We start from the raw sequence: 57,169 nt of genomic DNA, 5'->3' as shown, positions 1-57,169 counted from the left end.
ACAGCGAATTCGCGGCGGCCAGAACCTGAAGGTCCTTCCGGTCGAGCTGCGCGCGTTTGGCGAGGTCGCTGACGCTGGCAAACTGTCTCACGGCTCTCGCAGCTTCAATACGTTCGGCGGCGCCGTCCTTCATGCCCTTCAGCAGCGACAGGCCTAGGCGTACTGCCGGCCTTGATGCAGACGCATGGCTCTCGAGGACCGAATCCCAGTTGCTGATGGTGACATCAGCCGGCAGCACCTTCACACCGTGGCGTTGTGCATCCTGAATGAGCTGCGACGCAGAATAGAAGCCGAGCGGCATGCTGTTCAGCATCGCGGCGAGAAACGCTTCCGGCTCGTGACACTTCAGCCAACTGCTCGCGTAGACGAGCAGCGCAAAGCTCGCCGCGTGGCTCTCAGGGAAACCGTACTCGCCGAAGCCGTGAATCTGCTGGAAGATGGATTCGGCAAAGTCCTTCGTGTACCCGCGCTCCGTCATGCCGTTGACAATGCGGTCGTAGTATTTGTCGAGGCCGCCCTTGCGCTTCCATGCGGCCATCGCGCGACGCAACTGGTCGGCTTCGCCTGGTGTAAAACCGGCAGCCAGAATGGCGACCTGCATTACCTGCTCCTGGAAGATTGGTACGCCCAGCGTCCGCCCGAGCGCGACCTCCAGTGCTTCGCTTGGATAGGTTACTGGCTCCAGACCCTGGCGACGGCGCAGGTATGGATGCACAGCGCCGCCCTGAATCGGGCCGGGCCGCACGATGGCGACCTCGATGACGAGGTCGTAGAACTCACGCGGCTTCATCCGCGGCAACATGCTCATCTGAGCGCGCGACTCAATCTGGAACACACCCACCGTATCGGCGCGCGAAATCATTTCGTAGGTCGCCGCGTCTTCGGGCGGAATGTCCTGCATCTCGAAGCGCTCGCCGCGTTGCTCCGACACGATGTCGAGCGTGCGCCGAATTGCCGACAGCATTCCGAGCGCGAGTACGTCGATTTTCAGTAGCCCGAGCGCTTCCAGGTCGTCCTTATCCCACTGGATTGCGGAGCGGTCCGCCATCGCTGCGTTCTCGACGGGTACCAGGCGCGTGAGCTTGCCGCGGCTGATGACGAAGCCACCGGAGTGCTGCGACAGGTGGCGTGGGAAGTTGAGAATCTGCGCAGCCAGCTTCGCCCACAGACCGATGAGCGGATTTTCCGGGTCGAGTCCCGATTCCGCAAAGCGCTGGAGGAGGTCGGCCGAGTGGTCAAACCACTGATGCGACTTCGCGACCTTGTCCACAATCTGCGGGTCAACGCCGAGGGCCTTCCCGCTTTCACGCAGCGCGCCGCGCGGTCGGTATGTGGATACCGCCGCTGCAATGGCCGCCCGGTCACGCCCGTACTTCCGGTAGATGTACTGGATGACTTCCTCGCGACGCTGGTGCTCGAAGTCCACGTCTATGTCGGGCGGCTCGCCGCGTTCCTTGCTGATGAAGCGCTCGAACAGCATGTTGCCGCGCGCGGGGTCAACCTCCGTCACGCCGAGGCAGTAGCAGACCGCACTGTTTGCCGCCGACCCGCGCCCCTGACACAGGATATGCTGGCTGCGGGCGAAGCGTACGATGTCGTAGACCGTGAGGAAGTACGCCTCGTATTCCAGTTCGCGGATGAGCTGCAGCTCATGCTCAATCTGCTCCTGCACGTTGTGCGGAATGCCATTGGGATAGCGCCGGTGCGCGCCGATGTATGTCTCTTGGCGCAGATACGCTTCGTGCGTGAAGCCGCCCGGCACAAGCTCGTCCGGATATTCATACCGAAGCTCGTCGAGCGAGAACTGGCATCGCTCGAGAACGTTGAGCGTCTCGTACAGCGCGCGCGTCGGATACAGGTTGCCCAGCCGGAACCGCGAACGCAGATGCCCTTCGGCATTAGGCGCGAGGTCATAACCGCATTCGGCAACGGTCTTCCGAAGCCTGATTGCTGTCATCGTGTCCTGCAACGGCTTTCGCGAGCGGACGTGCATGACAACATTCCCTGTCGCCACGACCGGCACGCGATACTTGTCAGCCACATGTTCGACGATGCCTCGGTGGATGTCGTCCATCGCGCGCTGGTGCAGGGTGAGTCCCACCCATGCCCGACCTGCGAATACATCATTCATCCATTCGAGCTGGACGGCGAGCGCGGCCTCTTTCGCAGGGAAGTCCGGCACCAGTATGGCAAGGCAGTTCGGCATGCCGCGGAGATGTGTGTGGCCTTTCTCAGGCCTCGAGATGTCGTGCGGCGTGAGCAGGTATTCACCCTTCGTTGCACGCATGCGTCCCAGCGTGATGAGCTCGGAGAGATTGCCGTAGCCTTCGCGGTTTTGCGCCAGCAGGATGAGGCCGAATGCCGGCGTCCGGTCCGCATTCACGAGCTGGAAGTACGAACCGATGACCAACGGTAATTTCTCTTTCTTCGCCTCGACATGGGCGCGCACGACACCGGCGAGCGAACACTCGTCGGTTATCGCAAGTCCCGAGTATCCAAGCTGGGATGCACGTTGCACCAGCTCTTCCCCGTGCGACGCGCCATGGAGAAACGTAAAGTTGGTGAATGCGAACAGCTCCGCATAATCTGGAAGCATTGACGATTGAAAGTCCACGAGCGCACCGTCCTAACCGCTCAGCCAAACAGGCCGTGCAGGAACCAGCGGACTTCCTCGGTTTTCACGACGGGCCGTTCGCGAAAAATCCAGTAGCAGCTTTTGTCGGCAGCTTCAGCGACGTAGTAGTCGCGTGTAACTGCTTCACTGTCATGCCAACCTGCCTCGATGCGCTCGCCCATCGAGACAAGCCTGAGTGGCGAGCCGTAAAACGGTCGATGATTCTTAATCATGAGCTTGATGGGTTCCTCAAGCAGCCAGGTCGGTCGCGGGAGTTCAACGGGCAGCGCCTGCGCCTTCGCGTCGCTCTGGATGGGCACCCAGCGGTTCGCCATCTCCGGTCTATGGTCGGATGTTGGTGCCGCGCGCTCCACGTTCTCGGAGCCGAGCCGCGCGACCAGCAACTCAATGAGCCGGTTATGGTCTTCGGCCGACCCGCCCGGGTCAGGGAACAGCGAATCGCTCGGTGGCTCTGCGGGCTGCACGCTGGATGCTGTCAGGCGAACTGCGAGTACGGCGGCTGGGAGTTCCGTGCGACCAAGGCGCTCCTTCAGCAAGCGGACGAGATGCTCCTCATGCCATGTCGGTTCTGCGAGCGCGACTTCGAGGGTCGTCGGCTCGACGGCTTCGCGGCCACGCTCATGTTCGAGCGACACAGTGGCGTGAGTGAGCGCGAGTTGCTGCGCGCTCAACCAGCCACACATCTGGACGATGAGGCGCTTCGCCGAAAACAGGATGGCTTCGGCATGCTCGACACGGTCCGGGAGTTCGGTACGCGCGCTGAAGGTCGGTGGCATCTCGAGCCATTGATACAGTTCGGGCGAAAGGCCGTAGGCGCGGTCGAGCGCATCGAGTAAGCCTGCACCGCAGCGCTTCTTCAGCCCGGCGCGCGGCAAGCGGCGGACGTCAGCCAGCACCCGGCAGCCGAGTCCCTGGAACCAGTCAGCAAACGGACGCAGTTCCTGCACGACCGTGAACGGCAACGCGTTCAGGTTGCGCTCAAGCGATGGCATCTTGAGCACGCGGCAGCGGCCGCGCTTTGCGAGCAGCCACGCGCCCTGACCGGTTGGGGCGACGCTCATGCGCACCGTCACGCCGATGGACTTCACCACGTCGCGCATCAATTCGCAGACGCGGCGGATGCCACCGAAGAGACGCAGGCTGGCCGTGACGTCCATGACGATGGTTTCCTCGTCGCAGACCGCGACCTGCGGCGAGAAACGCAGCAAACCGAACGCGACCTCGCGTTGCATCCCGCGCTCGCGCTCGATGCTCCGGTCGTACATCAACGCATCGGGCGAAAGTGTCGTCACTCCGCCCCGTTTCATGCCGGGCAGTACGCCGGCTTCCCGCGCCATCGTATCTGCCACCACAACCTTGTCGCGCTCGAGTACGACGCACCCGTGCTCAGTGCGAGGCGACCACCTCGGACGGAACACCTCCAGCGAAAGCCGGGGAAGGAAGATGGCGACGAACACGGCCATATGGGCTGAGCAGAATCGGTGACGGTTGCAGGGTGATGGACAGCATTTCGCTTCGTATTGGGCCTCGTCGCTTGACGACGTCGACGACGAGGCCACCGTCAGCCGGTCTGACTCCCAGCCGCAGCGTGGCAGGCGAGGCGTCCTGTGCGCTGGCCAGCGGCCGGATGAGTACAAGCATCGTTTCCGACGCCTGCGCCGCCAGGTGTAATCGCCGCAGCGCCTCGGTCCGGATGTGCTGCTGCCATAGGATGAGCGCACCGCAGCTCGCAGCCTGCAACACGCGCTCCGCGCACCAGAGCGCATCTGCCGTCTTCGGCGCGCGCAACCTCATAAGACGTTCCACTGGTACGCCGAGATAGCTGAACGCTAGCGAATTGGGGACATGCGGCGGTTGCAGCAGCGCAATCGGCCGCGCGCTTAGCTCGGCGAGCGCCGGCTTCAGAAGCCGCATCTCGCCAATCCCTGGTTGCTGGACCAGCAGTTCCACCAGTGCGCCCAACGGCCAACCCCCGCCTGGTAGCTCGGCAGACAGGGCCGCATAGCCCGTATCCACCGTCCTGCCATGCACACGCGCGAGCTGCGCCCCGCGCCACAGCGCTGGGTGAATCGACTCGACGTGTTGGGGCAAGGCAGCCATTGTTGGAAAATGCTGTATGGATGTACAGTATCGTATATCAAAAACCTGCTTTGTGAAGTGTCCCTTTTTGGGCGCGATGGGAGACGATAATGGATATGCCTGTACGCAAGCACCCGATGCCGGAGATAGCAGCGTTCGTGGCCGAATTGCGTCATGCGTTCGGGGATGCGACTATTGACGAGGCAGTCGCACGCGGCAGAGCGGGCGAGCCAACATTTTTCGCAAGTGAGAACGACCGAACCGTGGGCACCAAGTCACTTGGCGCCGCGAACAGCTGGCGAGTCGACGGTAGCGTGCGCGACCGGCACTTCTGCAGCGGATGTGACGGGTCATGCATCGGCACCGACATACGATGCAGTCTACGGAGATGAAGCATGTGCTATTCGGCTCAAATCTTGGCGGACTATCGCCGGTATGTTCGGATGTTCGGCGCGCACATGGACATCGCCGAGTTTGCGCGTCTTTACTTCCTCCAGGCGGAAGGGCACACCGCGAAGACACCGAAGGCGCTCGACGATGCCTTCCGCGACCCGCAAAACGATGGTGAGCGTGAGATTTGGCATCTCATCGAAAAGACGCGCGCCGAGCAGAAGACGAAGCTCGAGCAGGACCTCTTCAAGCAGCGCACCCGCCTGACGGAAGCCGAGCGCAAGCTGAAATCGAAGGTGACGAAGGCTGCGACGGAAAGCCGGCGCATCGCCACCGATAAAATCGAGGCCGCGCTACGCCGCATCGAAGACATCAACCGGACCGAGTCGAAGCCACGGGACTCACGCATCTTCCCCGGCACCTACGCGCCGGTGCTCGTAATAGAGAACGGCGAATACGTGGTCAAGCCGATGCGATACCAGTGCCGGATTGCGGGCAAGCCAGCGAACTACGATGTGAAATACCCTGGCACCTATAACGCGCGCAGGGACAATCTTGAGGGTTTCTGGAAGCCGTGCTTCGGCCACACGCACGGTGTGATGCTCGTCGAGGTCTTCTACGAGAACGTGAAGAAGGCGAAGATGGAAGGCACGTTGCTGGAGACGCATGACAAAGACGAGAACGTCGTCCTTGAGTTTCGTCCCAGCAACGGTCAACTGATGCACGTCGCCTGCCTGTGGTCGCGATGGACCAAACCGGGCGAGCCAGACCTGCTGTCGTTCGCGGCCATCACCGATGAGCCGCCGCCCGAGATAGAAGCGGCCGGCCATGACCGCTGCATCATCCCTATTAAGCCCGAGAACATTGAAGCGTGGCTCAATCCGGGCGACTCTAGCCTGGACGCGATGTACGCCATTCTTGATGACAAAGACCGGCCTTACTACGAGCACAAGCTCGCGGCATGAGGCAACGTATCTCTGCTTCTAAAACGTCACGGTTTCCTGATACTGTGTTCTGAAAGATAATAATGTAATGCTGGCATCCGGCGAGGTCTGTGACAGGGCCGAGCGCAGCTTGCTCCAAGGCAAAATATAAATCGAGAGAAGAAGGTAAAAATGGGCGAAGGGGATTGGTTTTCTCAGTTTTGTGGTGCGCTTCGTATCAATGCGGATAAGCGCGGTTCGATTGGTTACCGAACCGGGCGTATCGTGGGTCAGTTGAACTATGACCTTCGGGACAAGCTGGACTCAAAATCTGCGTATCGTTTTTACGTCGGGTCGTATGGTCGGAGCACTGCCATTCCAAGTGTTAGTGACGTTGACCTGCTTTACGAGCTTCCTTACTCCCTTTATCTGCGCTTCCATGGGCACGCCGGGAACGGCCAGTCCGCATTGCTAGCTCTTGTCAGAAACTCAATCCGGAACACCTATAAAACCTCCGAGGTGTCTGGGGATGGCCAGGTAGTGGTCATCAATTTTGACGATGGCATACGGTTTGAGATTTTGCCCGCCTTCGTGAACGATAACGGGAGCTACACGTTTGCAGACTCGAACGGTGGCGGGTCATGGCGTGTTTGCAAGCCGAAACAAGAAATGAACGCCTTCGCTGTCAGGAACATGGCCTGCAACCAGAATCTGGTCGAGCTCAGCCGAATGGCACGAGCCTGGCGCGACACAAACAACGTGTCGATGAGCGGAATGCTAGTCGACACGCTCGCTTTTCAGTTCATTGCAAACTGGGAGTACCGGGACAAGTCCTATCTCTATTATGACTTTATGACCCGCGACTTCTTTCGGTACCTCGCAAACCTAGATACCTCACAGATATATTGGCTTGCACCGGGCAGCGGCTCCTATGTGTACCGAAGCGATGTGTTTCAGAATAAGGCGCGCTCCGCGGAACTGAGGGCCATTGAGGCGATTACACACATAGCGAACGGCGAGAACTGGTCGGCACGGCAAAAATTTCGGGCAATCTATGGAACAGCATTTCCAGACTAACAATTTACATGCACAACCGGCGACCTCACTCGAAGGGCAGTTGCGGGAGATGTATGCACGAGCGGCATACACCCACAAGACCCACGAGAAGATGGCCGACCGGTATATCTCGCGTTACAAGCTCATCAAGAACGCGGAAATCTTCCTGTCGGCAGTGACGACGAGCAGCTTGTTGCTGGCCGTTCTCGGAGACACTCATCCATATACGCTTGTCGGCGCTATCCTATCGACAATCCTATTGGCCTTCACGCTGTACTTCAAGGAAGCCAGTTTGGGTGAGCAGGCCCAGAAGCACACTATCGTTGCGTCCAAGCTGTGGGGTATCCGAGAAGCACTCCTGTCACTTCTGGTCGACATGAACGATGGTCGCGCCGTCGATGAAATCCGCGCTGCCCGAGACCAGCTGAACGCGACACTCGAAGACATCTACAAGGCAGCTCCCCGTACTAACGGCCAAGCCTACGCAGATGCTCAAAAGGCACTCAAGCAGGCTGAGGAGCTTTTCTTCACTGACGACGAGCTGAATCGACTGCTGCCCAAAGAACTGCGCGCGAAACGCAGCGAGCCGTAGATGCATTGGCTACTTCGCCGGCCGTTCATCACTGTAAACGAGACGGAACGCATGACCTACGCCGAGGCGATTCGCCCAATCCGCAACCAGCTCCGGAAATTTTCCTACGGCAGCGTTTTGGCTGAACTGTCTCAGTTCATCAAGGCCGAATCCACAGCAGATGATGGGAAGCCACACGCGCCATGGCTCGCCGAGCGCGTAGCCGTCTGGGTGTTGCGCGATGAGCCGCGTATGTATGGTTTTGTTGACATCTCCCGGCAAGCATTAAGGCAGTGTATCGACCAAGCCTGGAAGCTTGCTGATTTGGCGTTTACTGGATTCGGCTCCGGTCGCTCGTTTCACCTTGCGCTTCGGTCGTGGATTCTCCCGCAAATTCCACACCAACGACAGCAAGAGTTGGGGCCCTTCGCGCGTCAGATTGACCTCATCAATCAGCTGCAACCGAACTCGCATCTCTATCGTCTGTTCGAAAGCGGCCTAGGCATGCCGCCGATGGACTTTCTCGGCATCGCGACTCTCTTTCGAAAGCATTCACTCGAAGATATTTCGACAGTCATTGCCCCGAGATACCGAGCTGGTCTCCAGGAAATATTTGGCCGAGTACCTGTCGAGCGGTTCTATCAGACCATGCTCATCCCCCGCGAGGTGACTGCGGAACAGTTCGACGAGGTCAGCACGGACGAATGGTTCCAACCGAACCTACTTTACCGGTCCCCCTTCACACGGCTCAGCAATGATGCTTGGTATTTTTGGGGGCGCTGTTGCCTTGACCGCAACCTGGGATACGCGTTAAGTGACATCGTTGGTCGCAGCGAGAATCCCGGGATTCGGCAGAGCTTCGAAAAGCTGTTCGAAGAGTACGTCGGGCGCAGCCTAAATCTTACTGGCCTCGAGATTTTGAGCGAAGAGCAAGTTCGGACCCGTTTTTCGGTCGGTGGTAAGTGCTGCGATTTCGCCGTCATAGATGGGGCTGATGTGGTGTTGCTCGAAGTCAAGAATAAGGCCTTGACTCATACACTTCCTGCTGCTGGCACGGCACGCGATTACGCATCAAAGCTCAGTGCAACCGTGAAGAAGGCGGATGAACAACTGAGGAACGTCGAGACTTTCGTACATAAGACCAACCCAAACGCAGCTGTGCACAAGGTCGTCGTCACCTACGGCGACCTTTTCGCGGCTGAGACGGACCAGCTATTCACTGCGGAGGCAGACCACTTCGCATCGAGTAACCCTGTCTACATTCTCAGCATCGACCATGTCGACAGGCTTATCGACGCTGTTCGCACGAAAAAGTGCGGATTCGCGATGTTTTTTGAAGACTACACGACGCGTCGAAGCATCCCGGAGAAGCGTCTTCTACTGCTGTCCGACCTTCTGAACGAGCCGCCTTACCGCAGCCCAGAGCTGCCGCCTCACCTTTTCGACGTCTACGCTCCGTTTTACGAAAGGTTAATGGAGCGAGCAAGGCCGAAGCAGATGGCGACAGCTTTCTGAGGCTAGCGCCGCCGATACGACTCGAAGTTCGCTACAATGCGCCGGCAGATTCACAACTTGGAGCTTATCGCGGGCAACACCGGGCATGTCGAGATGTTCTACTCTGGTTCGAGCATACTTTCTTCACTTCTAAAGGATTGGATGCCAGCTGTGCATTGCACCCTTGACGCGCGCGACATGTTTGCTTATTTCCGATTCCGACGCTTCGAAGCCTTTGCCATCTTCGCGCGGTTGCGTTTCCTCTTCTCTTGGCGCGCCTGCGCAAACTTAGCATCCTGAGCTGCTGTGTCAGCGCGTGTGATGAAGTCTGGATATTCTGAAGCGTGCATACGCTTGACCTCTAGGCCCTCCCTCACGATTCCAAGGTCACGGCGGTAGCGCTCAGCCTCGGCTCGGTCCTCATCGCTAAAATGCTCGCAATTGAACACAAACAAGTCTTCCGAGGAGCCACGGTAGTTCTTGTTTGGATGGTCGAAGGCCAAGCCTATGAAGGTTGTACCTTCAGGGAACCGAAGCTTGGCGCACTTGGTGTACGCATGGAGAACGGCAATTCGATGCCGCCGATAAGCCGCATAATCGTCTTCGTCATCCTTGGGCTGAATGAGGAAGACATATACGGTTGTTGGCTCTTGGTCTGTCGTGAAAAGTCTCGCATTGCGAGCATTCTTTGCACGGGCGGACCTCAACGCCCCGGCACAGGCGTCCGAAAGGATGCGTCGTCGAAAGCGCGACTCTCGAGCGAGGAGTCGAAGACCCTCTTCGAGGTCAGCGTTTTCCTGGTGGAAGTAGGGAACGAGTTCGTTCGGGTCGCCAAGACGAATGAAATTTTCTATCAACGCATCCCAGAAGTAGCTCGGTCTGTCGAGGCGCTTCTTCTCGACATATTGCGGATTCCCCATCAAGCCTTCGAACTGTCTTTCATCGAATAAGATGAGGCCGGGGTTCTCGTGTTGCTGGTTCGTTGGAAGAAAGCTGCGCCGCAGCTCGTCACCATTTCTCAGATACGCCGCTAAAAGTTGCTCTTCACCTGGGGCAATGACACCAGTTTCGGGCCGGTCGAGGAGAGCTCTCCTGTCACTGAGGTACGCAACGAAATCAGAGACGGTGTCGAGTTCGCGAAGAACAAATTCAAGCGATATTTCGTCAAAAACATGGACGAACTCCTTCCCCGGTGTGACCACGCCCACCGTGAACGGGAAATTCTCGTGCGCCGGCCCCTTGACCTCAGTGTTGATGACGAGGGTGCCACGGCTCCCGGCGAAGTGCGTCGCACATGCTTCCACGCTTCCCCGGGTGACCGCGACAAGGTGATACCGAGCCTGACTTGCGTCCGGAATGGATACAGGCAGCGGTCGCTGGCACGCGCTGTCAAGATAGACGCGATGTGGAAAGCGGCTTGCCCAACCCATTGCCCCATGTAGCTGTTTGGCTGAGGAGCTGACTGCACGCTTGTACCAGCGCTTCCACGCAACTGACAGCTCTTGGTCCTGCTGGAAGGCGACGTGCTTGTCGGAAAATATGACAACATCGTTCCCGAATACCACGAGCACATCGGCGAACTCCTTCGCGCTTCCGCGGCCGTCCCTCATGTCTTGGTCTGTATGCAGGTTGGCGAACGACCAGAGACTGAGAAAAGACCGACGGCAAAGTCGCATCAACAGCCTTTCGGACTCGTTTACGCCATCTGCGTCCGAAATATCGAAGATACCTTTGTAATTGTCCTGGGTATGCCCAACGCCTTTCGCCCCAGCCGTCTCGGTTGCGGTTCCGTTGTCGCTCATCACTCGGCTCCGATTGGTCGCGCTCTAATGGCTCACTTACCCACGGGAGCTTTCGGGTCGGCAGAGTCGATGTCCTTGGAGAGGAACGCGAAAGCATCTTGAAGCCGCGCAAACGACTTACCCTGTGGTTGAAGCTCGCTGTCTACTCGCCACGGACGCTCGCGGCCGGTAAGTGGCTTTTCTCGCACAGCTACCTCGCCGGTGTCAATGTCGAAAACGACTTCCTTCGAGCGGTCTACGAATGCTATTTGAATCGCCGCTTTCTTACGGGGCGCGCCGTTCTTCAAGAACCGAGAAATCCCGAATCTTTGTTCAACTGCGTCATGAATAACAAACCAGCCCCGCTCAAGATATTGCGACCTTAGCTTCACCACATATTCGTCGAATGTGCTGCAAGTTAGAATGCCCGGAGCGACAACTGGAGCCACCATTACGTTTTCAGCGGTTGCGCCGTCTGCATGCGTCACGCGGGAAATCTTGTTGAGATGGAAAGTTTTCTCCCGAGCTAACCCGGGCTCTCTGGCGAATACAGAGTTTTCTCGAATATCGATAGGAATAATCGGTCTTGGCTTCCCCGGGTGGCTTCCGCCGTTGTAAATGATGACGACTTCGCTCTTAGATTCAACGGCAGACATGAGTAGTTCTTCGACTGTGGTCATGCATAGCTCCTACGCATCGCTCAATGGTCATCATCAGGAGTCGAGCGAATGCTTATTTTTGATGGCGTTTGGTTATTATCGGCAGCCTTCCCGATGGATGATACTAAGAGGAACACTGTCGCTCGTGCAACTCGCGGCTGAAATATTCTTGAGCTACCGTTGAGAATGCGATGGCCTTGTGTCCAAACTGTCATCGAGAGCGGCGCTACGGAATCAACTACGCGGGTATTTGATTCCCGAGTGTCGGCGGCGAGTCTGCCGCGAGGACGGCGCGGGTTGTTGCGAGCATAAATGTGCGGTGCTTCGTCATTGGCCATTTTCCAAGCTATACGCTAGGGGTGACCAAACCCAACACTCGCAACGAACATGATTGAACTTAACGAAGAACTTATAGCTTCTCGCGAGCTCCGCACCGCTGCATACCATGAAGCGACTCATAAGACGGTCTACGAGCGCTTTGGCGGTGCCGGTGATGCGGTAGTCTGGAAGAACAATAGCGGGAACCCGGACGAGCGCGCCTGGTTCGGCCAATTTCGTCCTCGGACCTGTCCAGAGACGATGCGCCGGGCTGCGGTGACGGCCGGAATACCCTTTCCGGACTTGCCAGCGAACTGGAGCTTTCTCTATGGCATCGCTGGCCTGGTAGCCGAGGAAATTCTGAATAGCGAAACGGACGAACCCAGCTTGATTGCCGACGCGGTGCGATACAGAATCTCGAGCGATGAGGCATCCGCGACCGACTTGGCTGCGATGGGTATTACTGCCATCGACGACTACCAACTTTGTGACGAAGACGTCGAAGAGTCAGTGCGGATATTGCAGGGGGGGCTGGCCGGCCGTGAAGCAGGAGGCCGAGCATCTCATTGAGGTCGCCGTTGGCGGGCTGGTAAGCGATGAACGGTGAATAAACCCAACCCGCGCTGCGTGCGCCGTCAGTGCCAGAGAGCAAGCACTAACTGGGAACTGCCCGACTTGGTCAGGGGGGTCACTTTCGTGCCCGTGATGATGTCGGTTGCGACGCCGGCAAGCGTGTACAGCCCGACGTTGTGGAGGCGGCCGCATTCTGACGGCTGGCAGACCCACGAGGTGACGATGCGATAACCCTCTCTGCGCAGTTCAACCACTCGCGTTCGGGGGTCAATGACGTCGAGGTAGCGCATGGCCTCCAGTGTCGTAATCCCCGCGCACAGCCGCATTGCATCCAGCAAGCGCGCACGCTGATGCTCGGCAGTGTTGTCTGGCCAAGTGGCGATGATTCTGTCGAAGGACCGGAAATCCCGCGGTTTGATGTGTTTTTGCATTCGATGCAGTGGAAGCTATGACAGGACGTATTGTTCACCTGTCGGCTCGAAACACTACTACCGAAATACCAAGCAAATTCAGCCGAAAAAAACTGGAGGAAATAGGCCAGAAAACGAGCCCAATTTCCGCAGGTTTTCACTGCTCGGTCGAGTCCGGCTCTAACCCAGGTTCGGCGCTGGCGACGCTGAGCGCGTCGTAAAGCACGATTGCCGCAGTCTCATCTGCGCAGCCGCCCACGATTTCGAGAGCCTGAGCTAGCCGCTGGGCGTCGGTCCGCGTGTCCGGCGTCACCGCCGCACGGTTACGCGGAACACTTGCGCGGCTCAGTGCTAGATGTGCTGTGTTCTCAACGTTTGCTTGGTTCATGCGCTTCGCTTCGACGAGCGCTCGAATACTTACGCGTTCGACAGCGGTCAGCACATCGTAGACTTGGCGTTCCAGGGTTTCTTCCCAAGCGCGTACGACGACCGCAGTAATGACTCGGATGGGAATTTCGTCACAAGCCTCGTAGATGGCATGGGCGAGCCGGATAATCAGCGTTCGACGCTGCGTCATCGGCAAGCGGCCTGCAGTTCGGGGCGGCACAATCGACGGCATCGTCTGGAGCGTCCGCAGCGGCTCCTGGAAACCGCGCGTCCGGGCGCCCGGAGCAAGCCAGGAAGGGCGCGCGGCAGTCAGCTTGGTTGCCAGGTCTGTGGCGCTCTTCATGATGTCGTTGACTTCAGACCCGGTAGGAGCTAGGTCCGGTTCGCCTTCGTCGATGCAATCGACAATCGCGCGGGCAATCTGGGAAATCACCGTGACCTGCAAACTCGTGCCCTTTGCGAGCACCTTTTTCTTTTTGAAGAAGCTGCGGAAGTCCTTGTCGTCACGAAAGCTTTTGAACCAGTCCGACTGCGCGCGGGCCGCTTGGTCAAGGCTCAAGAAATCGCTTGCCTGTTTGTGCATCAAGGCAAGATTCGCATTCGTGGTCAGAGTGGTCATGGGCGATAGCAAGGGCGATTCACGCGAGACGTGCTGTAGGCCGCCAGAGCACCTGAATAAATTTGAGGACGTGCGGGAGCGTTGTTGTTATCACGCGCGTGGCACGTCATCTGGCGCTATTGTCGCGGTGGCCTGCCGCAAATTACCGTTGTATCCGCTCGATAAGCATCGACCACAGATGCTCAGCTGCCCCGGTGTCAGACAGTTTCTCGGACACGTCTCGCGCCATGCTCATCATCGGCTTCAGATAAAGCGTCTGGCTATCTTCAGTGAGCGTGAGCGCTTCGTTGTAGCTGTTCGCGTGCGAGGAAATCTGGTTCGAATATGTTATCTCGCGATTGCTGTGCCCACCGAACGCCCCGCCGTGCGTAACGGTGCACTGCGACACACTCTTCCCGTCCTTATAGATGCTCGCGGTGAACCGGCGCGCATCGATGCGCGAAAAGCGTCCTTGAAACTGGCCGTGTCGCTTCTCCAGCTCCTGGAGCGAACCCTCGAAAAAGCGTGCAATGAAGTCGAACGTCTCAGAAACGAACGTGTCCTTGTCGAGGTCTGAGAACTCATGCTTGACGCGAAGGTTGCTCGACCGCGGCAGTTGCGAGGTCACGGAAGGTTCGATGGCTGCGGGCCGAGGCGGCAAGCTTCTCACTGCCGATGCCGCGTTCACCTTGGGTGCGGACGACGAGGCTGATGCTGCCACAGCTTTACGAATCGACTTCGCTATGTCGGCGAACGCCTCGTCTTGGTTGGCCCAAGAGGTGACCGGCCGACCGTCCGTCGGGACCGCATTCAGTTTGCCGAACGGAGCACTGTGCCAGTCACATGCTCGCAGGATGACTGGGATGACGCGCGCTTCGCCGGTCTTATGCCGCTCCAAAGCACGCGTCATCTCGGTTGAAAAGCAGTATTCGGACGCAATGAAATTCGCGCTGACCAGTAGCAAAATGATGTCGGCCTTCTCGAGCTGCTCATTGATACTGTCGTCGAGGTTGTCGCCGGCGACGATGCGTCTGTCGTGCCATGCCGAAATCAGGCCCTCGCGCTTCATCAGCGAGAGGTGGATTTCGAGCTGGTCGCGCAGCGATTCGTCGATGTGCGTGTATGAGAAGAAAACCGATGCCATGCAGTAGTCCAGCAAAAAAATTCAGATGCGTGTTGTAAGCGGCTATGCCGTCGTCGTCACCATAATATGGCAACTTGGCTTGAGCGAACGCGTGAGGCGGAGTAGCCCACGTGCTGTCAGGCTGCACGCCATCAGTAGCTGACCAAGTCGAGCTCGTGGATGCGAATCGCCATGGCGGTCGGCGACATTCCAAACTCCTCAGCGAGCGACTTAAAGTGGTTGCCAATGCCGCACTTCCGCGCAGTCGCTACCGCGCGCGGAAACTCAAGCGACCCGGTTTTCGACCTGAGAAGGTCCTGCGAGCCGTTGCCGGCGATAGCGAACGCTACGTTGTCGTCGAGGTGGAGCATGTCGGTGCCAAATCGCTGCTTGAACGCGCGGCGCAATAGCTTCTCCGGCGCAAGGAAGCACGCGGCAAAGTAGTTGGCCTCCCGCTCGCGGCGGTCGAGGACCGGTGCGTCACCGAGAAGGGGGCGGTCGCGATGGAGCGAGAGTCCGGGGTGCAACACAATATGGCCGAGTTCGTGTGCTCCGGTGAAGCGCTGAACCTCGTAGGGCAGGTTTCCTGCAATACGAATCGTTGAGCGCGGAACGTCGACCAGCCCGGCTACCTGGTATTGGGCGTTGCCGACCCCGTGCACGCCGAGCGAGCCCGCGGTCACTTCGTACTCGATGTTATGCACCGAGGCCGCGTGGTCAGGGCGGAAAAGCTGAAGCAGATGCGGGACGGTGCTGTGCGTGGTCCCCGCGCGCTGCCAGATTTCAAACTGGAAGCGTCGCACCTCAGCCGCGATGGAGAGCTTGTCGATGTCGTGCATGTGGGAACCCCGAAATCGCATTTCGTTGTATAGCACCAAATGTGGTGCTTCACATGCAAATATATACAACTAATAGTGTTCTTGCCAAGATTTTGATTGTGCTCAGACCCTTAATAAATGGCGCGACGATTTCCGCGCGCGTGGGCTGGGGGCACGGTTGAGTTGCTCATCTGGATTGAAGCGGGGGCTCCGTGGCTCGAATGGCGAAGCCGAGGGACGCAGAAGCAACTACGGAGGGGAGGGGAGGGGAAGGGAAGGGAGGATGAAGCTTGGCTGCTGCTGGCGCGGCACTCTCACGGAGTGAGGAGGGCCGCGCGCGATTCAACTGTGAGACATCTCAGACAGCAATGGGAGCTGCAATACTGGGGTGCGGGTTGTAGCCAACGATTTCAAAGTCTTCAAACTTGTAGTCGTAAATCGAATCGGGGCGGCGCTTGATATTTAGCTTGGGCAGCTCGCGAACGTCTCGAGTGAGCTGTGTCTGAATCTGCTCCATATGATTGGAATACGCATGCAGGTCCCCGATGCTGACGATAATTTCATGCGGAATCAAGTCGCACTGTTGCGCGACCATATGCGTCAGGAGGGCCAGCGATGCGATGTTGTACGGGAGGCCGAGGAAGCTGTCCGAACTGCGGATGTACAGCAGAGCCGATAGCCTGCCTTCCGCGACGTAGAACTGATAGAGCAGGTGACACGGCGGCAATGCCATGAGACCTTGCTTCGCGTTCTCTTGCGGACTGATGGACTCGTTCGGGAGATACTCAGGATTCCAGCCATGGAAGAGGATACGCCGGCTGTTTGGCTTCTCCCGGAGCGTCTTGATGACGTAGTCAATCTGGTTGATGGTCCCGCCGTCCTTGGTCGGCCACGCGGTCCATTGCTTGCCATAAACGGGACCGAGCTCGTTGTCTTCCGTAGCCCACTCGTTCCAGATGGAAACACCGTTCTCTTTGAGCCAACTAACGTTCGTGTTGCCGCTCAGGAACCAGATTAGCTCGTTGGCAATGCTTTTGAAATGAAGCTTCTTAGTCGTTAGGAGGGGAAAGCCCTTCGCCAGGTTGTGCCGCAATTGGCGGCCGAACACAGACGTTGTTCCCGTTCCAGTTCGGTCGCCCTTTATGACGCCGTTCTCTAAAATATCGTGAAGAAGTTCCAAATATTGCTTCATTCTTGCATCCGATTGTCTATTTTTGCTGATTTTTGAGGAAAAATCGAAATATTGTCCCCGGACTGCAGGGAGGCAATATGAGCGTCCCGTTTTGCGATTATGTCGCGCAACGCAAGGATTTCCTCGTATAACAGCGCGTTTTGTTCCAAAACTCGTTTAATTCGCGCCCGCAACTCGTTCGACGTGATTTCAGTTGCCTCTGCCTTAGAGCCGCTCTCACCCGGGGTTACCGAGCCTTGCTTGAGGGCCTGCTTCAATGATTTAAGTCGACCCAGAGCCCAATCCCTGTTCCGTATGGTGTTTCTTGACAATCCAGTTATCTTGCAAATCGAGGACACTGTAATCTTCAGTTTCCCGCGTTTTTTGGGGTCCTCGAGCCTCGCCAGGGCCTCAATGATACGCGTATCGTTGTCTATCGATGCGGCGTCGAGATGCTTGGTCAGCTCGTGCGGACGTCGCTCAGGTTTATCAAGTCTTTGTTCAGACATTGGGATTCCCCTTTTGCAGTTTGTCGATATGTGCGTCGAGCTTCTCGACGAGGCCAAACCAGACTATTTTGATGTCTCCACTTGGTTCGCGTTCACCCTGTTCGAGCGCATGCTGCCTTCGAGCTATGAGCGCGTGCGCAGCCCGGTCGGTAATGACGTGACTAGAGCAGTTTGGGTCACACTGGTAGTCTCCGTAGCACGGCGGCGGCCCATTCTCGGTTGGGATTATAAAATTCTTTGCGCAGTTCCCTATGCTGGTCGGCATGAGTGTCACTCCTCGCTCGGCCATACGCTTGATGTACTCGCGACGTGTGTCCCCGAATAGCCCTAACCCAGCAAAGAATGCATCGATGCGTGCCTTGTGCGCCGTCCCGCCGCCTCCAGCAAACTTGGCGTCCTCTCCATAGAGGTCCAAAAGAGCATTTTCTCTCGCAATCGCTATCCGGTTCGTCACACTGGTCATTAAGCGCTCACGATACTTGCCGTAACCGGCCGTAACGGCATTGGGCATCGTGAAGAACTGGCTATGAAAATGCTTGAGCTGCATACTAATGAACGGCAATCCGACTTCTTGGTTAGCAAGCTGCGCTACAAGAGTTTCGCGGCACTGATGAATCGAAAAAGACCAGTTTGAGAAGAGTCCTTTTTCGTCAATTCTTTTGAGCCACGGATTGAAAATCGAGTTGAGAGATTTGTAGCCGACGCCACCTTTTCTGCTAAGGGGTGACGAGAACAAGTATTGCGTGCCGGTTCTTTTGGTTATGAACATCAGTACATCATAAGCATCTCGTGTCAAGTCGATTGCTAACCATCCTTCGCAGACAGGCGTGTCCTTGGGGCGATGCTTAACTTCTTTTGAATTCAGGAACCAGTACCCATGCTGAAATTTTAGGCAATGGCGGCGGACAAACAAGGTTTCCGTATGGCGCATGCCCGTGAACAGTAGGACTACAAGCATGGCGCACATTTGGGCGTCGTACACAAGCTGTCTCATCTCGCTGCGAGAGACGCCATGTTTTTTTATGCATAATGCTCTGGGATTTCGAAAGTACAGCTCTAGTTTCGATAGGTCGAACTTGGCGTCATCCAGTTGTGGAGACGCAGACAAAGATTGACACTCTCTATCGTGAATGCCGACTTCGGCGATTCTCTTGAACCGTGCGATTGTCTTCTTGCAGTATTCCAAAAGGAACAGAAACTGGATGTCAGATAATGGTGGAATGCCACCTTCATCCTTGGACTCGCTCCAATTGATTGAAGACTTAGTGATGTCAAGTAGGCCCCATTGCAATGGGGCCCGGAGGTTCCGCTGGACTACGGGGTCAGAGATGAGCTTTAACGCTCTCTTAAGATGTGCGCCCCGACCAGGATACGCAGCGATTGACTCCTTCAGTAGAGAGAATGGGATTTCGGAGAGTCGAGTGACCTTCAATTGTGACGTCTGGTTAGCCCTACGGATGAGCAATGAGAAAAAAACTGCCAAGTCATTGATGCGACCTTTTACGGTCTTCGGGTCAAGTTGCTTCTTGGACGACCTCGCATGCTTAATCAGATGCGGTAAGCGGCAATGAATAACAGCCGCAACCTTGAGGTCGTAAACTATCTCGGGTGTGAGGCAGACAGGATACTTTGTGGAGGTAGTAGAGGTCGGATGTTTATATGTTGCACCGCGCCCCTCGATATAGTCCCTCCAGACGATACTCGAGGAACTGGGTCCTTGATAAAGGGGAGAGTTTGGTTCAATAAAGGGCCAAACGTCTGCTCCGAATACACCCAACCAGATGGGCATGTCATCTGCAAACACCGCCTGCCCAACTTTGACATCGTCCTCGCTTGGGAAAGAGGGGGTCGGTTCCATGTCAAATTCCTTGATAAATCAGGTGGTCAACCAAAATGTCGTCCATAGCAATCGCGAGAGTCCTTGCATTCTCGACGACATGGGCCGGAAAGATGACATCATCTGCAAGCAGACCGTCAATAAGCGTGACCGCGTCGCGATACAGGTCCTTCCTGCTCCGGATAGCAGGAGAGTCCTCCATAAGCGCTGCCGCTACACGATTTCGGTAAAGGATGAGCTTGGGCAGGGAGTGCTCCGTGACGATTGCACTGTCGCAGCGCAAGCACATATTCCAAAATTTGCAGACGGAACCCTCAACGTGAAGGGTAATCGCACGAACGTCTTCGCTCGGGTTATACGGGTCACAGCATCCGCATCCTGAAAGGGTTTCGTGGAAGGCAGTTGGCGTGATTGTTTGCGGTCGCCCCACTGAGAGCGTCGATTGTTCCATCTCACGAGCATCGCGAGAGCGCTGAGCGATGCGCTCAAGCGCTTCAGAGACCGTTCGATTAAACGCCGGCCTCAGATTTTGCTCGTCCAGATAGGTCGCCGTCGTTTGAATACTCTTATGCCCCAAAACTGCTTGCACGCGGAAGAGGCTTGCTCCCTCTAAGACCTTATTTGTCGCGAGCGTGGGCCGACAGCGAGCGAGATTAAAGCTAAAGTCATCTCCAAAATGGCGAAGGAGTCCTTCTTCTCTAACAAAGCGCCGGTTCCAGACTCTCGCTTTTCCCTTCGGCTCGATTCCGACGATGACTTGTCTCTTCTCCCGCTTGGACGCCTCGACATCTTCGAATATGAATAGCCGGTTCGCTATCTCTGCGGGAGCGTTCCTTCTTATTTTCGCTGTTAAAGCGACAATCATTCCCCAGAGCGCTTCGACCTTCTTCGCAACATGCTCATCAAGATTTAAGTCCTCAGGGTCGTCAAGCAGAGGAACATGTAAGACTCTCTCCTCGGGGCGGGTGGGGCTACCGGACCGTCTCTTATGATGGGTTATGGCCGATTGGCCGGTCAGTGGGTGCTCTGCTTGGTAGGAGTCGACATTGAGTTTCCTGAGAGATTCGACGTTGAGTCCGGTGAGTATGCTGAGTTCGAGCGCGAGCGGCATAATCAAGCGGTCATCGATAAACGGCCAGACTCCCCAGCGCATGAAGAGCTTCAAGAGCCGCTCTCGAGGACACTCTTGTGCGAGGCTTCGCTTACTGCAGAAGTCATCGTACATTGCCGATGCGTTACACCCGTATTCGTTTTCGAACATCCAAAGCAACCCTAGGTCATCACCTTTTAAGACATGGATAGGTTCGATTCCCACGCTTTGTTCTGGGCTATACCCTCTGCGGATTTTTTGAGCTACTACGCTAATAGTTGACCCGTATGCGGCTGCGGCCGCACTCATACTCGGGTAGTAGACTCCCTCAACGATGATTTCGGTTTTCGTTTTTGGAGGCGGCGGTGGGTCGAGACCGACTGCTTGTCGTGACGCCCATCCATCATGGATTCGAGCAGACAGATTTTTCTGACTAATGCCGAATCGATTGGCTGCTTCAGTCAAGGTGAAGAGCTGGTTATCGACCGAAATAGTGGAGCGGTACCTGCGGCGATACGGGAAGCCTAAATTGGTCGGTATGTAGCCACAGAGGACACTGTGTCCTAAGCTTATCCATCGAGCGACCGACGCGTTTATTACTTCTTGTTCAGGCATCGCGTACGCGGAACGTTGTTTGGTTTCGGACACTCCTTTGAATACAAGTGGATGATGAATGCCTGTATCGATTACGCGTAGCGCGTACGCCATGTCCATGACCTGCCGAACGGATTTATAGATGGCGTAACGGGTTCTACTGCTCAGAGTTTGGCCTGTGAGCCATTTGGTAAAGCGGAACAAGGCATCGGCCTCCCAATGTTTGGAAAGGTAGAAGCGCTTGTTCGTTAGGAGGTCTGGATAGTTGGCGTTCGTTTCGGCTACAAACTCCAAATACTTGTTCAAGGCATAATGGAATCGATACGCACTGCTTCCCTCGAACTCGGCCTCCAACTGGAAAAACATCCACTTAATCTGTGCGTAGGGGTCGACCAAAGTTGGCTTTGGAGGAGTAGCGAGTCGTACTGGTTCGTTATTCACGGTGGCCGCGCCTTTCACTATGCTGCAGCGGACCAAGGAACGTCCTTTCACGTATGAATTCGGCTTCGCAGAGCCGATTGATTTTCTTCCCGGCCTTAGTAATCTGTTGCAGCAAAGCAGGAGAAATCTGTGTGTATATTTCTGTGGTAGTTAGGTTCCTATGACCAAGCATTTCCTTAATAAGTAGCATCCTGTCCTGGTAGTCCTTTCCGATGTCGGACCGCAATACGGAGTAAGCAGTGCCGTGGCGCATCCAATGCGTCGACATGTCATCGTTGAGTCCCGCTCGTCGCAAGGCCGACTTGAACTGCTTAGAGGCGTTTCGCGCGCTCCATTTCAATTGATTGGCAGTCAAAAAGGCGGGCTTGACAGGGTCATTGATGTCCCAGTCCGGAGCGAGCTTGTACTCGCGGCTATTGTGATAGCGATGTATCCGCCTAAGGACGGCTCTGGATATTAGGGTAGTCTTTTCTGGTCGCTGGTCAGCTCGCCCTTTGCCGCGTTGCACGCTCACGGGAATTAACTCAAAAGCGGAGTTGTATAGTGAACCATCCGGAATATCAGCGACGGTGAGGTCTACCAACTCTGCGATGCGGAGCCCCATGTCGTATTGCGCGTGAAACATACATCGTTCGCATTCGTTATGCATGCCACTCAAGAGCTCGATAACGATTTCGGCGGAGATAAATTTTGGACTACGCGCGTTTGGTGTTGCCGTGATGTATCCGAGTGTCCCATCACGGCCCCAAGGAGAGTTGACAGAATCCCGAATCCGACCACCCTCAATCGTAGTCAACCAATCCAAGAACTCCTTCACACAGGCCTCGCGTGAATGCAACGTGTTGTGGCTCTCGGCACCTTCCGCCTTCATGGCATTCAGCCAGTGAACGAGGTCTGTTCGACTGAGCAGTTTGACGTATTCGTCGACGTTTATGCTCGGGAACGGTCGGTTCCTTTCCATCCAGCGGCAAAGGTATGAGAGCGTCCGACCGTACTGTGGAATGGTATTTGAGCTGTAGGTTAGACCAGCCTGCTCGCGTAGGTGGCGTAGCCAGTTGTGCATTGTTCTGACAACGGCCCCAGAGCTGTCGAGCACGCTATATATGGGGTAGGCACTGTCGGCAAATGACCAGCAAATCGTATCCCCACTGGACAACACCGTTGACTCAGCGTCAGCGGCTCGAATAGCCATCAATCGTGCTTCAAAACCGAAGTTCATCTCGCGTTAACCCTCGCAGACAGGGGCGTCTTCCTGCCAAAACTGGAACTGCATGACCACATTGGTAAGACCAATTCGGTTGTCGATAACCATGCACATTTGGATGCTACAAAGGTGGTGGTTAATTGAGCAATTAATTTGGTTCTATTTAAACAAGCTGAAGGGCGTTGCTGTTCGCGGCCGAAGCTAATGTTTCCATTGGCAGTGGCACTTTATTTTTGGTTCTATAAACACATCTACGAGAACCAGCTCGACATGTTGCAGCAGCAACTGACCCGCGATCCATACGAGAGCCCGCAGTTCGCGATTTCGGAGCGCGTGCCCGAGTACGCGAAGACGGGTGTCTACGAGCCCGAGTGGCTGGAGAAGGTCGAGCCGTCCGATTTTTCGCTGGTCGGCTACCGGCATCACGAGCCGCTGACGGCGCCGATGGCGATCTGACAGCCGCCGTTCGTCGTCCGGATGTAAAAACGCCCACCGCGATTCGCGGTGGGCGTTTTCATTTGTGGCGCCGGGCGGTGCGGGCTTATCCGCGATGATGCTCGTCGTGTCCGCCGCCCGTCGCGCGCTGTTCCTGATGCGGCTGAGGTTGGGCTTGTGGCTGCGGATGCGGCTGTTGCGCCTGTTGCGGCGGATGGGATTCCGGACGCGGTTGAGCCTGAGGCTGGGGCTGTGGATGGAACTCCTGCCGGGCCTGCTGCTGCGGTTGGGGGCGAGCCTCCGGACGCGGCTGGGGTTGCGGCTGCGGATGGAATTCCTGTCGAGCCTGCTGTTGCGGCTGCTGGGGCTGCGGATGGAATTCCTGGCGCGGTTGAGCTTGAGGCTGCGGTTGCGGACGGAATTCCTGGCGAGCTTGCTGCTGCGACGCTTGAGGCTGCGGCCGCATTTCCGCATGCGGTTGAGCCTGGGGCTGTTGCGCCGGTGCAGCCGCCTGTTGTCCACGCAAATCCGGCCCATGCGGCGACTGCGCTTGAGCGGCGCCGCCGCCAAAAGCATTCGCGGGCCTTTGCTGCATCGGTTCATGCTGCTGCTGGGCAAGCTGTCCCGGTTGCGCAGCCGATGGGCGCTGTCCGGGCGCCTGTGCCGCGCCGAACTGCTGCGGGTTGCGTTGCTGCGCCATCGGCGCATGCTGCTGGGTCCACGCGGGCTCGTGCTGCTGACCCGCCGCCATCTCAGGATGCTGCGCGGCTGCGGCTTGTCCAGGCTGTTGTTGCGCGCCGTTCATCGGATGGCCGCCCGCCGCGAATTGAGGCGGACGCGGCACGCCGTTGCCTGCCTGCATCGGCATGCCGTGCTGCTGCTGGCCGTTGCCCTGCGGCTCGCCGGCGCCGGGCCGCTGACCGCCGGGCCCGCCTGCCGTTTGTCCCGGCACGAAGCCGCGTCCCGGCACGCCTTGCTGGCGTCCATCCATCTGCGGCGCCGGAGCGCCCGGGCGTTGAGCGCCCGGACCGCCCGCCATCTGCCCCGGCGCATGCGAGTTCACGACGCGAACGTTCGCGACGGGTCCATTGCCGCCGAGCGTCTGTCCAGGGAAGCGCGCCGGCACGGACGTATGCACGATCGGCTCGCCCGCACCCGGTACGCGACCGTGACCGCCTTGCGCGAAGTTCTGCGCCAGCCGGTCGTGAAACGCGGCCGGGACGCCCGGATTGCGCGTGCCGACGACAGGCCGCGCCATCACGTTCGCCGGCGGCCGGTAAGCGGCGTTGCGCATCCCCGGTCCGAAGCTCTGCTGGACGGGCGCGATGCCCGGCGCACCCGCATTGAAGCGCGCGTTGTGCCATTGCGCGGGATCGACGCGATGGGCGAAATGACTGGTCGGCTGACCGTGGACGAACGCTGCTGCCGGCATCGCCGTCACCGCACCCGGCGCGCGGTAGTTGATGTACGTGTTGTGGATGTTGTTATGGATATCGACGCGGTTGTTGACGATGACCGTGTTGTTCACGCGCTCGTAGTAGCGCGGACTCCAGTCGTGATCGCGGCCCCAGTGCGGATGCCACGGCTCGCCCGGACCGAGCGCGAACCACGCGAGTCCCGCCGCCGCGACGCCGCCGACGGCCAGATTCACGTTCCAGTCGCTGCCGCCACCGCCGTCGCCGACGAACGCGACGAGGGCCGGTGCATACACGGGCGGCGCGCTGACGACCTCCTGGCCCGGCACCCATGCCCATGAGTCGTCGACGTACGCCCAGCGGCCGTAGTGATACGGCGCGAAGCCCCAGGGCGCGTCGTCGACCCACGTCCAGCCCCACGGCGCCTGCCAGACCCAGTGGCCGTCGTGATAAGGCGCCCAGCCTTCGGGCTCCTGATTCGGCACCCACACCTGGCCGTACTGCGGTGTGCTGCGCCACGTGCCGTTCGCGTCGAGATCCTGATAGCCGGGCATTTCGCGCGACACGTAGCGCGCCGACACCGAGCGGTCCTCGGCGGCGTCGCGGTTCGCGGCCCATTGATCGAACGCGTCGGGGCCGGGCGCGCCGTTCGCGGCCGCCTGCTGCAGGCTCGTGCCCGTGAAGGTGACCTGCTGTCCGGCACCGACTGGCACCTGGCCGTTGTCGCCATAGACGGTCGCGCTGCCGCTGCGCACGCTCACAGTCGTGCTGCTGCCGTCGGGCGCGACGTCGACGCGATAGTCGCCGGGCGCGTTCACGCCCAGCGCGAGGTTCGGCGTGTCGATCTCATACGTCGAACCGGGTGCGATCGCCCGCACGCGCGTCGACAGCGTGCCTTGCGCGACCTTCAGCTGCGCGCTGTTGTCGTCGAGATTGAGGATGTCGAGGCTGGTCTGCTGGCCCATGCGCACGGCCGTCGAGCCGATGTGCAGTTCCGAGCGCGCGTTCCGGTCGTTCCACAACTGATCGCCGGTCGTGAGCGGCCGGTTGACCTGCGCGTACGACCAGTCGGAGGCGCCTGCCGGTTCGGTCGTGACCGTGCCCGCCATGTAGTTCAGACGCGCGACGCGTCCGGGCGGATCGCCATCCGGCGTGCCTTGCGCGTAGTTGGCGGGCGGCGGCGCTTCCTGCGCCCAGGCCGGCTGCAATGCGAATGCAGTCAGCGTACCGGCGACGGCGAGCGCCACGAGCGAGGTCCGGCAGGCATCGCGTCGCGCGGCAGGGTGAGCGTAGGCGGTGGTGAGTGATTTCATGGTTGTCGCTCCATCGGGCGCCGCATCAGGCGACGCCGTGTGAAATCACTCTACCTGCCACCCCTGTTTCAAGGCGCTCTCATTTGTAAGCCATCCAGACGGCGCTGTAACAAAAATTATTGCGCGTTGTGATTTTGTAAGATGAATCGTTCATCAATGAGCCAGAAATTCGTCGAAATGACGATGTCCGGCGGGCGTCACACGCAGGATTCGCGGCCGCTCGGTGCGTTCGACCCATCCATGCGCTGACCACGAATCGAGCAGCGCCGCGCCGAGCGCGCCGCCGAGATGCGGGCGACGCTCGCTCCAGTCGGGACAGGTGCAGGCGAAGCGGCGCCGGCGCGTGCGTTGCTGCGACACGTCGATGCCCCAATCGGCGAGCAGCGCCGTGCCGTCGGCAGTCGCTTCGAGCGTATCGCCGTGGACGGTCAGCAGGCCGCCGTCGACGAGCCGTTCGTAGACCCGCACGGCCAGTTCGCCCGCCATGTGGTCATAGCAGGTGCGCGCAAAGCGCATGTCGACGGGCACGGTGCGCGCCGGGCGCGGCACGGGCTGCTGCGGGGCGGCCGCCTGGGCGACGTTCGCGAGCGCCTCGATGGTCGCGGCGATTTCCGGCGACGCGATCCGGAAATAGCGATGCCGGCCGCGCACTTCGAGTGCGAGCAGCCCGCCATCGGTCAGCCGGGCAAGATGCGCGCTCGCCGCCGACGGCGACAGACCCGCGATCAGCGTCAGCTCGCCCGCCGGACGCGCGGTGCCGTCCATCAGCGCCCACAGCATCGCAGCGCGGCCCGGATCGGCTAGCAGCGCGCCGATGCGGCTCAAGCCGGGGAAGTGATTCGGTTCTGAAGGCAGCGCTGCAACCATAAGAGTCTCCCGTCGTCGATTTCGCTGGTCATAGCTCCACTTTAAGCGCCGCGCGCATTCGATGTTTCAGGTTGTCGTGAAGCGTCGCATGCATTCTCGGGTGCGCAGTCCGGTCCGTGCAATCTGCGCCCGCATCGGCGGCCAGGCTAGAATCAAAAGGCTCTTTTTCGTTTAGCGAACCACGCAGCCATGAAAATCCTGTTTGCCGTGCTCACTGTCGCCATTCTGTGCAGCGCCTGCGCGCAGGGTGGGTCGGGGCCGTCGTCGGCGGGGTCGGGCAGTATCACGATGTACGGCACGATCGACGAAGGCGTCTCCTTCCACAACTGACACCTCACGCGTCGGACACAATGCGCGCCGCGCGAAACGGCGTACGCGCATCTGGCAGAAATTGATGCATCATTGGCCTTTCTGCCAAGGCGAACGATGTGACGATGCCGACATCGCCACCCCGCCGCGAGGCCTCCGATGCCGTCACCTTCCACCGCCGCTCCCGCCGTACGCCCTCGCGCGCCAGGTCATGCCGACCCGGACGGCCGCCGCGCCGCACGGGTGCTGGCTGTCTGCCAGGCGCTCTACACGTCGTCGGTATCGATCGATCTGACGCTCACGGGTCTCGTCGGCTACACGCTCGCCGACGACAAGTCGTTCGCAACATTGCCGTTTTCGCTGATTACGGTCGCCGCCGCGCTGACGACCGTCTTCGCGTCGTTCCTGATGGCGCGCATCGGCCGGCGCGCGGGCTTTCTGCTGGGCGCTGGCATCGGCGCGGCGGGCGGCGCGATTTCCGTGTATGCGATCTTCCATCACAGTTTCTGGGCGTTCTGCGCGGGCACCGCGACCGTCGGCGTCTTTCAGGCCTTTGCGCAGTACTATCGCCTCGCCGCCGCCGATGCCGTGCCCGTCGAAGCCAAGAGCCGCGCGATTTCGACGGTCCTGACAGGCGGCGTCGTGGCCGCCGTGCTCGGGCCGGCGCTCGCGGCGTGGAGCAAGGACTGGCTGGCGCCCGTCGCGTTCGCTGGTTCCTATGCGCTCGTCACGGGACTCGGCCTGCTGTCGATGGCGCTCGTCGCCGGTCTCTATCGCGATGCCGCGCCGCACGTGGACGCCGCGGCGCACCGCGAACCCGCGCGTCCGTGGCGGGCGATCGTCCGCCAGCCGATCTTCGTCGCCGCGCTGGCGAACAATGCGCTTGGCTACGCCGTGATGATGTTCGTGATGACGGCGACGCCGATCGCCGCCGTCGCGTGCGGACACTCCATCGGCGATGGCGCGCAGATCATCCAGTGGCATCTGGTCGGCATGTTCGCGCCGTCGTTTTTCTCGGCGCGTCTGATCGCGCGATTCGGCGTGCTGCGCGTGATCGGCGCGGGCATCGTACTGTCGGCGCTGTGCGGCGTGCTCGCGCTGCGCTCGACCGACCTGCCGCATTTCTACGCGGCGCTCGCGTGCCTCGGCGTCGGCTGGAACCTGATGTTCGTCGGCGGCACGACGCTGCTCGCGCAGTCGTACAGGCCATCCGAGCGCGCGAAGACCCAGGCGACCAGCGAGTTCACGACCTTCGCGTTCTCCGCGATCGGCTCGCTGTGCGCGGGGCAGATGCTCGCGCACTTCGGCTGGGCGGCCATCAACGCGGCGATCTTCCCGTTCCTCGCGCTGGCGGCGCTCGCGACTCTCACGTTCGCATGGTCGGGCAAGCGCATGGCGGCGGCATCGAACCTGTGAACGCCAACCGATAACGAATCAGGACCACTCAATGAGCGACACGCCCGACGAAACCGGCCCGCTGGCCAACGATCCGCCCGCGCCGAAGGTTCGCCATGTCGTCTTCGCGGTTGCACCCGAACTGGTGTTGCTCGACGCCTGCGGTCCGCTGGAGGCTTTCCATCGCGCGGAACTGACGGTGCGGGATGCGCGGCGCGTGCCTCCAGCCTCGCCGGCATCGCGCGAGCCGGTTGCCTATCGCACGACGGTCGCGTCGATCGACGGCGGCGTGCTCGACACGTTTCCTGGTTTGCCCGTCGTCACGCAGCGGCTCGATGCGCTCGACGACGAAGCCATCGACACGCTGATCGTGCCCGGTATTCCCGTCGACGATCCACGCACGCTGCAGCCCGCGCTGATCGACTGGATCGCACGGCGCGCGCCGCACGTGCGGCGTGTCTGCTCGGTCTGCACGGGCGCGTTCTATCTGGCCGCGGCGGGCGTGCTCGACGGGCGCCGCGCGACCACCCACTGGCGCGATGCCGGACGGCTTGCCGAGCGCTTTCCGCGCGTGCACGTCGACGCCGAGCCGATCTTCATCCGCGAGCCGCTGCCGGGCAGGGCGGGCGACGACGGACGTTCGATGTGGACGTCGGCGGGCGTGACGGCAGGTATCGACCTCGCGCTCGCGCTGATTCAGGAAGACTACGGGCACCCTGTCGCGATGCAGGTGGCGCGGCGGCTGGTCGTGTTCGTCAAGCGGCCGGGCGGCCAGTCGCAGTTCAGCGCTGCGCTCGCGGCGCAGACGTCGGCGGGCGGCGCGTTCGACGGCCTGCATGGCTGGATGGCATCGAACCTGAACGGGGATCTGTCCGTCGAGCGGCTTGCCGAAGAGGCGCGCATGAGTCCGCGCAACTTCGCGCGCCGCTATGTCGACGAAGTGGGACGGACGCCCGCGAAGACGGTATCGGCGATGCGGCTGGAGGCGGCGTCGCGGGCGCTGGCCGAGTCGCGCCGTCCGCTGAAGCGGATCGCGCTCGATTGCGGGTTCGGCAGCGAGCAGAACTTGCGGCGTGCGTTCATGCGCAGTTTCGGCGTGCTGCCGCTCGATTACCGCGAACGTTTCGCGTCGGCGCTGCGCTGAACCGCGCGCGCTGCGATGCTTGCGTGCCGATACCACAGCGGCAGCCTTATTGCGCTCGTATAATCGCCTCCTTTCGATAGCTGTTTGACGGGAGTCAAGATGAGCACGCCAATCGCCGCGCCGCTGGATCGTTCAGAAACCACGTTCCGCTTTCTCGCCGAGCCGACCTCGGTCAACTTCGGCGGCAAGGTGCACGGCGGCGCGCTGATGAAATGGATCGACGAGACCGCGTATGCGTGCTCGGCCGTCTGGTCGGGCCGTTACTGCGTGACGGTCAGCGTCGGCAACATCCGCTTTCGCCGGCCGATCCACGTCGGCAACCTGGTCGAACTGCGCGCGCGTGTCGTCGCGACGGGACGCACCAGCATGCACATCCACGTGTCCGTCCATGCGGGCGATCCGAAGGGCGGTGAACTGCTGCAAACGACGGATTGCCTCGTCGTGATGGTCGCCGTCAACGAGAACGGCAGCCCCGTGCCCGTGCCGTCGTTCGTGCCGCAGACGGACGAGCAGAAGCGTCTCGCGCATTACGCGATGGACGTGAAGGCCGCACTGGACGCGATCGTCGACCTGAAGCCCGAGGAAGTGGCGCAGGGCAAGGTGTGATACGCCAATACGGATGCTCTCCTTGCAATCACAGCAGAGAGAGCATCCTGACGAGGGGATGGAAGGGCGTTAGCGCTCCGCGTTGCCGACCATGTCGTGCGGACGCACCCATTCGTCGAACTGCTGTTCCGTCACATGGCCTAGCGCCAGGGCGGCCGCTTTCAGCGTCGTGCCTTCCTTGTGCGCTTTCTTCGCGATCTGCGCGGCCTTGTCGTAGCCGATGTGCGGATTGAGCGCCGTCACGAGCATCAGCGATTCGTTGAGCAACTGGTCGACGCGCTCCCGGTTCGGCTCGATGCCGACCGCGCAGTTGTCGTTGAAGCTGTGCATGCCGTCGGCGAGCAGGCGCACCGACTGCAGCACGTTGTGCGCGACCATTGGCCGGAACACGTTCAGTTCGAAGTTTCCGCTCGCGCCGCCCACGTTCACGGCGACGTCGTTGCCGAATACCTGACAGCACAGCATCGTCACCGCTTCGGATTGCGTCGGGTTCACCTTGCCCGGCATGATCGAGCTGCCCGGCTCGTTTTCGGGAATCGACAACTCGCCAAGGCCGCAGCGCGGGCCGCTCGCGAGCCAGCGGATGTCGTTGGCGATCTTCATCATGCTCGCGGCGAGCGTCTTCAGCGCGCCATGCGCGAACACCAGCGCGTCGGCGGCCGCCATCACCTCGAACTTGTTCGGCGCCGACACGAAGGGCAGACCCGTCAGCCGGCCGATCTCGGCCGCCACGTCGCCGGCGAACTTCGGATGCGCGTTGAGGCCCGTGCCGACGGCCGTGCCGCCCTGCGCGAGTTCGTACAGATGCGCGAGCGTCGACTCGATGTGCTTCGCGTTCTGATCCAGTTGCGCCACATAGCCGGAGAATTCCTGGCCGAGCGTGAGCGGCGTCGCGTCCTGCAGATGCGTTCGGCCGATCTTCACGATATCGGCGAACGCCTTCGCCTTTTTATCGAGCGTGTCGCGCAGCGTCTTCACGGCGGGCAGCAGATGCTTGACGATGCCGACGGCCGCCGCGACGTGCATCGCGGTCGGGAACACGTCGTTCGACGATTGCCCGCGATTCACGTCGTCGTTTGGATGCACGAGGCGCGCTTCGCCGCGCTCGCCGCCCATCAGTTCGCTCGCGCGGTTCGCGATCACCTCGTTGAGGTTCATGTTGGTCTGCGTGCCGGAGCCCGTCTGCCAGACCGCGAGCGGGAATTCGTCGGGGTGCTTGCCTTCGATGATCTCGTCGGCGGCGGCCATGATCGCTTTGGCCTTGGTCGCGTCGAGCACGCCGAGGCTCAGGTTCACTTCGGCGGCGGCGCGTTTGATGATCGCGAGCGCGGTGATCAGTTCAGGCGACTGCTTTTCCGTCGAAATCTTGAAGTTCTGCAGCGAACGCTGCGTTTGCGCCCCCCACAATTTCGCGTTCGGTACGGCGATTTCGCCGAACGTATCGCGTTCCATGCGTACATCTTCGGTCATGTTCTACTCCGCTTGACTGGGTGATCGGAAGGCTTCCGGGAAAGCGGCGCAGTACGCGCTCCACGACTGCGCCGTATGACTGCGCGGCTACAACTGCTCGTCGACTGGCAGCAACAAGAATAGACCCGTGAGCGCATTGCGGTAAAAGCCCGCGCCGGGATCGAGGTTGTAGCGGCGGATCTGGCCGTTTTCTTCGTCGGTCCAGACGAGCTTCGATTGCGGCGTCGCCGAGTAGCGCAGCGTGGAGAGCTCGGCCGGTGTCGCGAGCGTCACGCTATAGCTGACGCCGGGCGACGTCGCCTGGTCGAACAGTCTGGCGACTTGCTGCGCGATCGGCGGACTGTGGATCACGAGCGCGAGCTCCGTGTTCAGATGCGCGGACCGCGGATCGAGATTCATCGATCCGATCACGAGCGTCGTGCGGTCGATCACGTACGTCTTCGCATGCAGGCTTGCCTTCGATTGCGAGCCGAACAGGCCCGCCGTCGGCGGTTCGGTGCCCTGGGTCGGCTTGAACTCGTACAACTGCACGCCGCGTTCCAGTAGCGGCACGCGATACGGGCTGTAGCCCGCCTGCACGGCGACCGCATCCGTCGCGGCGAGCGAATTGGTCAGCACCTTGACGCTCACGCCGCGCTGCACCAGCGCGCCGAGCGCGTCGACGCCCGCCTGGTGCGGCACGAAGTACGGCGACGTGATGAGAAATTCCCGTTGCGCGTCGTGCATCAGTTCGATGAGCCGCTGCATCGGCGGGCTCTTGTACTGATCGGCGGGCAGTTTCATTTTCTCGGGCGAATCGGCCTTGAACTCGGCGGGCGCCCACACCAGCTGCAATTCGTTGCTCGCGATCTGCGCGGCCAGCGGCGTCGCGTTCAATGGCTTCGCGTTGTATGGTTCCGCGTTCTTGCGCCAGTGCGCGCGCAACTCGTCGCGCATCTCGTCGAGATCGTGCGGATCGAATTTCTGCTTGTTCAGCGCGCGCAGCGGATACGCGTTGCTGTCGTTCCAGTACGCGTCGAAGCTCGCGGAGATGTCGGCTGTGATCGGGCCGGCCGCGAGCACGTCGATATCGCGGAACTGCAGTGTCGGGCTCGCGCTGAAGTATTCGTCGCCGAGATTGCGGCCGCCGACGATCGCGAGCTGGTTGTCGGTGATCATCGCCTTGTTGTGCATGCGCCGCGTGAATGCGCCGACCTGCGTGAAGAAGTTGCGGCTGCGCTGATAGAAGCTGGTCTCCGAGCTGCCGAACGGGTTGAAGACGCGGATCTCGATCTTGTCGTGCGAGTTCAGCGCGGCCATCACGCGGTCGATGTCCTTGAAGTTCAGGTCGTCGACCAGCATGCGCACGCGCACGCCGTGATCGGCCGCGTAGAGCGCGGCGCCGAGCAGCAGCTTGCCCGTCGTGTCTTCTTCGGCGATGTAGTACTGCATGTCGAGCGTCTTCGTCGCCGAGCGCGCGAGCGCGATGCGCATCTGCAGCGCCTCGGCGCCGTCGGCCAGCACGCGGAAACCGGATTGGCCCGGATGCGTCCGCTCGGACGGTGCGAGCGCGGCGGCGAGGGGCGTGGCATCGGTAGCGGGCAGCGCGTGCGTGACCGGGCGGTCGAACGCGGTGGCGGGCGGGCGCGTCGCGCAGGCCGTCAGCAGGAGCGCCGACACGAAGAGCGCGAACGCGCGGGAGAGCAGCGGGCCGGGCGAGTTGCGCGAGATGGCAATGCTGCGTTGCTGATGTCGGTGCCGCCGTGCGGCGGCGTCGTTCGAATTATGAGCCGACACGCTGGTTCCTCCACTTGAGCGGCATCGATGAGTGTCGTGGCATCGCCTGTATAGCGACCCGAACGATTCTACGAGGAAACGCTAAAGCGGGTCGGATACCGACACAACGGGCTACGCAACGAGCGTGCCCGTTTTGTACGACGCTGGGGGTGGAAGGCTTTAATCGAGCGTGGTGGGTTTGATGCGCCGCGCGCCAGAGCGAAGCGCGCGGCATGAGGCGGTAACGGGGGTGTCAGACGCTTTCGCGCGCCAGCGCGTCGGCTTCCTGTTGTGCCGTCGAGCCCTTCGCCGGCCGGCCCGCCCAGTAGCCTGCCAGCATCGAGCCCGACAGGTTGTGCCAGACGGAGAATAGTGCGCCCGGCAGCGCGGCGATCGGCGTGAAGTAGAGCTTGCCGAGCGTCGCGGCGAGGCCGGAGTTCTGCATGCCGACTTCGATGGCGAGGGTGCGGCAGACGGCTTCGTCGAAGCCGAGCAGTCGACCGCCCCAGTAGCCGCCGAGCAGGCCGATGCCGTTGTGCAGCACCACGCCCAGTGCGACCACGAGGCCGACGGACGCGATGCTCTTCTGTGTGCCGCCGACCACGGCCGCGATGATCAGGAGGATGGACACCATCGACACGAGCGGCAGCACGGGTTCGATCTTGCGCACGAGCTTGCCGAACAGATGATTGACGACGAGGCCGACGACGATGGGCAGCGCGACGATCTGGAGGATGCTCATGAGCATGCCGTGGACGTCGACGGCGATCGACGCATCGACGTAGAGGCGAGTGAGCAGCGGCGTCGCGAACACGCCGACGAGCGTCGACAGTGCGCTGATCGTGACGGACAGTGCCACGTCGCCGCGCGCCAGATAGATCATCACGTTCGATGCCGTGCCGCTCGCGACGCTGCCCACGAGGACCATGCCTGCCGTGAGATCGGGCGGCATGTGGAGTGCTTTCGCGATGACCCAGGCGGCGAGCGGCATCACGAGGTAATGCAGGACGATGCCAGCGACGACGGGGGCGGGGCGCGTGAAGACGCGGCGGAAGTCATCGATGGAGAGCGTGACGCCCATCGACAGCATGATGATCGTCAGCAGCGTCGTTACGTGGGGGGCGATGCCCGTTACGGAGGACGGCGAGAAGTAGGCGGCCAGCGAGGCCAGCACGGCCCACAGGGGGAAAAGACGGGTGATGCGGGCGAGCATGTGGGGCGATCCTTTGTGGTTGTGGTGTTTGTTTGGCTGAGGCCGGGATGCTGTTATGCCGTTATGCCGTTATGCGGCGGCGAAGCGCGCGGTGTGTGAACTGCCGAGGCGGTTTGGCGTGCCCTTTTGGGGCACTCGTCACGCGAGGGGGCGGCTTGGGTCGCCGCCAGGACTGCCATTTTACTGGTTCTGTTCCTTGGCTCTGCCGGTTTGGTTTTGGGTTTTGGGATTCGCCTTCGCCTTCGCCTTCGCCTTCGCCTTCGCCTTCGCTGGCATCCGCGTTGTGCTTCTGGTTTGCTCGCGTTGCCCCTGTGCGGGGCGGCACTTACTTTCTTTGCCGCCGCAAAGAAAGTAAGCAAAGAAAGCGGGCTCACACCGCCAGTCCTTGTTTTTGCCTGCGGGCCCCCGACGGTTCTTACGCTTCACGCGGCAACCCACTTGTTTGCGCCCGTTGCCAGCGGGCTACCTGCACGCATCACCCGCTTCACACTCCCGCGTCACGGACTGCATTAGCAGGAGGTCCACTGCCGCCCAGGTGGCAAACGGTGTGTAGGCCGTCGCGATGGAAGTGCACCACTCCGGACTGAAAAGCGGGATCGGTGTCGTAGGATCGCGAACGCGTACGGTGCGACTGCCTACACACCGTTTGCCACCTGGGCGGCGCTGACAAGTCGCTGCCGCGGGCTGCCTGCGGGTGATTGGAGTGGGTGATGCGCTTGTTCAGGGCGCTGGCAACGAGCGCAAAACAAAGTGTTGCCGTATGGAGTGCGGGACCCGTTGGGGGCCCGCAGGCAACAACAAGGACTGGCGGTGTGAGCCCGCTTTCTTTGCTTACTTTCTTTGCGGCGGCAAAGAAAGTAAGTGCCGCCCCGCACAGGGGCAACGCCAGCAAACCAGAGACACAACGCGGATGCCAGCGAAAAAAAACGGTCAGCGCCGCGCAGGCGCTTCAACCTTCAATGCCGCGCACGCGCCTATAGCTCATCTTATGAAAGCGCAGCGTCATCAAAACGGCCACACTGGCGAGTCCAGCAGCAAGCCCCCACCACAAACCTCGGGCGCCGAGCCCGAAGTGAAATGCGAGGGTATAGCCGGTCGGAAACCCGATCCCCCAATACCCGAACGCGGCAGCGATCATCGGAACCCGTGTGTCCTTGAGACCACGCAAACACCCTGAGCCAACAGTCTGCATCCCGTCGACGATCTGAAAAATGGCCGCCACGCCCAGCAGCGAACTGGCCAGCGCGACAGTCGGCGCATTGGCAGGATCGTCGAGATGCAGATACAGCCCGACGATATAACGCGGCGCCGTGATCAGCAGCAGGCCTGAAAGGCTCATGAACCCGACGCCCAGCCCGAGCGCGACGAAGCCCGCATGGCGCGCCGCGAGCGGTTGCCCCGCGCCCGACCAGAAGCCGACGCGCACGTTCGCCGCCTGGCCGATCGCGAGCGGCACCATGAACGCCACCGACGCGACGTTCAGTGCGATCTGATGCGCAGCCAACTGCGATTCGCCGAGCAGGCCGACCATCAAACCCGTCGCGAGAAACAGCGTCGATTCGACGCCATACGTGATCGCCACCGGCCAGCCAATGCCGAACAGTTCGCCCATCAGCGGCACGTTCGGGCGCGTGGCCGTCACGAAATGCCTGAAGCGCGGACGCAGATGCAGCAGCCCCATCAGCGTGAGCGCCGTGAGCCAGACGGTGAAGGTCGTCGCACCCGCCGAGCCGAGGAAGCCGAGACGCGGCAAGCCGTACGCGCCGTGTATCAGCCCGTAGTTCAGGAACGCATTGACGAACACGCCGCCGATCGACACCCACAGCAGACGTCGCGCCGCGCCGATCGCAGGCAGGAACGAGCGCATCAGGCCGATACCGATGAGGCTGCCCGGCGCCCCCCAACGCAGCACGGCGCAATACTCGCCGACATTGTGCGCAAGCAGCGCCGGCTCGCCGAACGCCGTCATGATGGGCGCCGCGAACGACAGCAGCACGAAGGCGGGCACCGCGAGCAGCAGCGACAGCAGGAAGCCCGTCCAGTAGATGTGCGGTACGCGCTCCTCGGCCTGCGCGCCGCGCGCATGCGACACGCTCACGCTCACGGACGTCAGCACGCCTTGCAGCAGCGTCACCACGACGAAAAACAGGTTCGCGCCGAGGCCACCCGCCGCGAGCGCGTCGGGGCCGAGCGAGCCGAGCAGCACCGTGTCCGTGACGCTCATGGCCATCTGCGAGAGTTGCGCGATGGCGAGCGGCGCGGCGAGACGCGCCGTGTCGGCGGCATGGCGCGAAAGCGTGGGCGGCCCGCTGATTGCGCGGGACATTCCGGTTGGATTCATATTCGAAGCGCGGATGCGCGATAGGCGACACGCGCGGTCAGCAGCCCGCGCTGTTTGTTTTTCTGTCCAGACGGACAGCTTATTGCGGGAACGCGGCGCTGTCGATCAACAGGCACACTTTTGGTGCGGGTTTTCGCGCCGGCAACCTGCGGCCGATGCAGGCCGCATGTCCAGCACGCGGCGATGACCCTTGAACAGCAGGACCGGGCGTTCAGCCCTCGTGAACGGCGATCCGCGTGTCGCCGAGCAGCACGACCTGGCCCGCGCGGATTTTGCAGGTCTTGCGCGTTTCGACCTGGCCGTCGACGGTCACGGCGCCTGACGCGACGATCACCTTCGCCGAGCCGCCGCTGTCCGCGAGGCCGGTGATCTTCAGCAGATTGTGGAGTTCGACGTAGTCGCCGGTGAGGGTGAAATCGAGGTTGGGCATGGCAGTTGCAATCGACGGTGGTCGGCGGAATCGTTGGAAAAACGACTCGCATGATAAGCCATCGCATGCCGGACGACGCTTCGCACGCGATGAGCGTGGCCGTGGATCGGGCACTTGCAAGCAGATGTTATTCAGTTGTCAGGAAATGAAACGGTGAGTAACAGTCCGCTTTTGCGAAGAACTCCACTCCCAAAGCCCCGGTCTGTGGAATAGCCTGCTGCATTTTTGCGACAGGCGCATAGCGCGGGCATGGCGCCAGGTTTGGTCGGCGCCACCCAACAAACTGCCCGCGCGCCGACATCGACAAACTTCAGAGAGGATTGCCATGAACCAGCTCCGTACGCTCCTGATCGGTACCGCCCTGACGACCGCGATTGCTTCGACGGCCGCATTCGCACAGACGGCGACCCAGCCTTCGGCGGATCCGTCCGCACAAGCGCAGGTCCAGACGCAGGCACCCGCCGCGCAAGGCGTCCAGATGCCGGCGCCCGCGCCGCAGAACCTGACGGCGCCGGGTTCGACTGATCCGCTCGTCCAGAAGCGCAACGCGGACGCTCAGGCGAACGCCGAATACAGCGCGCAGAAGAAGATGTCGAAGGAACAGATGAAGGCGCAGCAGAAGGCCGCGAAGGACTCGTACAAGGACCAGGTCCGCAACGCGAAGCTGAACAAAAAGGCGGACAAGGCCGCCGCGTCGAACGAACTGAAGGCCGATATGCAGGGCCAGCCGACGGGCGCGGCCGCATCGGGCGAAGCGCATAACTGACGCGGCCGGGGTTTCGCTTCAACGTTTGAACAAGGGAGGACACGATGAAAAATAACAGCAAGGCAATGAGCGCGCTGTGTGCGGCGCTGATCGCGGGCAGCATGACGACGCTCGCGGTCGCTCAGACGACGCATGATCCCGCGACCGAGCCGATGACCCATGCCGACAGCAAGGCCGCCAAGGCACAGGCGAAGGCCGACAAGAAGGCGGACATCGCGCAGGCGAAGGCCGATAAGAAGAAGGCCGACGCACAGGCGGACGCCGACAAGGCGAACGCCGACGCCAAGGTGAAGGACGCGAAATCGCAGTAGGCGTTCTTCGCATCGCCCGCCGGACGGTTTGACGTCGTCCGGCACATGAGCCCGGCGCACGCCGGGCTTTTCTTTGGCGCGCCTATCACGAACGAGCACGCGGCACAGCAAAAATGGGGCGCTTGTCGACGCGGGTTGTATGGATATACAGTATGCGTCGCCTTCACTCTCCAACCCGCCGATCGTGCTTTCCGTCGCCGATTCCCTGTCTTCATCGCCGCCCGCTGCGTCGTCTGCCGCACCGGATGCGAGCGCGTCGGCGGCTGCTGCCGACTGGCTCGCAAAGCTCAACGAAGCCCAGCGCGAAGCCGTGGAATACGGCGCGGACGATGGCGCGCATCCGTCCGGCGCACTGCTCGTCATTGCGGGCGCGGGCTCCGGCAAGACCAACACGCTCGCACACCGGGTCGCGAATCTCGTCGTCAAGGGCGTCGATCCGCGCCGCATTCTGCTACTGACGTTCTCGCGCCGCGCGGCGCTGGAAATGACCCGGCGCGTCACGCGCATCGCGGGCGCGGCGTTGGGCACGCGTGCGGCGCTCGCGCAGGGCCTCACATGGTCCGGCACGTTCCACAGCGTCGGCGCGCGCCTGCTGCGCGAGTACGCGGATCTGATCGGACTGTCGCCGACCTTCACGATCAACGACCGCGAAGATTCCGCCGACCTGATGAATCTCGTGCGCCACGAACTCGGCTTCTCGGCGAAGGAAAAACGCTTTCCGTCGAAGTCGGCGTGCTTCGCGATCTACTCACGGGTCGTGAATACGGGCGCGTCGCTGGCGGACGTGCTCAACAGCGCGTTTCCGTGGTGCCGCGAATGGGAAGCCGATCTGCGTGTGCTTTTCGCGGCCTACGTCGACGCGAAACAGAAGCAGAGCGTGCTCGACTACGACGACCTGCTGCTCTACTGGTCGCACATGGCCGCGGAACCGGCGATTGCCGCCGACCTGTCCGGGCGCTTCGATCACGTGCTCGTCGACGAATATCAGGACACCAACCGTCTGCAGGCGTCGATCCTGCTCGCCTTGAAGCCGGATGGGCGCGGCCTGACCGTGGTCGGCGACGACGCGCAATCCATCTATTCGTTTCGCGGCGCGACCGTACGCAACATTCTCGACTTCCCGGCGCATTTCGATCCACCCGCGAAGCAGGTCACGCTGGAGCGCAACTACCGTTCGACGCAGCCGATTCTCGAAGCTTCGAACGCCGTAATTAGCCTCGCGTCCGAGCGATACACGAAGAATTTGTGGACCGGCAAGGCGTCGGCGCAACGTCCGCACCTCGTCACCGTCGCCGACGACGCGGATCAGGCGCGCTACATCGTCGAACAGGTGCTTGCGGCGCGGGAAGCCGGGATGAAGCTGAAGTCGCAGGCCGTGCTGTTTCGCGCGGCGCACCATAGCGCGGCGCTCGAAATCGAGCTGACGCGACGAAACATTCCGTTCGTGAAGTTCGGCGGCCTGAAGTTTCTCGATTCCGTCCACGTGAAGGATGTGTTGTCCGTGCTGCGCTGGGCGGAGAATCCGCGCGACCGCGTGGCAGGCTTTCGAGTCGTGCAACTGCTGCCTGGCGTCGGGCCCGCGACGGCTGCGCGTGTGCTCGACGATATCGCCGCGCGAGCCGACGCGCTCGGCTCAGGCGGCGGGCTGCCGGCCGCCCATGGCGTGTCCAGCTGCGCGGCGGGCGCGCTTGCCGCGTTCGCGCCGCCGGCGCGCACGCTCGAAGACTGGCATCCGTTCGTGGCGATGATGGCGTCCGTCTGTGGGCGGCAGACGCCTTGGCCCGCCGAGTTCGAGATGGTGCGCCGCTGGTACGAGCCGCATCTGGAGCGCAACCACGAGGACGCGTCGATTCGCCAGGCCGATCTCGTGCAGATGGAGAGCATCGCGGGCACTTACGCGTCGCGGGAGCGCTTCCTGACGGAGCTGACGCTCGATCCGCCCGACGCCACCAGCGACGAATCCGGCGTCCCGCTGATCGACGAGGACTATCTGATCCTGTCCACCATCCATTCGGCGAAGGGGCAGGAGTGGCGCAATGTGTTCGTGCTCAACGGCGTCGACGGCTGCATTCCGTCCGATCTCGGCACGGGCAGCGAGGAGGAAATCGACGAGGAGCGGCGCCTGTTGTACGTGGCGATGACACGCGCGAAAGAAGACCTGCACATCGTGATGCCGCAGCGCTTCTACGTGCACAACCAGACGCATCTCGGCGACCGTCACGTGTGGGCGTCGCGCACGCGCTTCATCCCGCCGCATCTGCTGCCGCTGTTCGATTCGCATGCGTGGCCGCCCGTGCCTGTCGTGTCCGCCCCGACTGCGGTTGGGCTGGCCGCCGCAGCGCAGGCCAAAATAGAAATCGCGGCAAAGCTCAGAAAGATGTGGGACTGAGCTTGCCGCGACCGGGAAGGCGTCCAGTGCGGACGCCGTCTGTCTTGATTTCTTGAGATAAAGCTAGCGCGATTGGCGCTGCTGTTGCTGCTGGGGCCGCGGCGGCGGCATGAAGAAGTTGCGCAGCCACGCGGCGAGCCGCGTGAACACGTCATACGGCTCTTCGACGAAAATCTCCGGCTTGAGCAGCCGCAGGTACTCCATGATCTGTTGCGCTTCCTGCTTCTGAAACGAGCCATGCGAAATACCCAGGCGCAACAGCCCGCGCAGTTCGCCGAGCTTTTCGCGCGCCGCGCTGCCCACGCTGGTTTCGCATGCGACTTTCGCCTCGTACACCCGCTGACGCAGCGATTCGGCCAGACGCCAGGCGGGCGTCTGCATCACTTCCTCGAGCGCCTGAATGTCCTGCGCCGCCGACTTGATCTGCGCGGCGAGCGGGTCCACCAGCGAAGGCGCGCCTTCCGCTTCCTTGACGATCGCGGCGGCCCACTCGCGGCTTTGCTTGGCGAGTTCTTCGGGCGTCCATTCCGAACGCGACGCAAACCCGAAGCCGAACTCGTTCGCCTGCTTCATCAGAATCGCGACGACGTCCGGAAACTCCTTGTCCAGCGTGCGCTTCGCCCATGCGTACTGGCCGCCCTGCAGCATCCGCTGCACGGCGTTCTCGGTCAGCGGCACCATGTTGTCGAGAAGTTTTGCCCGCAGGAAATCCTCGAACGATGGTGTCGCGAACTGCGGGTCCAGCTTTAGCGAGACCCGCACGAACGCGTCGAAATCCTTTCGTAAGGATGCGAGCGTTTCGTCCTTGATGTTAAGGGTAATCTGACCCATGTCTTATCCCGTTTCGTCGACCGCGCGACCACCGTCGAGGCGCTGGCCTCGTGCCGTGCGCCCCTGTGCGCTGACGGCACCGATATCCGGCGCGGTTCTGTCCGGCTTGCCTGCATCCCGTCGATGGACGGTGCCTGGTTCACGGACCACGAGTGTTTATCGGCGGATTGAAAGGGAACTTGAGGGCAGCGCGCCGTGCCGGGCGGACGGCGCGCGCAAACGTTACGGCAGGGTCACTTCAGCACGACGCCTTGCCAGACGAAGAAGACGGCGAGGCCTACCGCGATGGTCAGAAGCGGTCGGCGCGTGAGCGCGCTGACGGCGATGGCGGCGAGTGCGCCGACGAGCTGCGGATTGCGCCACGTGATTTCCGCCTCCGTGCCGTGCGGCGACACGGCCATCGGCACGATGATCGCCGTCAGGACGGTGACGGGCACGAAGCCGAGCGCGGTACGCACGAGCGGCGGAAACACGACGCGATCGCCGAGCACGAATACGGCGGTGCGGATCAGCCACGTGATGAGGGCCATGCCGAGAATCAGCAGAACGTAGTTCATCGCGATGCCTCCGCCGTTTGGGTGCGCTGGAACGCGGGCATGGACAGCAGGACACCGACCGCGACCCCGACGAACACAGCGCCCAGCAAGCCGAGCTTGTACGGCCAGTCTTGCCAGAAGAACGACAGTGCGCCCGCCGTGGTGGCGGCCGCCAGATAGCGTACCGCGACGAGCTGCGGCACCACGATCGCGATGAAGGTCACGACCATCGCGAAGTCGAGCCCGAGCGACTGCAGTCCCGGGAAGGCAGCGCCGAACAGCAGGCCGACGAGCGTCCAGATCTGCCAGTTGAGGTACATCGCGAGGCCCGAGCCGAGGAAGTAGTACGGCCCGACCGAGCCCGGCGGCTTCAGCCGGTAGTGCGCCCATGCGACTGCGAACACTTCGTCCGTCAGCAGGCCGCCGAGCGCCCAGCGCCAGCGCGACGGCAGGTGCGACACATACGGCGCGAGCGTCGCGCTGTAGAGGACGTGGCGGGCGTTGACGACGAGCGTCGTCGCCCAGATCACGGCGTAGCTCGCGTGGCCCGCGATCAGGCCGAGCGCGATGAACTGGGCGGAGCCGGCGAACACGACCAGCGACATCAGCTGGCCGTGCCACAGATGCAGCGGACCGGACGCGACGAGCGTGCCGTAGATCACGCCGAACGGCAGCGAACCGATGATCATCGGGAGCGTGTCGCGCGCGCCCGCCGTGAGTTCCTTGAAACGGTGAGTGGGTTGTGCAGGGTGGGTCAATCTTTTCTCCTCGATGGGGCGAAGCATAGCCGGGCGAGGGGAGGAGCGGCTTGTACGTTCTTGCGCCTTGAGCAGGATTGTTGCGGCTTTGCGGCGGATGGCCGTGCCCGCGCAGGTCGATGTCGCGCGCTCGCGAGCGCCTACGACGACTGCCAGCGCCCCGGCGGCACGCCGAACATGCGCCGGAAATGCCGGGTGAAGTGGCTTTGATCGGTGAAGCCGTTCGCCGCCGCGACGTCCGCCACCGACGCGCCTGCGCGCAACGGCCCGAGCGAGCGCTGCAGCCGCACCTGGTTGCGCCACGCGTGCGGCGGCAGGCCCGTCACCTTGGCGAAAAGGCGCGCGGCGTGAAACTGCGACAGACCCACCGAATCGGCGAGGTCGGCGAGCTTGAGCGGCGCGGAAAGATCACCAGCCAGTTGCTCCTTCATCGTGACGACGCGCGCGTCGTCGAGGGCGAGTGGCGGCGTAGCGGGGCGCGTGCGGCCGTAGCGAACCAGCAACGTCGACAGCGCATCGAGCATCGCCGTTTCCGCGGCGAGCGGATCGCCGTTCGCCTCGAGCAAACGGTGCGCATGCGACAACCGTACAGCGAGATCGGGGTCGCGGATCACGTCGGCATCGAACCACGGCAGCGGCTGCGCGCAGCCCGCGATGTCTTCCGCGAGCGCGTGAAGGAAGTCGACGGGCGCATACATCACGCGATACCGCCAGCCTTCGTCCATCGCGCGCGAACCGGTGTGCAACTCGCCCGGATTGATGATGGGCACGCTGCCCGCTTCGGCAACGTGACGCGAGCCCTGATACCGATACGCTTCCGCGCCCGCCTCGATGACGGGAATCGTGTACGCGTCGTGCCAGTGCGGGGTGAACTCGTGATCGTGATATTCGGCCGTGAGCAGATCCGCGCCGGGCAGAAGCGGCGTGCGCCAGTAACGGGCGTTATCGCGGAAGCGGGTCGAAGCCATGATGATCGGAGTGCTGCGGAGCCTGTCAGTTTACCGCGCAATCAACGGACGGGAATCGTCGTGCCGGCGGGCATCGGCACGGCGGTGACGCTGTTCTTCGCGCTGCCCGTCGCGACGCGGTCGCTGTAGGTGAGATAGACGAGCGTGTTGCGTTTCGTATCGACGACGCGCACGACGTGCAGCGTCTTGAAGATGAACGACATCCGTTCGGTGAACACGTCGGCCTGCTGACGCAGCGGCTCGGGGATCTTGACGGGCCCGACCTGACGGCATGCGATCGACGCTTCCGTCGGGTCTTCGGCGATTCCGAGCGTCCCCTTGATGCCGCCCGTGCGCGCTCGCGACACGTAGCAGGTGACGCCCTGTACGGCGGGATCGTCGTATGCCTCGACGACGACGCGGTCCGAGCCGGTGATGTGGAAGTTCGTGTTGACGCTGGCGACCTCTTCGGCCTGTGCGAGCGGTGCGCAGACGGACGCGGCGGCGAAGACGGTGGCGGCGAGGACGCGCGCACAGGGCAGGGCGATTTTCATCAGGTGACCGGAAGATTGAGCGAGTGGGCGTGCAGCAGGCTGGCTGCCGATGAGAACGCAATCGTAACCTGGTTGCCCGGCCTTGCCTTTGACGTGAAGGGTCTCGCGAAGTCGCGGCTGAAAGCGGCGATGAAAACCGGGCGCGAGAAAGAAGGTCGCAGAAAAGAAAAAGGCCCGCACGTATGCGGGCCTTCGAATTTTGGCTCCCCGACCTGGGCTCGAACCAGGGACCTACGGATTAACAGTCCGGCGCTCTACCGACTGAGCTATCGGGGAACAGCAGTACAACGTGTCGCTACATAAAAAAGCCCGTTGTGGTTAACGGGCCTTTGCAATTTTTGGCTCCCCGACCTGGGCTCGAACCAGGGACCTACGGATTAACAGTCCGGCGCTCTACCGACTGAGCTATCGGGGAACAACAACAGCAGAGAAGCGAAATTGTAGGAGGTGTAGAAGAACCTGTCAATACCCCCGGTTCATCTCAATTTAATTCAACTGATTCGAGCCGGAGGCAGGTTACTTCGATCAACGCTCGAGCAGTGCGAGCTTTTCCTTCACATCCTTGAATTCGTCGGCTTCGGGCAGCGGCGACTTGGTCTTCGTGATGCTCGGCCATGCCTTTGCCAGCTCGGCATTGAGTTCCGTGAAGTGCTGCTGGTCGCCAGGCACGTCTTCTTCAGCGTAAATGGCGTTTACCGGGCATTCCGCAACGCACACGGCGCAGTCGATGCATTCGTCCGGGTCGATCGCGAGGAAGTTGGGACCTTCGCGAAAGCAGTCCACCGGGCACACATCGACGCAGTCGGTATAGCGGCACTTGATGCAGCTTTCGGTCACAACGTGAGTCATTCAGGCAACTCCTGCAAACGATATCTTTTGGGTAGTGGGGAGATGGCTAGACGCCAAAAGCGGTATTGTAACGTAACGTCAAGTAGTGCATACGCGATCGTCCCAAGCCGTTTATATCGTTTGGTGATTAGTTTATGGCGGGCGGTTCGCGCCATGGGCTCACACGGGCCGACACTGCGCCTGCCGCATTGGAACGACCGCCGGCGCGCATTCGGGTAACATGCGACAGCATCTTCGCGAGACGTCTTCCGATTCTCATGCAGTCCCGGTTTGCAAGATCATGATCATTACATCGCTGTTCGATACCGACCTGTACAAGTTCACGATGATGCAGGTCGTGCTGCATCATTTCCCGGCCGCCAACGTCGAATACAAGTTCCGCTGCCGCACGCCGAACGTCAACCTCGTGCCGTACATCGACGAAATACGCGGCGAAGTGCGCAAGCTCTGCAAGCTGCGCTTCAGCGAGGGCGAACTCGACTATCTGCGCCGGATGCGCTTCATCAAGAACGACTTCATCGATTTCCTCGCGCTCTTCCATCTGAACGAGAAGTACATTTCGATCACGCCGTCGGCGAAAGGCAACGGCGAGATCGAGATCGATATCAAGGGGCCGTGGCTGCACACGATCCTCTTCGAAATTCCCGTGCTCGCGATCGTCAACGAAGTCTATTTCCGCAATACGCAGCAGCAGCCGGACTACAGCGAAGGGCGTGAACGCCTGCGCGACAAGATCCAGTTGCTGGGCGCGCGCCCCGAGTTCGCCGAATGCAAGATCGCCGATTACGGCACGCGCCGCCGCTTCTCGGGCCGCTGGCACGAAGAGGTGATCCTCACGCTCAAGGAAGGCCTGCGCGAGCAGTTCGCGGGCACCAGCAACGTGTTCTACGCGATGAAGCACGGCCTCACGCCGCTCGGCACGATGGCGCACGAGTACCTGCAGGCCTGCCAGGCGCTGGGCCCGCGCCTGCGCGACTCGCAGATCTTCGGCTTCGAGATGTGGGCGAAGGAATATCGCGGCGACCTGGGCATTGCGTTGTCGGACGTGTATGGCATGAAGGCGTTCCTGCGCGATTTCGACATGTACTTCTGCAAGCTCTTCGACGGCGCGCGTCATGATTCGGGCGATCCGTTCGACTGGGGCGAGCGTCTTCTCGCGCACTACGAGGCGAACCGCTGCGATCCGCGCACGAAGGTGCTCGTGTTCTCCGACGCACTCGACATTCCGAAAGTGCTGCAGCTGTACGAGCGCTTCCGCGGCCGCTGCAAGCTGGCATTCGGCGTGGGCACGAACCTGACCAACGATCTCGGCTACAACCCGTTGCAGATCGTGATCAAGATGGTCAAGTGCAACGGCCAGCCCGTCGCGAAGTTGTCGGACTCGCCGGGCAAGAACATGTGCGAAGACAAGGCGTACCTCGCCTATCTGCGCCAGGTGTTCGGCATCGACCATCCTGTGGAAGAAGACGCCGGCAAGTAACACGCGGCATCGCTTTCGCAGGCGTCGCAGAGCATGTGAAGCTCATTGTCGCTGTTTTGCGCGGGCACTCCCATAGACCATCCGGCCTGGGCTATACGCCTCTCGGCCAGGTGTTCGCGCAACGAGCGGCCGGTATAATTCGCGGGTCAATGCGCAGTCGGAACGCGCATTTCGCATCGTCCACACGTCACCGGCACGAGGATATGGCAATGGATACATCGACGGCCCGCCGCAACATCCTGGCGCGCATCCGCGCGGCGCAAGGGCGTGAACCCGAGCCGGCCGCATCGGAGCGCGACGCGGCGCAAGCGTATCTTGCCAGCCATCCGCAAGGTCCGCGTCCACCGATGCCGGACGACCTCACCACCCATTTCATCGAGCAGGCGAAGAAGATGGCGACCACGGTCGATACCGTCGAATCGCTGGCCGACGTGCCCGCCGCCGCGCATCGCTATCTCTCGGAACTGAACCTGCCGACCCAGGCCATCGCGTGGCAGACGCTCGAAGCATTGCCTTGGGGCGGATCGGGCATCGACGTCGAGTTTCGCAAGCCGCGCGACGAAGATCGCGTCGGCATCACGGGCTGCTTCTGCGCGACGGCTGAAACAGGCACGCTGGTGCTGCTGTCCGGGCCGCAGACGTACGCGTCGGCGGGCTTGCTGCCCGAGACGCACATCGCGGTCGTGCCGGCCTCGCGCATCGTCGCCGGTCATGAGGATGCGTTCAATCTGATCCGCAGCGAACGCGGCGAGCTGCCGCGCGCCGTCAACTTCGTTTCCGGCCCGTCGCGTACGGGCGACATCGAACAGACCATCGTGCTCGGCGCGCACGGTCCTTATCGCGTGCATGCGATCGTCGTGCGTGGCGCGTAAGGTCGTGCCGTTGCAGGGCAGCTTGTCGCGGTTGCCTGGCGCGTCGACGCAGCGGGTCGTGTGTTCGTCGATGGGCGCTCTCGCGCTATGGCTTGCGTTGACGTGCTGGCCGGTTGCGGCCTCGGCGGCGAGTCTCGACGGCGCATCGCTGTCGGCGTGGTGGGGCGTACCGTTCGCGGGCATCCTGTTGTCGATCGCTGTCTTTCCTCTCGTCGCGCCCAAGGTCTGGCATCACCATTTCGGCAAGATTTCTGCCGCGTGGGCCGTTCTGTTTCTCGTCCCCTTTGCGTTCGCTTTCGGGGCTTCGACGGCGTTGGGCACGCTCATTCATGCACTGCTCGAAGAGTACCTGCCGTTCATCGTGTTGTTGACGACGCTCTATACCGTCGCGGGCGGCATCTGCGTGACGGGCAATCTGCATGGTTCGCCGCGGCTGAACACGGCGCTGCTTGCGCTCGGCACGGTGCTCGCGAGCATCATGGGCACGACGGGCGCCGCGATGCTGCTGATCCGGCCGCTCTTGCGCGCCAACGACAATCGCCGGCACGCCGTGCATGTCGTCGTGTTCTTCATCTTTCTGGTCGCGAATGCGGGCGGTTCGCTGTCGCCGCTGGGCGATCCGCCGTTGTTCCTCGGCTTTCTGAACGGCGTCGGCTTCTTCTGGACGACGGTGCATCTCGCGCTGCCCATGCTGTTCGTCTGCGGCGTTCTGCTCGCCGTGTTCTACGCACTCGATTCGTACTATTTCCGGCATCGCGAGGAAGTGCTTCCCGTCGATCCGTCGCCCGATACGCGAATGGTAGGCGCCATCGGCAAGATCAATTTCGTGCTGCTCGCGCTGGTGATCGCGCTCGTGCTGATGAGCGGCATCTGGAAACCCGGCATCACGTTCGATGTAGCGGGCACGCACGTCGAGTTGCAGAATATCGTGCGAGACGCGGCGCTGATCGCGCTGACGCTGCTGTCGCTGGCTGTCACACCGCGAGCCGCGCGCGAGGGCAACGCTTTCAACTGGGCGCCCATCGAAGAAGTCGCGAAACTCTTTGCGGGTATCTTCGTGACGATCGCGCCCGTCATCATGATGTTGCGAGCGGGCGAGGCGGGTGCGTTCAGCGCTGTCGTGCACCTCGTCAACGACACGGCCGGCCAGCCGCGCGATGATATGTACTTCTGGGCGACGGGCCTGTTGTCGTCGTTCCTCGATAATGCACCCACGTATCTCGTGTTCTTCAACCTCGCCGGCGGCGACGCGCAGACGTTGATGAGCACGGGCGCGTCGACGCTCGCGGCCATTTCGGCGGGCGCCGTGTTTATGGGCGCGAACAGCTACATCGGCAACGCGCCGAACTTCATGGTGAAAGCGATCGCCGAATCGCGTGGCGTACAGATGCCCGGTTTTTTCGGCTATCTCGCGTGGGCGGGCATCGTGCTGATACCGTTGTTCATCGCGACGTCGTGGATTTTCTTCTAATGCTGCATGCGCGCCGAAGGGCGTGCGCTGCGGACTGATACCCGGAGAACAGCAATGCAAAAGATTCTGGTCGCGCGTCCCATCTTTCCGGATGTGATCGAGCGCCTCAAGCAGCATTTCGACGTCGAATGGAATGGCGGCGACGTGCTGCCCGCCGACGAACTCAAGCGCCGGCTCGCCGACAAGGACGGCGCACTGACGGCGGGCGACGTGATCGACGCATCCGTGCTCGCGGTCGCGCCGCGCCTGCGGGTGGTGTCGAACATGGCCGTCGGCTACAACAACTTCGATATGGCCGCGTTCAATGCATCGAACGTGCTCGGCACGAATACGCCCGACGTGCTCAACGAATCGACGGCGGACTTCGGCTGGGCGCTGATGATGGCAGCCGCGCGCCGCATCGCCGAATCGGAACACTGGCTGCGTGCGGGCAAATGGGACAAGTGGTCGTATGACGGCTTTCTCGGCTCGGACTTGTACGGCTCGACGCTCGGCGTGATCGGCATGGGCCGCATCGGCCAGGCGCTGGCGCGTCGTGCGCGCGGCTTCAACATGAATGTGATCTATCACAACCGTTCGCGCGTCGCGCCCGACATCGAAGCGGAGCTGAACGCGACGTATGTATCGAAGGAAGACCTGCTGCGCCGCGCCGATCACGTCGTGCTGGTGCTGCCGTACACGGCGGAAAGCCATCACACGATCGGCGCAGCCGAACTCGCGCAGATGAAGCCGACCGCGACGCTCACGAATATCGCGCGCGGCGGCATCGTCGACGACGCGGCGCTTGCCGTTGCACTGCGCGAGAAGCGCATCGCGGCAGCGGGCCTCGACGTGTTCGAGGGCGAGCCGAAGTTGAATCCGGCATTGCTGAGCGTGCCGAACGTCGTGCTGACGCCGCACATCGCGAGCGCGACGGAAGCGACGCGCCGTGCGATGGCGAATCTCGCCGCCGACAATCTGATCGCCGCGCTGGGCGAAGGGCCGCGGGCAGGGCGTCCGCCGAATCCGATCAACCCGGATGTGATCGGGAAGGCGCGTTCATGACGATGGTTTTGATCGCGGCCATTGCCGTACTGGCCGTCGCGCTCGTCATTGCACTCGCGTTATTGCTACGTGGCGCCAATGCCGGGCAGCAGCATGTCTACATCGATGAACTGGGCGAGCGGCTGGACGCCGCCGCGCTTGCCCAGACGCGCGAGTACCAGCGGCTCGAACGCGAGTTGCGCGGCGCCATTTCCGAAACGGCGCGTGTGTCGCGCACTGAACTGAGCGGTGGCTTTTCGCAGTTCCAGCAGACGCTCGCGTCGCAGTTCACGAGTATGACGACGGTGCAGGCGGGCAAGATCGACGGTTTCGCGCAGCAGCTCGTCAAGCTCACGGAGACCAACGCGCAGCAACTGGAGGCCGTGCGCTACAGCTTCCAGCAGCAGGCACAGCAGGCGCGCGACGAGCAGAGCGTGACGCTCACGCGCTTCGGCGAAACCTTGCAGCATCAGCTGGCGCAGGTGACGGAGGCCAACGACCGGCGCTTCGCGGAAGTGCGGGCAACCATCGAGCAGCGCCTGAAAGACATCGAGGCGAACAATGCGACGAAGCTCGACGAGATGCGCCGCACCGTCGACGAGAAGCTGCACGCGACGCTCGAACAGCGCCTCGGCGAATCGTTCAAGCTCGTGTCCGATCGTCTCGAACAGGTGCATCGCGGCCTGGGCGAAATGCAGACGCTGGCTGCGGGCGTCGGCGATTTGAAGAAGGTGCTGACGAACGTCAAGACGCGAGGCACGTGGGGCGAAGTGCAGCTCGAAGCGTTGCTCGAACAGATACTGACGTCCGATCAATACGCGAAAAACGTTGCGACGATTCCGAAGAGCAACGATCGCGTCGAGTTCGCGATCAAGCTGCCCGGCCGTCAGCCGACTCCCGATGCAGCGGCTACGCCGGTCTGGTTGCCTATCGATGCAAAGTTTCCGCGTGAGGACTATGAACGTCTGATCGAAGCGCAGGAGCGTGCCGATCCCGTTGCAGTCGAAGAGGCGTCGCGCGCGCTCGAAGGGCGAATTCGCGCGGAAGCCAGGACGATTGCGGACAAGTACGTGTCGCCACCGCACACCACCGATTTCGCGCTGCTGTTCCTGCCGACGGAAGGGCTGTATGCCGAGATCTTGCGTCGGCCGGGGCTCACGGATCTTTTGCAGCGCGACTATCGCGTGACGATCGCGGGTCCGACGACATTGACGGCACTGCTCAACAGTCTGCAGATGGGTTTCCGTACGCTCGCCATCGAGCAACGTTCGAGCGAAGTGTGGCAGGTGCTGGGCGCCGTGAAGACGGAGTTCGGCAAGTTCGGCGATGTGCTCGCGAAAACCAAGTCGCAACTCGAAACGGTCACGCGTTCGATCGAAGCCGCGGAAGTGCGGACGCGCCAGATGAACCGCAAGCTGCGCGATGTCGAGGCGTTGCCGGAAGAACGGGCGGCGGGATTGCTCGGGGACTCGCTATCGGGCGTCGATCCCGACGAGTCCTGAATCCGGATGTGAAAAAGGCGCATAACCGTTACGGTCATGCGCCTTTTCTCCCGGCCGAAGCCAGATGATCAGGTCGCCGCGCTGGCTGCGAGTTGATCCAGCGAGTCGCCCGTGATGCGCACGATGCGCCAGTCGGGCAGTACCGTTGCGCCCATCTTCTGATAGAAATCGATCGCGGGCTGGTTCCAGTCCAGTACCGACCATTCGAAGCGACCGCATTGACGTTCGACGGCGAGTGCCGCCAGGTAGCGCAGCATCTTCGAGCCGAGCCCCGTGCCGCGCTCGGTGGGGCGCACGTACAGGTCTTCGAGATACAGGCCGCGGCGGCCGAGGAAGGTCGAGTAGTTATGGAAGAAGAGCGCGTAACCGATCATCTTTCCATCGCGCTCGGCCACGATCGCTTCCGCCGACGGCCGCGCGCCGAACAGCGCGTCACCCAGGTCCGCCTCCGTCGCGACGAACAGATGCGTCAGCTTTTCGAATTCGGCCAGCTCGTACATCAGCGCGAGCATCGCGCCGACGTCGTCCTTCGTGGCCGCGCGGATCGTCGCCGACATTACGCTTCCTCCGGCACGTCACTCAGCTGGATTTCGATGCCGCCGAAGCGCGACGCGACCCAGTTGTACGCGTGGCACGCGATCCACAGCAGGATGAAGCCGAGAATCGCGTTGAGCAGCAGCGCGCTGAACACGGTGCTCAGTTCCACCGAGCCATAACGGATGAACGCGACCAGCACGCCGAGCAGCACGATCGGCACGCTGAATGTCAGATACACGAGGATCAGTGCCTTTGCCGTTTGCCCCGGTGCAATGAACGAGATCTGTTTTTTCATGTAAGTCAAACCCGTATGTCGTAGTGGAATGCGTGATGCGTGAAAAGCTGGGGTCTCGCGCGCTCAGATCAGGCCGTCGAACAGCATGATATCGACGGGGTCGCCCGGATCGAGGTCGGCCTGTTCGTGGGCGAGCACGATAAAGCAGTTTGCTTCGCTCATCGAACTGAGCACGCCCGAGCCCTGCGAGCCCGTCGGCGTAACGTGCCATTCGCCTTGCGCGTCGCGCTGCGCGACGCCGCGCTGGAATTCTGTGCGGCCCGGCCGCTTGCGGATCGGCTCGATGCACGCGGCGCGGATCAGCGGCAGCGGGTGCGTGGTCGCGCCCGACATCCGCAGCAGCACTTCGCGCACGATCTGGTAGAACGCCGCCATTACTGCTACGGGGTTGCCCGGCAGACCGAAGAAGATGGCCGGTTCGCCCGCGCCCGGTTTGCCGCCTGACCAGATGCGCCCGAACGCCAGCGGCCGGCCGGGGCGCATCGCGAGACTCCAGTGAGCGACATCGCCGAGCAGACGCAGCATCTGCTTCGTCAGATCGGCTTCTCCGACAGAAACGCCGCCGGAGGTTATCACGACATCCGCACTGGCGGCAGCCGTTCGCAACGCTTCTTCGAGCGCGGCGGGTTCGTCGCGGACCACGCCGAGATCGATCGGATCGACGTCGAGGCGTTTGAGCATCGCGAAGAGCGTGTAACGGTTGCTGTCGTAGACGCAGCCGGGATCGAGCGGCTCGCCGATCGAGCGCAGTTCGTCGCCTGTCGAAAAGAAGGCGACGCGCAGCCGGCGCCGTACCGATATCTCGCCGATGCCGAGCGACGCGAGCAGTCCGAGGTCCGACGCGCGCACGATGCGGCCCGCCTTCAGCGCGACGGCGCCGCTCGCGAGGTCTTCGCCCGCGAGGCGCCGGTTGGCGCCCGTACGCAAGGGCGGGGCCTGGAAGCGGACCGTGTCGCCATCACGTGCAACGGCTTCTTGTGGCACCACGGTGTCGCAGCCAGCAGGCATCGTCGCGCCCGTCATTACGCGCACGCATTGCGTGACGTCGATGCGGCCTTCGAACGGATGCCCCGCGAACGCCTTGCCCGCCACGCCCAGCGCGATTTCGCCCGTCTGACCTTCGAGCGCCGCGCCGGAAAACGCGTAGCCGTCCATCGCGGAGTTGTCGTGCGCGGGCACGTCGATGGGCGACACGATGTCCTGCGCGAGCACGCGGTTCAGCGCATCACGCAGATGCACGCGCTCGACCGTCGTCACGGGCGACGCCCACTCGCGGACGATCGCCTGGACGGCGGATACCGGCATGGCTTGGGCGTCGTACTGTGCGACGCAACTCGAGGTTTCGTTCAGCGTGGTCATGAAAGGGGAGCGTCGCGACGGGATGCGGTGCGGCGGCGGCCGGGCGATCGCGGCAAATGGCGGCTGCTGATGCCGGCCTCGATTAACTCCGTTCGAAGTCGGCAAGTTCCTGCAGTGAATTGATATTGTAAAACGTGCGCTCGTCCGGAAAGGCGACTTCGACGGCCCTGTGGCGTGCGTACCACGTGCGAACCTTACGCTCGCCCGCCTGCAGAAAGCCTTCGAGGTCGTCGGCCAGCGATGTGCGCACCAGTGCGAAAACGGGGTGGATCGAGGTATTGCCGTCGGCGTCCGCCGTCGTGACGGTCGCGATATTCGCCTTGTGTTCGTCTAGTGCAGCCGCGAGGCGATCGGCGAGATCGGCAGGCAGGCCGGGCGTGTCGCAAGGCGCCGACAGCACGAACGGCGTGCGCGCCGCGCGCAGCCCTGCGAGCAGACCGGCGAGCGGCCCGGGGAAATCGGGGAGCGTATCGGTGATCACGGTCGCGTGAAAGGGCGCGCCGAGTTCGGCGTAGCGATCCCGGTGCCGGTTTGCGCTGATCAACAGCGTGACGGCCTGCGGTGCCAGGCGGCGCATCACATGCAGCGCGAGCGGTTCGCCGTGCAGCGTCTGCAGGCCTTTGTCGGCGCCGCCCATGCGCATGCCGCGCCCGCCCGCGAGGAGCAGACCCGTGATGTCGTTGCGTGTCACTGTCATGCGATGACGACGGACTCAGCCGCCGATGTACGACATCTCGACGCGCCGCACTTCCGACGTCGTCCTGGCCGCAGCGTTCGCGCTGCCGCGCAGCTGCGAGTAACGGTCGCCGCGTGCGTGCCACATGTTGGCGATGGCGGTGGCGATGCCTGCGTCGCTTGTCCCGTTGCGTACGAGTGCGCGTAGGTCGTGACCCGACGACGCGAACAGGCACAGATAGACCTTGCCTTCCGTCGACAGCCGCGCACGCGTGCAGTCGCCACAGAATGCGCGCGTCACGCTGGAGATCACGCCGACCTCGCCGCCGCCGTCCGCGTAACCCCAGCGCTGCGCAGTTTCGGCGGCGCTGTGCGCTTCGAGCGGCAGCAGCGGGAAGTGCTCGCTGATACGCGCAATCACGTCCGCTGACGGCAGCACTTCCGTCATGTTCCAGCCATTCGACGTGCCGACGTCCATATATTCGATGAAGCGCAGGACCACGCCCGAGCCTTTGAAGTGCCGCGCCATCGGCACGATTTCGCCGTCGTTCGTGCCGCGCTTGACGACCATGTTGACCTTCAGCGGCGCAAGCCCGATCGATTGCGCGACTTCGATGCCTTCGAGCACGTCGCGCACCGCGAAATCGGCGTCGTTCATGCGGCGGAATAACGCATCGTCGAGCGCGTCGAGGCTGACGGTGACGCGGTTCAGGCCGGCGTCTTTCAGGCTGCGCGCCTTGCGCGCGAGCAGCGAGCCGTTGGTCGTGAGCGTCAGATCGAGCGGCTTGCCGGCGGCCGTCGTCATCCGCGCGAGGCGTTCGATCAGGAATTCGAGGTTCTTGCGCAGCAGCGGCTCGCCGCCCGTCAGGCGGATCTTCTCGACGCCATGCGCGACGAATAGGGACGCGATGCGCTCGATTTCCTCGAAGGTCAGCAGCGCGCTGTGCGGCAGGAACGGATAGTCCTTGTCGAACACGGCGCGCGGCATGCAGTAGACACACCGGAAGTTGCAGCGGTCCGTGACCGAAATACGCAGGTCGCGCAGCGGGCGCGACAGCGTATCGGTCAATTCGCCGCGCGGGGTCCGGGCGGGACCGGCGACGTCGGGAATGGCGCTGACGTCGGCAACAGGAATGATGCGTCGGGACATGGTCAAATATTTCGAATATCAGACTTCATTCTAGCGGAAGCCCCTTTTCGTCACAGTAGGGCGAACGCGCGGTATATCAGGCGCATATCAACGTTTACGGCAACAAAAAGCCCGCCTTGGAGGCGGGCTTTTCGGGGTGCCTGAGCGTTAAGGCTCAGATCGAGTTAGCGATTGCTTACTCATGCTTCGCCGTTTCGACCTGCTGCATCGGCGTCGCGTCGACGGGCGGAAGCGCCTTGCGCTCGCGCGCAACGCGCGCGGGCTTCACCGCCTGGGCCGCAGCTTCCTGGGCGGCGCGCAGCTTGTCGGAGTCGGTGTTGACCCAGACGAGGCCGGCGCCTTCCAGCATCGACTTGAGTGCGTCCGCCGATTGACCCGCTGCCGCGCCGTTCGTGCGAACGGGTTGCGGTTCGGCCGATGCGGCGACGGGTGCAGCTTGCGTGGCAGCCGGTTCCTGGACAGGTTCCGCGACGGGTTGCGCTTGCGCGACTTCCGTAGCGGGTGCCGCGACAGGCTCGACGACCGGCTCGGCAACCGGCGCGACGGTCGGTTCCATTGCGACGGGCGCTTCTGCTGCCGGTTGTGCGGCTTCCACAGGTGCTGCTGCCGGTGCAGCCGCAACAGGTTCGACCACCGGCTCGGCAGCGACAGCCGCAGCCGCGAAGGTTTCAACCTGTGCGAGCGTCTCCGTGGGCACTTCCGTCTTTGCGACAGGAACGACAGGCGCGACCGGTTCGACGGGCTGCGTCTCGACTGCAGCCGCCGGCTCGGCCGGAGCGGCTTCGACTTGCGTCGCAACGGGCGCTTCGTCTGCCGGCACGACGGCTTCCGCCTTCTCTGCCTTTTCGACGGCGAGCGCCGGCGTTTCAGCCGATGCATGCAGTTCGCTGACCACGGCTGCGCTCGTCGCGACGGCTGCCACGACGACTTCGACCGGCTTCACTTCCTGCGCGGGCTGCTGCACGGCTTCCACCGCTTGCGGTTGCGCTTCGTGACGGCCCGTGTGTTCCGGTGCACGCACGGGTGCTTCCGTCGACGCGGCCGCAGCCGTTTCGCCTTCTGCTTCCGCGACATCGGCTGCCGTATTCACATTCACGCCTTCTTCTTCGCGCTCGCGACGGCCGCCACGGCGACCGCGACGGCGACGGCGACGCTCTTCGCCATCGCGCGCTTCGTCGCCGGGGACAGCGCCGCCCGCGAGATTCGCTTGCGCCTGAGCGGCGACATCGGCCTCTGCTTCGTTCTGGTTCAGTGCTTCAGCTGCTTCCGTCTGTTGCTTGCGACGTTCGCCACGTTCGGCGCGCTCGCCACGTTCACGGCGCTCGCCGCGTTCCTGACGCTCGCCGCGGGCTTCGGCGGCTTCCGCACGTTCGGCTCGTTCCTGACCGCGTTCGACGCGTTCCGGACGTGCCTCGCGTGCTTCACGCGGTTCACGTGCCTCACGGCCTTCGCGCGCCTCACGGCCGCCGCGCGGCTCGCGTGCCTCGCGCGGTTCGCGTTCCTAGATCAG

The 57,169-nt window shown here is 61.9% G+C and carries 50 protein-coding genes, 2 tRNA genes and 2 pseudogenes (1 of these 54 cut by a window edge); 19 read left to right on the top strand and 35 right to left on the bottom strand.

Annotation, left to right across the window (positions count from 1 at the left end; genetic code table 11):
• The 3 genes in view from G3N95_RS31695 to imuA are tightly spaced (at most 20 nt apart) and all read right to left on the bottom strand, a layout consistent with a single transcriptional unit that may run on beyond the window.
• Positions 1-2,614: the 5' portion of an error-prone DNA polymerase gene (locus G3N95_RS31695; protein WP_346778428.1), read on the bottom strand. Its footprint begins 536 nt before the window's first position; the window shows 2,614 of its 3,150 coding nt (coding positions 1-2,614); its start codon is at positions 2,612-2,614; the stop codon falls past the left edge of the window.
• Positions 2,615-2,634: 20 nt separating this feature from the next.
• On the bottom strand, positions 2,635-4,098 hold the full coding sequence (locus G3N95_RS31690) for a DNA polymerase Y family protein (protein WP_205974033.1): 1,464 nt from the start codon (positions 4,096-4,098) through the stop codon (positions 2,635-2,637).
• Positions 4,022-4,735, bottom strand: a complete 714-nt coding sequence (imuA, locus tag G3N95_RS31685; RefSeq protein ID WP_205974032.1) for a translesion DNA synthesis-associated protein ImuA — start codon at positions 4,733-4,735, stop codon at positions 4,022-4,024. The genes G3N95_RS31690 and imuA overlap by 77 nt, the downstream gene beginning before the upstream one ends.
• 89 nt (positions 4,736-4,824) lie before the next feature.
• Between imuA and G3N95_RS40725 the strand changes: the two genes are divergently transcribed.
• From G3N95_RS40725 to G3N95_RS31665, 5 genes are all read left to right on the top strand, one after another.
• Positions 4,825-5,106, top strand: a complete 282-nt coding sequence (locus tag G3N95_RS40725; protein ID WP_241019058.1) for a hypothetical protein — start codon at positions 4,825-4,827, stop codon at positions 5,104-5,106.
• Positions 5,107-5,109: 3 nt separating this feature from the next.
• Positions 5,110-6,069: an SOS response-associated peptidase family protein gene (locus G3N95_RS31680; RefSeq protein WP_205974031.1), complete on the top strand. Its 960-nt coding sequence runs from the start codon at positions 5,110-5,112 to the stop codon at positions 6,067-6,069.
• Positions 6,070-6,219: 150 nt separating this feature from the next.
• Positions 6,220-7,104, top strand: a complete 885-nt coding sequence (locus G3N95_RS31675; RefSeq protein ID WP_205974030.1) for a nucleotidyltransferase — start codon at positions 6,220-6,222, stop codon at positions 7,102-7,104.
• Positions 7,082-7,675: an SLATT domain-containing protein gene (locus G3N95_RS31670; RefSeq protein ID WP_205974029.1), complete on the top strand. Its 594-nt coding sequence runs from the start codon at positions 7,082-7,084 to the stop codon at positions 7,673-7,675. Before G3N95_RS31675 ends, G3N95_RS31670 begins: the two co-directional genes overlap by 23 nt.
• A gap of 51 nt (positions 7,676-7,726) precedes the next feature.
• Positions 7,727-9,169 carry a hypothetical protein gene (locus tag G3N95_RS31665; RefSeq protein ID WP_205974028.1) on the top strand — a complete coding sequence of 481 codons (1,443 nt, stop codon included), beginning with the start codon at positions 7,727-7,729 and terminating at the stop codon, positions 9,167-9,169.
• Positions 9,170-9,354: 185 nt separating this feature from the next.
• On the opposite strand, the gene G3N95_RS31660 is transcribed toward G3N95_RS31665, so the two are convergent.
• The gene (locus tag G3N95_RS31660; protein WP_205974027.1) at positions 9,355-10,950 is read right to left on the bottom strand and encodes a hypothetical protein; all 1,596 of its coding nucleotides are present in this window, start codon (positions 10,948-10,950) and stop codon (positions 9,355-9,357) included.
• A gap of 32 nt (positions 10,951-10,982) precedes the next feature.
• Entirely contained in the window at positions 10,983-11,609 is a 627-nt protein-coding gene (locus G3N95_RS31655) for a hypothetical protein (protein WP_205974026.1), read from the bottom strand.
• A 366-nt stretch (positions 11,610-11,975) separates the two neighbouring features.
• Here G3N95_RS31655 and G3N95_RS31650 point away from each other — a divergent pair, with 366 nt between their 5' ends.
• Positions 11,976-12,476, top strand: a complete 501-nt coding sequence (locus G3N95_RS31650; RefSeq protein ID WP_241019057.1) for a hypothetical protein — start codon at positions 11,976-11,978, stop codon at positions 12,474-12,476.
• Between the two features lie 65 nt (positions 12,477-12,541).
• On the opposite strand, the gene G3N95_RS31645 is transcribed toward G3N95_RS31650, so the two are convergent.
• The 9 genes from G3N95_RS31645 to G3N95_RS31605 form a co-directional block, all read right to left on the bottom strand.
• Positions 12,542-12,910 carry a helix-turn-helix domain-containing protein gene (locus tag G3N95_RS31645; protein WP_205974025.1) on the bottom strand — a complete coding sequence of 123 codons (369 nt, stop codon included), beginning with the start codon at positions 12,908-12,910 and terminating at the stop codon, positions 12,542-12,544.
• Between the two features lie 136 nt (positions 12,911-13,046).
• Positions 13,047-13,895 carry a hypothetical protein gene (locus tag G3N95_RS31640; RefSeq protein ID WP_205974024.1) on the bottom strand — a complete coding sequence of 283 codons (849 nt, stop codon included), beginning with the start codon at positions 13,893-13,895 and terminating at the stop codon, positions 13,047-13,049.
• 142 nt (positions 13,896-14,037) lie between these two features.
• Complete coding sequence (locus G3N95_RS31635) at positions 14,038-15,018, bottom strand: toll/interleukin-1 receptor domain-containing protein (protein ID WP_205974023.1); 981 nt, start codon at positions 15,016-15,018, stop codon at positions 14,038-14,040.
• A gap of 131 nt (positions 15,019-15,149) precedes the next feature.
• Positions 15,150-15,836, bottom strand: coding sequence for an ImmA/IrrE family metallo-endopeptidase (locus G3N95_RS31630; protein WP_205974022.1), 687 nt, complete (start codon positions 15,834-15,836; stop codon positions 15,150-15,152).
• A 337-nt stretch (positions 15,837-16,173) separates the two neighbouring features.
• Positions 16,174-17,007, bottom strand: a complete 834-nt coding sequence (locus tag G3N95_RS31625; protein ID WP_205974021.1) for a thymidylate synthase — start codon at positions 17,005-17,007, stop codon at positions 16,174-16,176.
• The gene (locus tag G3N95_RS31620) at positions 17,004-17,495 is read right to left on the bottom strand and encodes a hypothetical protein (RefSeq protein WP_205974020.1); all 492 of its coding nucleotides are present in this window, start codon (positions 17,493-17,495) and stop codon (positions 17,004-17,006) included. The genes G3N95_RS31625 and G3N95_RS31620 overlap by 4 nt, the downstream gene beginning before the upstream one ends.
• Positions 17,488-19,353, bottom strand: a complete 1,866-nt coding sequence (locus G3N95_RS31615; protein ID WP_205974019.1) for a tyrosine-type recombinase/integrase — start codon at positions 19,351-19,353, stop codon at positions 17,488-17,490. Before G3N95_RS31615 ends, G3N95_RS31620 begins: the two co-directional genes overlap by 8 nt.
• Before the next feature lies 1 nt (position 19,354).
• The gene (locus G3N95_RS31610; protein WP_205974018.1) at positions 19,355-21,457 is read right to left on the bottom strand and encodes a hypothetical protein; all 2,103 of its coding nucleotides are present in this window, start codon (positions 21,455-21,457) and stop codon (positions 19,355-19,357) included.
• Entirely contained in the window at positions 21,450-22,676 is a 1,227-nt protein-coding gene (locus tag G3N95_RS31605) for a tyrosine-type recombinase/integrase (RefSeq protein ID WP_205974017.1), read from the bottom strand. Before G3N95_RS31605 ends, G3N95_RS31610 begins: the two co-directional genes overlap by 8 nt.
• Positions 22,677-22,907: 231 nt before the next feature.
• Here G3N95_RS31605 and G3N95_RS31600 point away from each other — a divergent pair.
• A pseudogene (locus G3N95_RS31600) lies at positions 22,908-23,117 on the top strand (thymidylate synthase); the annotation flags it as partial.
• A gap of 85 nt (positions 23,118-23,202) precedes the next feature.
• Here G3N95_RS31600 and G3N95_RS31595 read toward each other — a convergent pair.
• Both G3N95_RS31595 and G3N95_RS31590 read right to left on the bottom strand, forming a co-directional pair.
• Positions 23,203-25,824 (bottom strand): DUF6600 domain-containing protein, encoded by a 2,622-nt coding sequence (locus tag G3N95_RS31595; protein WP_205974016.1) that lies wholly within the window; start codon positions 25,822-25,824, stop codon positions 23,203-23,205.
• A 153-nt stretch (positions 25,825-25,977) separates the two neighbouring features.
• A complete protein-coding gene (locus G3N95_RS31590; RefSeq protein WP_205974015.1) occupies positions 25,978-26,691 on the bottom strand; it encodes a helix-turn-helix transcriptional regulator in 714 nt (237 codons plus the stop codon).
• Positions 26,692-26,880: 189 nt separating this feature from the next.
• On the opposite strand from G3N95_RS31590, the gene G3N95_RS31585 reads away from it, so the two are divergent.
• The 4 genes from G3N95_RS31585 (at position 26,881) to G3N95_RS31570 (ending at position 30,145) form a co-directional block, all read left to right on the top strand.
• A complete protein-coding gene (locus tag G3N95_RS31585) occupies positions 26,881-27,021 on the top strand; it encodes a hypothetical protein (protein WP_205974014.1) in 141 nt (46 codons plus the stop codon).
• Positions 27,022-27,159: 138 nt separating this feature from the next.
• On the top strand, positions 27,160-28,416 hold the full coding sequence (locus G3N95_RS31580; RefSeq protein ID WP_205974013.1) for an MFS transporter: 1,257 nt from the start codon (positions 27,160-27,162) through the stop codon (positions 28,414-28,416).
• A gap of 31 nt (positions 28,417-28,447) precedes the next feature.
• On the top strand, positions 28,448-29,539 hold the full coding sequence (locus tag G3N95_RS31575; RefSeq protein WP_205974012.1) for a helix-turn-helix domain-containing protein: 1,092 nt from the start codon (positions 28,448-28,450) through the stop codon (positions 29,537-29,539).
• Between the two features lie 99 nt (positions 29,540-29,638).
• Positions 29,639-30,145: an acyl-CoA thioesterase gene (locus G3N95_RS31570; protein ID WP_205974011.1), complete on the top strand. Its 507-nt coding sequence runs from the start codon at positions 29,639-29,641 to the stop codon at positions 30,143-30,145.
• A 69-nt stretch (positions 30,146-30,214) separates the two neighbouring features.
• On the opposite strand, the gene fumC is transcribed toward G3N95_RS31570, so the two are convergent.
• The 5 genes from fumC to G3N95_RS31545 all read right to left on the bottom strand — a co-directional run bounded on the left by fumC (position 30,215) and on the right by G3N95_RS31545 (position 37,354).
• Positions 30,215-31,615 (bottom strand): class II fumarate hydratase, encoded by a 1,401-nt coding sequence (fumC, locus tag G3N95_RS31565; RefSeq protein ID WP_205974010.1) that lies wholly within the window; start codon positions 31,613-31,615, stop codon positions 30,215-30,217.
• 87 nt (positions 31,616-31,702) lie between these two features.
• A complete protein-coding gene (locus tag G3N95_RS31560; RefSeq protein WP_205974009.1) occupies positions 31,703-33,391 on the bottom strand; it encodes a phospholipase D family protein in 1,689 nt (562 codons plus the stop codon).
• 232 nt (positions 33,392-33,623) lie between these two features.
• Positions 33,624-34,583 (bottom strand): bile acid:sodium symporter family protein, encoded by a 960-nt coding sequence (locus G3N95_RS31555; protein WP_205974008.1) that lies wholly within the window; start codon positions 34,581-34,583, stop codon positions 33,624-33,626.
• A 949-nt stretch (positions 34,584-35,532) separates the two neighbouring features.
• Positions 35,533-36,924, bottom strand: a complete 1,392-nt coding sequence (locus G3N95_RS31550; protein ID WP_205974007.1) for an MATE family efflux transporter — start codon at positions 36,922-36,924, stop codon at positions 35,533-35,535.
• Positions 36,925-37,135: 211 nt separating this feature from the next.
• Positions 37,136-37,354 (bottom strand): RNA-binding S4 domain-containing protein, encoded by a 219-nt coding sequence (locus G3N95_RS31545; protein WP_012400207.1) that lies wholly within the window; start codon positions 37,352-37,354, stop codon positions 37,136-37,138.
• Between the two features lie 325 nt (positions 37,355-37,679).
• On the opposite strand from G3N95_RS31545, the gene G3N95_RS31540 reads away from it, so the two are divergent.
• The 3 genes from G3N95_RS31540 to G3N95_RS31530 all read left to right on the top strand — a co-directional run bounded on the left by G3N95_RS31540 (position 37,680) and on the right by G3N95_RS31530 (position 40,820).
• Complete coding sequence (locus tag G3N95_RS31540) at positions 37,680-38,120, top strand: hypothetical protein (RefSeq protein WP_205974006.1); 441 nt, start codon at positions 37,680-37,682, stop codon at positions 38,118-38,120.
• A 44-nt stretch (positions 38,121-38,164) separates the two neighbouring features.
• Positions 38,165-38,431, top strand: a complete 267-nt coding sequence (locus tag G3N95_RS31535) for a hypothetical protein (RefSeq protein ID WP_205974005.1) — start codon at positions 38,165-38,167, stop codon at positions 38,429-38,431.
• 139 nt (positions 38,432-38,570) lie between these two features.
• The gene (locus G3N95_RS31530; protein WP_205974004.1) at positions 38,571-40,820 is read left to right on the top strand and encodes an ATP-dependent helicase; all 2,250 of its coding nucleotides are present in this window, start codon (positions 38,571-38,573) and stop codon (positions 40,818-40,820) included.
• A 63-nt stretch (positions 40,821-40,883) separates the two neighbouring features.
• Here G3N95_RS31530 and G3N95_RS31525 read toward each other — a convergent pair whose 3' ends face one another.
• The 8 genes from G3N95_RS31525 to fdxA form a co-directional block, all read right to left on the bottom strand.
• Positions 40,884-41,651, bottom strand: coding sequence for a DUF4088 family protein (locus G3N95_RS31525; RefSeq protein ID WP_205974003.1), 768 nt, complete (start codon positions 41,649-41,651; stop codon positions 40,884-40,886).
• Positions 41,652-41,884: 233 nt separating this feature from the next.
• The gene (locus tag G3N95_RS31520; RefSeq protein WP_205974002.1) at positions 41,885-42,208 is read right to left on the bottom strand and encodes an AzlD domain-containing protein; all 324 of its coding nucleotides are present in this window, start codon (positions 42,206-42,208) and stop codon (positions 41,885-41,887) included.
• Positions 42,205-42,876 carry an AzlC family ABC transporter permease gene (locus G3N95_RS31515; RefSeq protein WP_241019063.1) on the bottom strand — a complete coding sequence of 224 codons (672 nt, stop codon included), beginning with the start codon at positions 42,874-42,876 and terminating at the stop codon, positions 42,205-42,207. Before G3N95_RS31515 ends, G3N95_RS31520 begins: the two co-directional genes overlap by 4 nt.
• 209 nt (positions 42,877-43,085) lie before the next feature.
• Positions 43,086-43,916: an AraC family transcriptional regulator gene (locus tag G3N95_RS31510; RefSeq protein ID WP_205974061.1), complete on the bottom strand. Its 831-nt coding sequence runs from the start codon at positions 43,914-43,916 to the stop codon at positions 43,086-43,088.
• 38 nt (positions 43,917-43,954) lie between these two features.
• Complete coding sequence (locus G3N95_RS31505) at positions 43,955-44,446, bottom strand: CreA family protein (protein WP_205974000.1); 492 nt, start codon at positions 44,444-44,446, stop codon at positions 43,955-43,957.
• A gap of 200 nt (positions 44,447-44,646) precedes the next feature.
• Positions 44,647-44,722, bottom strand: a tRNA-Asn gene (locus G3N95_RS31500).
• A 63-nt stretch (positions 44,723-44,785) separates the two neighbouring features.
• Positions 44,786-44,861 (bottom strand) — tRNA-Asn (locus tag G3N95_RS31495).
• A 110-nt stretch (positions 44,862-44,971) separates the two neighbouring features.
• Positions 44,972-45,295 carry a ferredoxin FdxA gene (fdxA, locus tag G3N95_RS31490; RefSeq protein ID WP_028367660.1) on the bottom strand — a complete coding sequence of 108 codons (324 nt, stop codon included), beginning with the start codon at positions 45,293-45,295 and terminating at the stop codon, positions 44,972-44,974.
• 280 nt (positions 45,296-45,575) lie between these two features.
• Between fdxA and pncB the strand changes: the two genes are divergently transcribed.
• The 5 genes from pncB to rmuC all read left to right on the top strand — a co-directional run bounded on the left by pncB (position 45,576) and on the right by rmuC (position 51,643).
• Positions 45,576-46,775, top strand: a complete 1,200-nt coding sequence (pncB, locus tag G3N95_RS31485) for a nicotinate phosphoribosyltransferase (protein WP_205973999.1) — start codon at positions 45,576-45,578, stop codon at positions 46,773-46,775.
• A gap of 209 nt (positions 46,776-46,984) precedes the next feature.
• Positions 46,985-47,647, top strand: a complete 663-nt coding sequence (locus G3N95_RS31480; RefSeq protein WP_205973998.1) for a lactate utilization protein C — start codon at positions 46,985-46,987, stop codon at positions 47,645-47,647.
• Between the two features lie 70 nt (positions 47,648-47,717).
• Positions 47,718-49,118, top strand: coding sequence for a sodium:proton antiporter (locus G3N95_RS31475; RefSeq protein ID WP_205974060.1), 1,401 nt, complete (start codon positions 47,718-47,720; stop codon positions 49,116-49,118).
• A gap of 54 nt (positions 49,119-49,172) precedes the next feature.
• A complete protein-coding gene (locus G3N95_RS31470) occupies positions 49,173-50,162 on the top strand; it encodes a D-glycerate dehydrogenase (protein WP_205973997.1) in 990 nt (329 codons plus the stop codon).
• Positions 50,159-51,643, top strand: a complete 1,485-nt coding sequence (gene rmuC, locus G3N95_RS31465) for a DNA recombination protein RmuC (RefSeq protein WP_205973996.1) — start codon at positions 50,159-50,161, stop codon at positions 51,641-51,643. The genes G3N95_RS31470 and rmuC overlap by 4 nt, the downstream gene beginning before the upstream one ends.
• Before the next feature lie 68 nt (positions 51,644-51,711).
• Here the strand turns inward: rmuC and G3N95_RS31460 are convergent, their stop codons facing one another.
• From G3N95_RS31460 to G3N95_RS31435, 6 genes and pseudogenes are all read right to left on the bottom strand, one after another.
• Positions 51,712-52,200 (bottom strand): GNAT family N-acetyltransferase, encoded by a 489-nt coding sequence (locus tag G3N95_RS31460; protein WP_205973995.1) that lies wholly within the window; start codon positions 52,198-52,200, stop codon positions 51,712-51,714.
• Complete coding sequence (locus G3N95_RS31455) at positions 52,200-52,475, bottom strand: hypothetical protein (RefSeq protein WP_007741774.1); 276 nt, start codon at positions 52,473-52,475, stop codon at positions 52,200-52,202. The genes G3N95_RS31460 and G3N95_RS31455 overlap by 1 nt, the downstream gene beginning before the upstream one ends.
• A gap of 63 nt (positions 52,476-52,538) precedes the next feature.
• Positions 52,539-53,834, bottom strand: coding sequence for a gephyrin-like molybdotransferase Glp (gene glp / locus G3N95_RS31450; RefSeq protein WP_205973994.1), 1,296 nt, complete (start codon positions 53,832-53,834; stop codon positions 52,539-52,541).
• Positions 53,835-53,916: 82 nt separating this feature from the next.
• Positions 53,917-54,531: a molybdenum cofactor guanylyltransferase MobA gene (gene mobA, locus G3N95_RS31445; protein ID WP_205973993.1), complete on the bottom strand. Its 615-nt coding sequence runs from the start codon at positions 54,529-54,531 to the stop codon at positions 53,917-53,919.
• A 15-nt stretch (positions 54,532-54,546) separates the two neighbouring features.
• A complete protein-coding gene (moaA, locus tag G3N95_RS31440; RefSeq protein WP_205973992.1) occupies positions 54,547-55,659 on the bottom strand; it encodes a GTP 3',8-cyclase MoaA in 1,113 nt (370 codons plus the stop codon).
• 175 nt (positions 55,660-55,834) lie between these two features.
• A pseudogene (locus G3N95_RS31435) lies at positions 55,835-57,160 on the bottom strand (ribonuclease E/G); the annotation flags it as partial.
• Between the last annotated feature and the right edge of the window lie 9 nt (positions 57,161-57,169).

It is taken from the genome of Paraburkholderia sp. Tr-20389 (assembly GCF_017104565.1).
Lineage (GTDB): Bacteria > Pseudomonadota > Gammaproteobacteria > Burkholderiales > Burkholderiaceae > Paraburkholderia.
Note: the sequence above shows the minus strand (reverse complement) of the source record. Positions and strands in the feature narration are given on the sequence as shown.

Excerpts from the sequence above, each read along its gene's own strand:
- pncB (WP_205973999.1), top strand. The coding sequence starts at position 45,576 with ATGATCATTACATCGCTGTTCGATACCGACCTGTACAAGTTCACGATG.
- G3N95_RS31455 (WP_007741774.1), bottom strand. The coding sequence starts at position 52,475 with ATGAAAAAACAGATCTCGTTCATTGCACCGGGGCAAACGGCAAAGGCA.
- G3N95_RS31625 (WP_205974021.1), bottom strand. The coding sequence starts at position 17,007 with ATGAAGCAATATTTGGAACTTCTTCACGATATTTTAGAGAACGGCGTC.
- G3N95_RS31580 (WP_205974013.1), top strand. The coding sequence starts at position 27,160 with ATGCCGTCACCTTCCACCGCCGCTCCCGCCGTACGCCCTCGCGCGCCA.
- G3N95_RS31660 (WP_205974027.1), bottom strand. The coding sequence starts at position 10,950 with ATGAGCGACAACGGAACCGCAACCGAGACGGCTGGGGCGAAAGGCGTT.
- G3N95_RS31525 (WP_205974003.1), bottom strand. The coding sequence starts at position 41,651 with ATGGGTCAGATTACCCTTAACATCAAGGACGAAACGCTCGCATCCTTA.
- G3N95_RS31635 (WP_205974023.1), bottom strand. The coding sequence starts at position 15,018 with ATGGCATCGGTTTTCTTCTCATACACGCACATCGACGAATCGCTGCGC.
- glp (WP_205973994.1), bottom strand. The coding sequence starts at position 53,834 with ATGACCACGCTGAACGAAACCTCGAGTTGCGTCGCACAGTACGACGCC.
- G3N95_RS31650 (WP_241019057.1), top strand. The coding sequence starts at position 11,976 with ATGATTGAACTTAACGAAGAACTTATAGCTTCTCGCGAGCTCCGCACC.
- G3N95_RS31640 (WP_205974024.1), bottom strand. The coding sequence starts at position 13,895 with ATGACCACTCTGACCACGAATGCGAATCTTGCCTTGATGCACAAACAG.
- rmuC (WP_205973996.1), top strand. The coding sequence starts at position 50,159 with ATGACGATGGTTTTGATCGCGGCCATTGCCGTACTGGCCGTCGCGCTC.
- fdxA (WP_028367660.1), bottom strand. The coding sequence starts at position 45,295 with ATGACTCACGTTGTGACCGAAAGCTGCATCAAGTGCCGCTATACCGAC.
- G3N95_RS31505 (WP_205974000.1), bottom strand. The coding sequence starts at position 44,446 with ATGAAAATCGCCCTGCCCTGTGCGCGCGTCCTCGCCGCCACCGTCTTC.
- G3N95_RS31630 (WP_205974022.1), bottom strand. The coding sequence starts at position 15,836 with ATGCACGACATCGACAAGCTCTCCATCGCGGCTGAGGTGCGACGCTTC.
- G3N95_RS31570 (WP_205974011.1), top strand. The coding sequence starts at position 29,639 with ATGAGCACGCCAATCGCCGCGCCGCTGGATCGTTCAGAAACCACGTTC.
- G3N95_RS31675 (WP_205974030.1), top strand. The coding sequence starts at position 6,220 with ATGGGCGAAGGGGATTGGTTTTCTCAGTTTTGTGGTGCGCTTCGTATC.
- G3N95_RS31475 (WP_205974060.1), top strand. The coding sequence starts at position 47,718 with ATGGGCGCTCTCGCGCTATGGCTTGCGTTGACGTGCTGGCCGGTTGCG.
- G3N95_RS31555 (WP_205974008.1), bottom strand. The coding sequence starts at position 34,583 with ATGCTCGCCCGCATCACCCGTCTTTTCCCCCTGTGGGCCGTGCTGGCC.
- G3N95_RS31665 (WP_205974028.1), top strand. The coding sequence starts at position 7,727 with ATGACCTACGCCGAGGCGATTCGCCCAATCCGCAACCAGCTCCGGAAA.
- G3N95_RS31480 (WP_205973998.1), top strand. The coding sequence starts at position 46,985 with ATGGATACATCGACGGCCCGCCGCAACATCCTGGCGCGCATCCGCGCG.
- imuA (WP_205974032.1), bottom strand. The coding sequence starts at position 4,735 with ATGGCTGCCTTGCCCCAACACGTCGAGTCGATTCACCCAGCGCTGTGG.
- G3N95_RS31585 (WP_205974014.1), top strand. The coding sequence starts at position 26,881 with ATGAAAATCCTGTTTGCCGTGCTCACTGTCGCCATTCTGTGCAGCGCC.
- G3N95_RS31520 (WP_205974002.1), bottom strand. The coding sequence starts at position 42,208 with ATGAACTACGTTCTGCTGATTCTCGGCATGGCCCTCATCACGTGGCTG.
- G3N95_RS31545 (WP_012400207.1), bottom strand. The coding sequence starts at position 37,354 with ATGCCCAACCTCGATTTCACCCTCACCGGCGACTACGTCGAACTCCAC.
- G3N95_RS31605 (WP_205974017.1), bottom strand. The coding sequence starts at position 22,676 with ATGAACTTCGGTTTTGAAGCACGATTGATGGCTATTCGAGCCGCTGAC.
- G3N95_RS31530 (WP_205974004.1), top strand. The coding sequence starts at position 38,571 with ATGGATATACAGTATGCGTCGCCTTCACTCTCCAACCCGCCGATCGTG.
- G3N95_RS31595 (WP_205974016.1), bottom strand. The coding sequence starts at position 25,824 with ATGAAATCACTCACCACCGCCTACGCTCACCCTGCCGCGCGACGCGAT.
- G3N95_RS40725 (WP_241019058.1), top strand. The coding sequence starts at position 4,825 with ATGGATATGCCTGTACGCAAGCACCCGATGCCGGAGATAGCAGCGTTC.
- G3N95_RS31550 (WP_205974007.1), bottom strand. The coding sequence starts at position 36,924 with ATGAATCCAACCGGAATGTCCCGCGCAATCAGCGGGCCGCCCACGCTT.
- G3N95_RS31535 (WP_205974005.1), top strand. The coding sequence starts at position 38,165 with ATGAAAAATAACAGCAAGGCAATGAGCGCGCTGTGTGCGGCGCTGATC.
- G3N95_RS31645 (WP_205974025.1), bottom strand. The coding sequence starts at position 12,910 with ATGCAAAAACACATCAAACCGCGGGATTTCCGGTCCTTCGACAGAATC.
- moaA (WP_205973992.1), bottom strand. The coding sequence starts at position 55,659 with ATGTCCCGACGCATCATTCCTGTTGCCGACGTCAGCGCCATTCCCGAC.
- G3N95_RS31515 (WP_241019063.1), bottom strand. The coding sequence starts at position 42,876 with ATGATCATCGGTTCGCTGCCGTTCGGCGTGATCTACGGCACGCTCGTC.
- G3N95_RS31655 (WP_205974026.1), bottom strand. The coding sequence starts at position 11,609 with ATGACCACAGTCGAAGAACTACTCATGTCTGCCGTTGAATCTAAGAGC.
- G3N95_RS31575 (WP_205974012.1), top strand. The coding sequence starts at position 28,448 with ATGAGCGACACGCCCGACGAAACCGGCCCGCTGGCCAACGATCCGCCC.
- G3N95_RS31590 (WP_205974015.1), bottom strand. The coding sequence starts at position 26,691 with ATGGTTGCAGCGCTGCCTTCAGAACCGAATCACTTCCCCGGCTTGAGC.
- fumC (WP_205974010.1), bottom strand. The coding sequence starts at position 31,615 with ATGACCGAAGATGTACGCATGGAACGCGATACGTTCGGCGAAATCGCC.
- G3N95_RS31680 (WP_205974031.1), top strand. The coding sequence starts at position 5,110 with ATGTGCTATTCGGCTCAAATCTTGGCGGACTATCGCCGGTATGTTCGG.
- G3N95_RS31615 (WP_205974019.1), bottom strand. The coding sequence starts at position 19,353 with ATGGAACCGACCCCCTCTTTCCCAAGCGAGGACGATGTCAAAGTTGGG.
- G3N95_RS31690 (WP_205974033.1), bottom strand. The coding sequence starts at position 4,098 with ATGGCCGTGTTCGTCGCCATCTTCCTTCCCCGGCTTTCGCTGGAGGTG.
- G3N95_RS31540 (WP_205974006.1), top strand. The coding sequence starts at position 37,680 with ATGAACCAGCTCCGTACGCTCCTGATCGGTACCGCCCTGACGACCGCG.
- mobA (WP_205973993.1), bottom strand. The coding sequence starts at position 54,531 with ATGACAGTGACACGCAACGACATCACGGGTCTGCTCCTCGCGGGCGGG.
- G3N95_RS31670 (WP_205974029.1), top strand. The coding sequence starts at position 7,082 with ATGGAACAGCATTTCCAGACTAACAATTTACATGCACAACCGGCGACC.
- G3N95_RS31620 (WP_205974020.1), bottom strand. The coding sequence starts at position 17,495 with ATGTCTGAACAAAGACTTGATAAACCTGAGCGACGTCCGCACGAGCTG.
- G3N95_RS31460 (WP_205973995.1), bottom strand. The coding sequence starts at position 52,200 with ATGTCGGCGACGATCCGCGCGGCCACGAAGGACGACGTCGGCGCGATG.
- G3N95_RS31470 (WP_205973997.1), top strand. The coding sequence starts at position 49,173 with ATGCAAAAGATTCTGGTCGCGCGTCCCATCTTTCCGGATGTGATCGAG.